At 38.1% G+C, this 57,671-nt stretch carries 46 protein-coding genes and 2 pseudogenes (2 of these 48 only partly in view); 19 read left to right on the top strand and 29 right to left on the bottom strand.

The genetic code is table 11. The features are described 5' to 3' along the window. On the top strand, positions 1 to 1,146 hold the 3' portion of the coding sequence (locus tag LEP1GSC190_RS17135; protein WP_002749727.1) for a glycosyltransferase family 4 protein. It extends 57 nt beyond the left edge of the window; 1,146 of the gene's 1,203 nt are visible here — the last part of the coding sequence; its start codon lies beyond the left edge, outside the window; it ends in the stop codon at positions 1,144 to 1,146. Positions 1,147 to 1,636: 490 nt separating this feature from the next. Here LEP1GSC190_RS17135 and LEP1GSC190_RS17130 read toward each other — a convergent pair whose 3' ends face one another. The 4 genes from LEP1GSC190_RS17130 to LEP1GSC190_RS17110 all read right to left on the bottom strand — a co-directional run bounded on the left by LEP1GSC190_RS17130 (position 1,637) and on the right by LEP1GSC190_RS17110 (position 4,895). Continuing rightward, entirely contained in the window at positions 1,637 to 1,831 is a 195-nt protein-coding gene (locus LEP1GSC190_RS17130) for a DUF1289 domain-containing protein (RefSeq protein WP_036036765.1), read from the bottom strand. A gap of 5 nt (positions 1,832 to 1,836) precedes the next feature. After that, positions 1,837 to 3,582, bottom strand: coding sequence for a cation:proton antiporter (locus tag LEP1GSC190_RS17125; protein WP_081606759.1), 1,746 nt, complete (start codon positions 3,580 to 3,582; stop codon positions 1,837 to 1,839). A gap of 273 nt (positions 3,583 to 3,855) precedes the next feature. Further along, a complete protein-coding gene (gene hpt, locus LEP1GSC190_RS17115; protein WP_002749707.1) occupies positions 3,856 to 4,389 on the bottom strand; it encodes a hypoxanthine phosphoribosyltransferase in 534 nt (177 codons plus the stop codon). Then, positions 4,386 to 4,895, bottom strand: a complete 510-nt coding sequence (locus LEP1GSC190_RS17110) for a SixA phosphatase family protein (RefSeq protein WP_002749713.1) — start codon at positions 4,893 to 4,895, stop codon at positions 4,386 to 4,388. Before LEP1GSC190_RS17110 ends, hpt begins: the two co-directional genes overlap by 4 nt. Positions 4,896 to 4,979: 84 nt before the next feature. Between LEP1GSC190_RS17110 and LEP1GSC190_RS17105 the strand changes: the two genes are divergently transcribed. Next, positions 4,980 to 5,654 (top strand): hypothetical protein, encoded by a 675-nt coding sequence (locus tag LEP1GSC190_RS17105; protein WP_036036768.1) that lies wholly within the window; start codon positions 4,980 to 4,982, stop codon positions 5,652 to 5,654. Positions 5,655 to 6,191: 537 nt separating this feature from the next. Here the strand turns inward: LEP1GSC190_RS17105 and LEP1GSC190_RS17100 are convergent. The 6 genes from LEP1GSC190_RS17100 to LEP1GSC190_RS17075 all read right to left on the bottom strand — a co-directional run bounded on the left by LEP1GSC190_RS17100 (position 6,192) and on the right by LEP1GSC190_RS17075 (position 12,875). Beyond that, entirely contained in the window at positions 6,192 to 6,773 is a 582-nt protein-coding gene (locus LEP1GSC190_RS17100) for a hypothetical protein (protein ID WP_002749698.1), read from the bottom strand. 22 nt (positions 6,774 to 6,795) lie between these two features. Next, positions 6,796 to 8,244: a M43 family metalopeptidase leptolysin gene (locus LEP1GSC190_RS17095; protein WP_002749680.1), complete on the bottom strand. Its 1,449-nt coding sequence runs from the start codon at positions 8,242 to 8,244 to the stop codon at positions 6,796 to 6,798. A 121-nt stretch (positions 8,245 to 8,365) separates the two neighbouring features. Beyond that, complete coding sequence (locus LEP1GSC190_RS17090) at positions 8,366 to 9,484, bottom strand: quinone-dependent dihydroorotate dehydrogenase (RefSeq protein ID WP_002749712.1); 1,119 nt, start codon at positions 9,482 to 9,484, stop codon at positions 8,366 to 8,368. Between the two features lie 26 nt (positions 9,485 to 9,510). Then, the gene (locus LEP1GSC190_RS17085; protein WP_002749696.1) at positions 9,511 to 10,593 is read right to left on the bottom strand and encodes an ABC transporter permease; all 1,083 of its coding nucleotides are present in this window, start codon (positions 10,591 to 10,593) and stop codon (positions 9,511 to 9,513) included. Further along, the gene (locus LEP1GSC190_RS17080) at positions 10,590 to 11,543 is read right to left on the bottom strand and encodes an ABC transporter ATP-binding protein (RefSeq protein WP_002749732.1); all 954 of its coding nucleotides are present in this window, start codon (positions 11,541 to 11,543) and stop codon (positions 10,590 to 10,592) included. Before LEP1GSC190_RS17080 ends, LEP1GSC190_RS17085 begins: the two co-directional genes overlap by 4 nt. Positions 11,544 to 11,984: 441 nt before the next feature. Further along, positions 11,985 to 12,875, bottom strand: a complete 891-nt coding sequence (locus tag LEP1GSC190_RS17075; protein WP_002749700.1) for a fructosamine kinase family protein — start codon at positions 12,873 to 12,875, stop codon at positions 11,985 to 11,987. 104 nt (positions 12,876 to 12,979) lie between these two features. On the opposite strand from LEP1GSC190_RS17075, the pseudogene LEP1GSC190_RS20500 reads away from it, so the two are divergent. From LEP1GSC190_RS20500 to mtnP, 4 genes and pseudogenes are all read left to right on the top strand, one after another. Continuing rightward, positions 12,980 to 13,751: pseudogene (locus tag LEP1GSC190_RS20500) on the top strand (glycoside hydrolase family 18 protein). A gap of 589 nt (positions 13,752 to 14,340) precedes the next feature. Then, complete coding sequence (locus LEP1GSC190_RS17070) at positions 14,341 to 15,189, top strand: bifunctional helix-turn-helix domain-containing protein/methylated-DNA--[protein]-cysteine S-methyltransferase (RefSeq protein ID WP_002749710.1); 849 nt, start codon at positions 14,341 to 14,343, stop codon at positions 15,187 to 15,189. Positions 15,190 to 15,807: 618 nt separating this feature from the next. After that, the gene (locus tag LEP1GSC190_RS17060) at positions 15,808 to 17,376 is read left to right on the top strand and encodes a methyl-accepting chemotaxis protein (RefSeq protein ID WP_117339430.1); all 1,569 of its coding nucleotides are present in this window, start codon (positions 15,808 to 15,810) and stop codon (positions 17,374 to 17,376) included. An 88-nt stretch (positions 17,377 to 17,464) separates the two neighbouring features. After that, positions 17,465 to 18,328, top strand: a complete 864-nt coding sequence (gene mtnP, locus LEP1GSC190_RS17055) for an S-methyl-5'-thioadenosine phosphorylase (protein ID WP_002749730.1) — start codon at positions 17,465 to 17,467, stop codon at positions 18,326 to 18,328. 9 nt (positions 18,329 to 18,337) lie between these two features. Here mtnP and LEP1GSC190_RS17050 read toward each other — a convergent pair whose 3' ends face one another. The 3 genes from LEP1GSC190_RS17050 to LEP1GSC190_RS17040 form a co-directional block, all read right to left on the bottom strand. Next, positions 18,338 to 19,150: an alpha/beta hydrolase gene (locus tag LEP1GSC190_RS17050; protein WP_036036495.1), complete on the bottom strand. Its 813-nt coding sequence runs from the start codon at positions 19,148 to 19,150 to the stop codon at positions 18,338 to 18,340. 17 nt (positions 19,151 to 19,167) lie between these two features. Then, the gene (locus tag LEP1GSC190_RS17045) at positions 19,168 to 20,496 is read right to left on the bottom strand and encodes an alkaline phosphatase D family protein (RefSeq protein WP_002749709.1); all 1,329 of its coding nucleotides are present in this window, start codon (positions 20,494 to 20,496) and stop codon (positions 19,168 to 19,170) included. Between the two features lie 100 nt (positions 20,497 to 20,596). After that, positions 20,597 to 22,006 carry a flavin-containing monooxygenase gene (locus tag LEP1GSC190_RS17040; protein WP_002749687.1) on the bottom strand — a complete coding sequence of 470 codons (1,410 nt, stop codon included), beginning with the start codon at positions 22,004 to 22,006 and terminating at the stop codon, positions 20,597 to 20,599. Between the two features lie 462 nt (positions 22,007 to 22,468). Between LEP1GSC190_RS17040 and LEP1GSC190_RS17035 the strand changes: the two genes are divergently transcribed. From LEP1GSC190_RS17035 to LEP1GSC190_RS17020, 4 genes are all read left to right on the top strand, one after another. Then, positions 22,469 to 23,929: an NAD-dependent succinate-semialdehyde dehydrogenase gene (locus LEP1GSC190_RS17035; RefSeq protein WP_036036499.1), complete on the top strand. Its 1,461-nt coding sequence runs from the start codon at positions 22,469 to 22,471 to the stop codon at positions 23,927 to 23,929. Positions 23,930 to 24,310: 381 nt separating this feature from the next. Continuing rightward, entirely contained in the window at positions 24,311 to 26,962 is a 2,652-nt protein-coding gene (locus LEP1GSC190_RS17030) for a methyl-accepting chemotaxis protein (protein ID WP_117344631.1), read from the top strand. Between the two features lie 176 nt (positions 26,963 to 27,138). Next, on the top strand, positions 27,139 to 28,140 hold the full coding sequence (gene ilvC / locus LEP1GSC190_RS17025) for a ketol-acid reductoisomerase (RefSeq protein ID WP_002748980.1): 1,002 nt from the start codon (positions 27,139 to 27,141) through the stop codon (positions 28,138 to 28,140). Positions 28,141 to 28,610: 470 nt separating this feature from the next. Then, entirely contained in the window at positions 28,611 to 30,233 is a 1,623-nt protein-coding gene (locus LEP1GSC190_RS17020; protein ID WP_002749006.1) for a caspase family protein, read from the top strand. Between the two features lie 228 nt (positions 30,234 to 30,461). On the opposite strand, the gene LEP1GSC190_RS17015 is transcribed toward LEP1GSC190_RS17020, so the two are convergent. Beyond that, positions 30,462 to 30,668 (bottom strand): hypothetical protein, encoded by a 207-nt coding sequence (locus LEP1GSC190_RS17015; protein ID WP_004282360.1) that lies wholly within the window; start codon positions 30,666 to 30,668, stop codon positions 30,462 to 30,464. Positions 30,669 to 30,844: 176 nt separating this feature from the next. Here LEP1GSC190_RS17015 and LEP1GSC190_RS17010 point away from each other — a divergent pair, with 176 nt between their 5' ends. Both LEP1GSC190_RS17010 and LEP1GSC190_RS17005 read left to right on the top strand, forming a co-directional pair. Continuing rightward, positions 30,845 to 31,081, top strand: coding sequence for a hypothetical protein (locus tag LEP1GSC190_RS17010; RefSeq protein ID WP_002620920.1), 237 nt, complete (start codon positions 30,845 to 30,847; stop codon positions 31,079 to 31,081). After that, positions 31,078 to 32,910, top strand: a complete 1,833-nt coding sequence (locus LEP1GSC190_RS17005) for a MutS family DNA mismatch repair protein (RefSeq protein ID WP_002749025.1) — start codon at positions 31,078 to 31,080, stop codon at positions 32,908 to 32,910. The genes LEP1GSC190_RS17010 and LEP1GSC190_RS17005 overlap by 4 nt, the downstream gene beginning before the upstream one ends. Before the next feature lie 358 nt (positions 32,911 to 33,268). Here LEP1GSC190_RS17005 and LEP1GSC190_RS17000 read toward each other — a convergent pair whose 3' ends face one another. The 7 genes from LEP1GSC190_RS17000 to LEP1GSC190_RS16970 form a co-directional block, all read right to left on the bottom strand. Next, positions 33,269 to 33,691 (bottom strand): LIC_13387 family protein, encoded by a 423-nt coding sequence (locus LEP1GSC190_RS17000; RefSeq protein WP_002749043.1) that lies wholly within the window; start codon positions 33,689 to 33,691, stop codon positions 33,269 to 33,271. 27 nt (positions 33,692 to 33,718) lie between these two features. Then, positions 33,719 to 35,770 carry an AsmA family protein gene (locus tag LEP1GSC190_RS16995; RefSeq protein WP_002749029.1) on the bottom strand — a complete coding sequence of 684 codons (2,052 nt, stop codon included), beginning with the start codon at positions 35,768 to 35,770 and terminating at the stop codon, positions 33,719 to 33,721. Continuing rightward, complete coding sequence (locus LEP1GSC190_RS16990; protein ID WP_002749036.1) at positions 35,767 to 36,729, bottom strand: ABC transporter ATP-binding protein; 963 nt, start codon at positions 36,727 to 36,729, stop codon at positions 35,767 to 35,769. The genes LEP1GSC190_RS16995 and LEP1GSC190_RS16990 overlap by 4 nt, the downstream gene beginning before the upstream one ends. Positions 36,730 to 36,746: 17 nt before the next feature. Further along, positions 36,747 to 37,736 carry an ABC transporter ATP-binding protein gene (locus LEP1GSC190_RS16985; protein ID WP_002749020.1) on the bottom strand — a complete coding sequence of 330 codons (990 nt, stop codon included), beginning with the start codon at positions 37,734 to 37,736 and terminating at the stop codon, positions 36,747 to 36,749. Then, entirely contained in the window at positions 37,733 to 38,776 is a 1,044-nt protein-coding gene (locus LEP1GSC190_RS16980) for an ABC transporter permease (RefSeq protein WP_002748993.1), read from the bottom strand. The genes LEP1GSC190_RS16985 and LEP1GSC190_RS16980 overlap by 4 nt, the downstream gene beginning before the upstream one ends. Continuing rightward, positions 38,773 to 39,783 carry an ABC transporter permease subunit gene (locus tag LEP1GSC190_RS16975; RefSeq protein WP_002749004.1) on the bottom strand — a complete coding sequence of 337 codons (1,011 nt, stop codon included), beginning with the start codon at positions 39,781 to 39,783 and terminating at the stop codon, positions 38,773 to 38,775. Before LEP1GSC190_RS16975 ends, LEP1GSC190_RS16980 begins: the two co-directional genes overlap by 4 nt. Before the next feature lie 110 nt (positions 39,784 to 39,893). Next, entirely contained in the window at positions 39,894 to 41,006 is a 1,113-nt protein-coding gene (locus LEP1GSC190_RS16970) for a carotenoid 1,2-hydratase (protein WP_002749031.1), read from the bottom strand. Here LEP1GSC190_RS16970 and LEP1GSC190_RS16965 point away from each other — a divergent pair. After that, a complete protein-coding gene (locus LEP1GSC190_RS16965) occupies positions 41,005 to 43,242 on the top strand; it encodes a hypothetical protein (RefSeq protein ID WP_002749003.1) in 2,238 nt (745 codons plus the stop codon). The two genes, LEP1GSC190_RS16970 and LEP1GSC190_RS16965, sit on opposite strands and share 2 nt — an antisense overlap. A 488-nt stretch (positions 43,243 to 43,730) precedes the next feature. Here LEP1GSC190_RS16965 and LEP1GSC190_RS19955 read toward each other — a convergent pair whose 3' ends face one another. Continuing rightward, complete coding sequence (locus LEP1GSC190_RS19955; protein ID WP_162882181.1) at positions 43,731 to 43,883, bottom strand: hypothetical protein; 153 nt, start codon at positions 43,881 to 43,883, stop codon at positions 43,731 to 43,733. A gap of 309 nt (positions 43,884 to 44,192) precedes the next feature. Between LEP1GSC190_RS19955 and LEP1GSC190_RS16960 the strand changes: the two genes are divergently transcribed. From LEP1GSC190_RS16960 to LEP1GSC190_RS16940, 5 genes are all read left to right on the top strand, one after another. Then, on the top strand, positions 44,193 to 45,503 hold the full coding sequence (locus tag LEP1GSC190_RS16960) for a 3-hydroxyacyl-CoA dehydrogenase family protein (RefSeq protein ID WP_002748999.1): 1,311 nt from the start codon (positions 44,193 to 44,195) through the stop codon (positions 45,501 to 45,503). 13 nt (positions 45,504 to 45,516) lie between these two features. Then, positions 45,517 to 46,782, top strand: coding sequence for an acetyl-CoA acetyltransferase (locus LEP1GSC190_RS16955; RefSeq protein ID WP_002748991.1), 1,266 nt, complete (start codon positions 45,517 to 45,519; stop codon positions 46,780 to 46,782). Between the two features lie 2 nt (positions 46,783 to 46,784). Beyond that, positions 46,785 to 47,222 (top strand): hypothetical protein, encoded by a 438-nt coding sequence (locus tag LEP1GSC190_RS16950; RefSeq protein WP_002748982.1) that lies wholly within the window; start codon positions 46,785 to 46,787, stop codon positions 47,220 to 47,222. A 604-nt stretch (positions 47,223 to 47,826) separates the two neighbouring features. Then, positions 47,827 to 48,708, top strand: a complete 882-nt coding sequence (locus LEP1GSC190_RS16945) for an LIC13305 family lipoprotein (protein WP_002749008.1) — start codon at positions 47,827 to 47,829, stop codon at positions 48,706 to 48,708. Between the two features lie 315 nt (positions 48,709 to 49,023). After that, entirely contained in the window at positions 49,024 to 49,887 is an 864-nt protein-coding gene (locus LEP1GSC190_RS16940) for an LIC13305 family lipoprotein (protein ID WP_002749051.1), read from the top strand. 283 nt (positions 49,888 to 50,170) lie between these two features. Here LEP1GSC190_RS16940 and LEP1GSC190_RS20495 read toward each other — a convergent pair. Next, a pseudogene (locus LEP1GSC190_RS20495) lies at positions 50,171 to 50,583 on the bottom strand (transposase family protein); the annotation flags it as partial. A gap of 297 nt (positions 50,584 to 50,880) precedes the next feature. On the opposite strand from LEP1GSC190_RS20495, the gene LEP1GSC190_RS16920 reads away from it, so the two are divergent. Continuing rightward, positions 50,881 to 51,549: a hypothetical protein gene (locus LEP1GSC190_RS16920; protein WP_002749040.1), complete on the top strand. Its 669-nt coding sequence runs from the start codon at positions 50,881 to 50,883 to the stop codon at positions 51,547 to 51,549. A gap of 188 nt (positions 51,550 to 51,737) precedes the next feature. On the opposite strand, the gene LEP1GSC190_RS16915 is transcribed toward LEP1GSC190_RS16920, so the two are convergent. The 6 genes in view from LEP1GSC190_RS16915 to LEP1GSC190_RS16890 are tightly spaced (at most 1 nt apart) and all read right to left on the bottom strand, a layout consistent with a single transcriptional unit that may run on beyond the window. Next, on the bottom strand, positions 51,738 to 52,160 hold the full coding sequence (locus tag LEP1GSC190_RS16915; protein ID WP_002748987.1) for an acyl-CoA thioesterase: 423 nt from the start codon (positions 52,158 to 52,160) through the stop codon (positions 51,738 to 51,740). A 1-nt stretch (position 52,161) separates the two neighbouring features. Continuing rightward, positions 52,162 to 53,187, bottom strand: coding sequence for a phenylalanine--tRNA ligase subunit alpha (gene pheS, locus LEP1GSC190_RS16910; RefSeq protein WP_002749028.1), 1,026 nt, complete (start codon positions 53,185 to 53,187; stop codon positions 52,162 to 52,164). After that, positions 53,184 to 54,581, bottom strand: coding sequence for a UDP-N-acetylmuramate--L-alanine ligase (locus LEP1GSC190_RS16905; RefSeq protein ID WP_002749030.1), 1,398 nt, complete (start codon positions 54,579 to 54,581; stop codon positions 53,184 to 53,186). Before LEP1GSC190_RS16905 ends, pheS begins: the two co-directional genes overlap by 4 nt. Beyond that, positions 54,578 to 55,195, bottom strand: a complete 618-nt coding sequence (locus tag LEP1GSC190_RS16900; protein ID WP_002748989.1) for a hypothetical protein — start codon at positions 55,193 to 55,195, stop codon at positions 54,578 to 54,580. Before LEP1GSC190_RS16900 ends, LEP1GSC190_RS16905 begins: the two co-directional genes overlap by 4 nt. Next, on the bottom strand, positions 55,192 to 56,292 hold the full coding sequence (locus LEP1GSC190_RS16895) for a hypothetical protein (protein WP_002749035.1): 1,101 nt from the start codon (positions 56,290 to 56,292) through the stop codon (positions 55,192 to 55,194). The genes LEP1GSC190_RS16900 and LEP1GSC190_RS16895 overlap by 4 nt, the downstream gene beginning before the upstream one ends. Then, positions 56,289 to 57,671 carry the 3' portion of a Gldg family protein gene (locus tag LEP1GSC190_RS16890; RefSeq protein ID WP_002748995.1) on the bottom strand. 627 nt of this gene lie beyond the right edge of the window, so 1,383 of the gene's 2,010 nt are visible here — the last part of the coding sequence; the start codon falls outside the window, past its right edge; its stop codon occupies positions 56,289 to 56,291. Before LEP1GSC190_RS16890 ends, LEP1GSC190_RS16895 begins: the two co-directional genes overlap by 4 nt.

The following is a 57,671-nucleotide window of genomic DNA, read 5'->3' as shown; positions in this document are numbered from 1 at the left end:
GCGCGTATGATTGCTCATTCAGGGATTGGGATGAGAATCCGTGGTCTTTTGAAGTATCTCGGTCCGATTGCGGTAAGAGAGAATCTTCGGATTTATCTTTTTGGAGATGTGACGACGATTTTGAACGAAGGAATTTTGTGTTATGAGTTTTCCAGTTTTGAGAAAAGCCGAAGTGAAACTGAAACTTCGAATCATTCTTCTAAAAAAGAAAAAGATTTTTCTTATCCTGTGATTCCCTACCACTCTCCGATCTATTCTCTTTCCGAGTTTTTAGGTCATCCTTTGATGGGAAGAATGGATCTTTTGGACATTCCCCATTTCAATGCACCTTTGCGCTATCTCAGAAAATCGATCGTGACAATCCACGATATCATTCCTTTTCGAATTCATTCGAGTTTTCTGAAACGAATTTATATGCAAGTTATATTTCGTTTGCTTCGACGATTTTCAAAAAAGATCGTATCCGTTTCCGAATATACGGCAAAGGATTTGGAATCCGTTTTCGGTTTTTCTAAAGAAGAAATGAAAGTGATCCACAACGGAATCGACTCATCCGTTTTTTATCCTGCGACGGCTACGGAGAAAAAAAAATTTCTGAAAAAATACGAACTCAAAGAAGGTTACTTATTGAGTGTAGGAATTGGAAAGGGCCATAAGAATTTAAATTTTGTTCTCGATGCTCTAAAACCTCTTTGGGATTCTAAGATTCTAAAAATAAAATGGATATTAGGTGGCGTTTCAGGAAAAATTCCCGACTATTTGCAAGCGGACATTATAGGTTATGAAGATCGAGTTCTTCCTATGGAAAGACTGTCCTTGAACGAACTTCGTTGCCTTTATTCTTGTGCAGGGCTTTTCGTCTTTCCTTCAAAGTATGAAGGTTTCGGATTTCCTCCTTTAGAAGCCCAAGCCTGTGGCCGTCCGGTGATATCTTCTAATACAACTGTCATGCCCGAAATTCTTCGAGACAGTGTGTACTATTTTTCTCCGAATAAACCGGAAGAATTGCAAAGTTTTTTGAGAGATTTTTCAAAAGATCGAAACACCGTAAAAAACTTGATCATAAAAGGTAAAAAAAACTCCGCCAGATTTTCTTGGGAAAAAGCGGCTTTAGAAATTTTAGAGGTTTATAAAAGTCTATCCTAAAAGTTTTTCGCAGGAGTTTTTACAAATTACATTTCTTTACGTTCTTTTTGCGGTTTTAAACGCTTTTCGTAACTGTGGGTTTCCACATTGACTGGCAATGTCGAGCTAATGAATGATTGCGGTTCTAATTTCGTGGGAATTTCGGCATTTGAGAGTTTGAGACAAATTCTGATTTTCTTACACCGAACTTACGTGACTTTAGAGTCTGTTCCAAAACCTCGGAATGTAAGAACTCCAACGAGAATTTAAAAATTATAAAATTTGTTCGGAAGCCCCATAAGCTATCATATTAAAGAGGCGTAATTTGTGAGAGTTTCCATGTTTTATTCTAAGATTTCAAGTTGATGGGCATCGTATGAATTGAATGCAATAACCGTAAGTATAGTTAAAGATTGTTTTTGCTATCTAGAAACCGTAATACTTTCGTAAAAAGAGTAAAAAATGAAGATCGAGAACACTTCATTCTGTTTTGAAACAAAGATTTAGAGTATTATAAATTACTTTTACGTGGTCCTTTAGAAAAGACCTCTTCTTTGCGGACTTTCAACTTCAAGAATAGATTCTCTCTTTCAAAATCGGAATAACGAGACCAGTTTCCAATTTCATCAATGGTTCTAAAGCATCCTTGACAATAACCGGACTCAAAGTCCATTACACAGATTTTATTGCATGGTGAACGAATCAATTTATTTACTTTATTCTAACTTTAGACTTGGAAACAACTTGTTTCTTCTTCGATTTAAGCCGAACGTTTGTAATACCGTTTTTAGAATGATCTACGATCGTCTTCATTTCTTTAAAAAGAGACATTCCACTAATTCTTCCCGGTACGATCACGTGAGCGGCACCACTTTCGATAAGAACTTCTGCTTCTTGTACATCGTCGGTAGTAAGAATGATAGAAGGTTGTGTGTGGTGACAAATTCCTTTGATTGATTCTAAAAGTCTACGATTAGTTGTCCCTTTGAGAATCATATCAGAGATTGTACAAATTACATATCTTGCATCTTCGATTCCAAGATGATGCAAAGTTTCTGGGTTTGCGAGATCGCCGTAAGCCCAACGAATCCCTTTCGCTTCCAGAAAACGACGAAAGACAGGATTAAAGTCCACGATCAAAATTCGATTGAGCCATTCCGGTTTTTCACGTTCTATTTCCTCTAAAAGACTTTGTGCAATTCTAAAATAACCAAGAATAACGATGTCTCTTTTCGGCCGACCGTCAGTATAGGATTCGGTTCTTTCTTCTTCTTTTAGACCGACCATTCCCAATAGCTTTAAAACAAATCTTGAAATTGGATCATTGAAAAAAATGATATAAGTAGAAACTACCGATGCAAGAATCATCGAAGTCAAAACCGTAGATTCCAATTCTTTACTGATATGGCCGTAACCCATTCCTAATGAAAGGATCACAAGAGAAAACTCACTGATTTGAGCCAAGTTTAAACCGGTCACAATTCCGGCTCTAAGTCCTCTGCCAGAAAAATAAACTGGAGTTGCAACGGTGAGGACTCTACTAAAAATTACGAACACTACCGCTATTAAAGAAACACTGATAATTTGAATCGAAGGAATTGGAATTTTCATTCCAAGTGCAACGAAAAAGAGAGTGATAAAAAAGTCTCTAATCCCCGAAAGTTTTGCGATAACGTCGGCTCCGTAAGGAAATGCCGCGATACTAATTCCCGCAATCAGGGCTCCCATCTCCTTGGATAGACCAGCCTTTTCTGCAAAACCGCAAAGCAAGAAACACCAAGCGATTGAAGTGATCAAGATAAGCTCTGGTTTGGAAGCCGCCGCTTGAAACAACCTGGATAAAAAGAATCTACTGATTAAAAATGAAACACAGACTAATATCGAACCGACTCCAAGCGAACTCACAATCTTTAAAATCTGAGGATCTTGAAGACTCGGCTGAATACCCATAAAGATGATCGCCCAAATATCCTGTAGAACCAATACTCCGATTGTAAGACGACCTGCAATCGTACTCACTTCGAATTTATCGTGCAGTAGTTTGACCACGATCATCGTGGAACTGATGGCCAGCGCGATAGAGAAATATAAAAGATCGAACTTACCGCTGAAGTTAGAAAGAATTTCCCTGAAAAATAAAAGCCCGAACAACACGCAAAACACAAACTGGACAACCCCAAGAATGAACATCGACTTTCCCATGCGCGCTAGTTCTTTTAAATCAATTTCAAGACCGATGATGAATAAGAGAAGAATCAATCCAATCTCGGAAATCAACTCAATGCTCTCTTCGTTAACCACAAGACTTAAACCAAGATTCGGCCCAAGCAAAAGTCCTCCTGCTACATAACCCAAAATCAAAGGTTGTTTCGTAATCCTGGCTATATGGGAGAAAAATGTAGCAAAGATGATACTCAAGGCTATATCATTTAAAAGGGAGAGTGATTGATGCTCCATTTATGGTTTGTCCTAAACTTTATTCCTTACCGCGTTTTAATTTTCACGACAAGTATTCGGTCTCCTTATAAATCGCTCTGCATGCTAAGGTGCGAAAGATTCTTAAAGTAAAAAACATTTTTTTTATCGATCTGACAAAAACCGGCGCATAAAAAGAAACAGGAGGGGTAATTCGAAATTTTAAAACGACATTGTTCATAAAAAAACAATTCTTGAAAAAATGAATTGTTTCTTTCAAATTCAAGGTATAGTAAAAAAGTCTTAAACGGAAAATTACCCAGTTTCCAAAACATGAATGTCTGGCAGGTTTCTGTATTTTCCGTCGAAATCCATACCATAACCCACAACGAACTCGTCCGAAATTCTCCAACCCACATACTTTACAGGGAATTCTAAAATACTCTTTCTTTCTTTTAAAAGAAGGGTTACGATTTCCAAACTTGCAGGATTACGGGTAAAGATATGTCGTATAAGATATTGAAGAGTGAAACCCGTATCTAAAATGTCTTCTACAAGAATCACATGACGATTGGAAAGGTCTGTGTCGATATCTTTTAACAAATCGATATTTCCGGTTGAAGAAGTTCCGGAATAAGACCTTGCTTGAATGAAATCGATTTCTACTGAAAAGGGAATCGCTTTTGTTAAATCCGTAAAAAAGTACACTCCACCTTTTAATACACAGATGAGAATCGGATTTAACTTTTTATAATCCTTTGTTATCTCGGAAGCTAGGAATTTTACTTTTTGAGAGATCTCCTCTCGACTAAAACAAGGATGTAAAATATCCGAATCCATCTCGTTCATTCGGGTATCCAGAATCGAATTATTTTTCCCGGAACTTTGCCTAATTCTTCCCAAGATTCGGTTTCAATTTGTATACTGAGAAAACCCGACGTAGGAAATTTAAAAAACATGGATTCAAAAAGTGATAGGTCCTCGTTGCCTCGAATGAGTCGATTTGCAATTTCTTCGATTCCAGGATTATGACCTAGTAAAGCCACATTCTTGAATCTTAAATTTAACTTTCTGATCATTGTTAGAATATCTTCGCTATCCGATTCATATAATTTTTCTGTGATTTTCGTTTCAGAGGACAGAACTCGATCTTTAGTTATAATCTTATAAGTATCCACAGTTCTTTTGGAATCTGAAACTAAAAAGAGATCAATTTTGAATCCTATCTTTTCTAAATATTTTCGAAGAGATCGAGCGTTTTTCTTCCCTTTTTCGGAGAGAGGTCTTCCGTGATCGGATTTGAATCCCGTTTCCCAATTCGACTTAGAGTGTCTGATTAAATGGATTTGCTTCAATGAACTTTGTCTCTCGTTTTAGCGCTCTACGGTCAACTTTAAATTCATTGACAAGATATAAAAGAAGAGGTTAATAATGAGACTATGAAAAGTGTCTTCGCGTTAGCAAGAATTGCTTTACTCATTTTAATACCGACATTGTTAGACGCACAGTTGGTAGGTCCCCCGGATGAGGAAAAAGCGAAAAAAGACGTTCAAACTCATTGGCTTAAAAGAAACACTAGCGATAAAATTCAATCCATCGAAAGTAACGGAGAACCCGTTCTCATTGAAAACTCTAAATCTAACGCAGATATTTTATACAAATTCCCGTTTTTAGTTACGGTAAAGCACAAAAATGGTAGCATAACGCGTACCGAAGTCGGAGCGAACTATATTTTTATTCGTACAAAAGGTTGGTTATTTTCAGAATTAGGTCTCGGCAAAAATATAGTTCTTTCCGATCCGGGTAGGGAATCCCCAGACAAAGAAACCGTTCTTAAATTGATCGAAGAAAGTTTACTCCAGGATCGATGGAAAGGAAAAACGATCGAAAATCTAAAAATTGGCGAACCGACAGCTGGAAGTGATTTGGAAACGCATTGGTATCGTTATTCGGGAGAATACGAGGTTTCAGACCTTAATGTTCGTTATATCTGTTCGAACTTGATTGTAAAACTATTCAAAGAGGATTCATCCACAACAGACTGGAAACTAGATTGGAAAGAAAAAGGAATCTGTAGACAAATTGCCGGAAACTTGAACGAAACTTCTCCTTGAAAATATGGCATTCTTAACTTTTATTCCATGACTAAAGTTTCTATTCGGATCTTGTTTGACTAGTTTAATTCCTGTGCTTTGGAAATTAAGAGTCTGTCCTAAAATCTTAAAAGAAACCAGTTACAATCATTCAGTAAGTTAGTAATAAAACGTTTTTACGCCCTATGAACTTTCGCACAGACTTTATTGTTGGAATTCTCGTGAGAATTCTTACATTTTAAGGTTTTGGGACAAACTCTAAATTCAGTTAGAACAATTTCAAAAACTTGTTATTTCATTTTTAGACTTAGGTTCTTGATGTCTAACGTGGGTCCAACTTAAGGAGATTAAAAAAAACTATTTCTTAAACTTACGAGTTTTCACGTTTCAAGGTGTTAGTGATTCTGATGATGACTGAGCATTGTTCAATAAAATATAAGTAATAACGCGAATTGGTTTCGATTCATTTGTAAATCGAATTTCTAGTTATCAGGAATTACCATTTCTTTAAATCAACAAAACCGACAGCCGGTTCTCAAAATAACGGACCAAATTACTTTACGGGTTCCTAATCGATGGATCCGACTTCCTCAAATTCCCATTTCTAATTCGATCCATGTTTTCTTTTTTCAATTTTTCTGAAAATCGAGTCGAGCTGATTTTTCCCATTCGTAATTCTTTCAAAGTGTTTTGTACGAAAGTTCCGATTCGATCGTGAGAAGAGAAACGCTTTAGAAAATTCTCCGTATGATTTCTATCCGAAAAATAGAACGTTTTTCCATAAGAGAAAACGGCGGAGTTTCGAATAGAAGGATGTGTACCCTCGTTGGAGATGGTGGATTCCAAATAATCTCTTGCGGAATTCCCTCCAAAGTCCGCAATCAATTCGTTAAGTTGGGAAATTGCATATACTCTCAAGTCTGAATCTTTTGCGATGGCGACCAGATATTCTTGAGGATTAGGATTGATCGCATAAATTTCTCGCATCAAAGTTTCTTTTTCAATGTGACCCGTTTGTGTAACTATGGATTTGATTTTTTGATATTGATTCTGATCTAAAACCTGAGCTTGAACTCCAAAAGAAATCCCGAATAAAAATGCAACGATTATACTGTAAAAACTTATTTTTATCTTCATCATAGATTCATTTAATTCCATTTTCTTAATATACAAGAGGATGCGAGCGAAGCACCCAGCCCTGTTCTCCCGTCAATTGAGTTTGATTTATCTTAGGGTTTCCGGCCCAAAACATCAGATTAAGTCCTCCGCTATCATAAAATCCTTCGCCCAGACATTCTCCTAAACCCACAATGTTATTTCCGTTTTGGTCTTTACATTCTGGAGTTTCGGGAAGTGGGTCAAAAGAATAACGCCCTTTGACGACGTCTTTCTCTACTAAATGATAAAGACCTAAATAATGACCGGCTTCATGAGCGATTGTCTTAGCAAGAAAAACCTGATCTGACTCGCAGATTAGATCCTGTCCTTGTACTCCACATCCAGAAGACGTTCTATGATTTTCGATAAATACGATCATACCCGATTTCGGAGTACCGGTAATTGGAATTCCGGGTATGCCAGATGAAATCCCTAAAATCCCAGCGGGCGCGTTGCTTGAGACCTGATAATCTCTTGTGATGTAAATGTTCAAAGAATTCGAATCTTGTACATTAGATGGGTTATTCCTATAAAGAGATCCTAAAGAACCTACCACATCTCCATAATCATCTGAAATATTTGCGACCGTTAAGTAAGGAGCTCCAGCGGCAGCGGGCACCAAGGAAGCTGTGACCGTTACGTCGATTTTAACCGTATCTTGCGCATAAATATCCTTTAAGGTCTGTATCATCGTCGCCATTCCGGCTGTTGTGGGAGTTGCTATAGCATTTTGAATGAAAATCAAGTTGATATTCAATTTTTTTCTGGATTGCCAGACCTTTTTCAAACCCGAAGAGGAACTTCCCAATAATCCGTTTTGTTCCGCACGAAATTTGTATTCTTCGCAAGTTTGAACCGTGTTATTCGTGATTTTTCGCGTAGTGATTAACGGCCCGGGCACGGTCGGCACGATAAAATTCGTTCCCAAGAGATTGTTGTTGAAATTATTATAATTTGAACTAGGTGCATAATATCCCGGAGTGGCGCCTATAGGAAAAGCTGTCGTAACGGATCTATAACCTATGGATTCGCTTTTTCCGCTATCTTGAATCAAATTTCCCGAAGCGTTTGTCCAAAATGGGTAAATAAAACGGTTCGAGTTGGAAGAAAACTGATGGTTCTGTTCGGCATAAACGATTCCCATTGGATTATTTTTTCCGATTCCGGAGAATTTCACTGTTCCGACAAGATAGGCCGTTCCGCCGTCTTGATACCCTTCACTTTCCGTTAAAAGAACCTGACTCAGATTGGAATTCGATACGCTGAAATTCGGTGCGCTTCCACTGGTTCGAACGTTTTCTTCTGGTTCACAATGATAATTCGCCTCGTTGAGCAAATACAATCCCAAAAGAAGTTCCAAATTTTTTGAGTTTTTATCCTTTCCCTGATTTATAGGACATCCCCATACAAAAAAACAAAGAATCAAAATCAGAATCAATGGCCTTTTCAACATAGTTGTCAATTCCTAGTTCATATTTTATGTTATCTTAATATTCTAAAATACACGATTTGTTAAACACTTTTTATTTTTAGCTTGTACAATCTGAATTTGCTTTTCTAAAAAAGATTGCAAACTATTTCGGATCGTATTGAATTTCCTTTTCCTTTCCTACCAAGTCCGCCACAGTTTTTAGATCTTGTTTTTTTAAGAACCGATCCAAAAACTCTAAAATCTTCAGAGGTAAAAAAGGTCCTTGATAGATATAACCGGTGTAAATTTGAATTAAATCAGCTCCTGCAAGAATTTTTTCTAAGGCTGCTTTTTCGGAATCAATTCCTCCGACTCCGATAATCGGAATTCTTCGTTTTAAAATTCGATAAGCGACTCGAACAAATTCGGTGGAACGATTTTTCAAAGGTGTTCCTGAAAGTCCTCCTTCCTTTTCCACGTTCGGATATGCTTTCAAGGAAGACTTGTCGATCGTAGTATTGGTTAAAACGACACCGTCGACTTTCAAACTCAAAGAGGACTCAAGTAAGGCCTCAAGATCTTTTGTCTCCATATCAGGAGCAAATTTTACGAATAATGGAATTATAAAATTCTTTCCAAGCCCGTTTTTAATTCCTTGAATCAGAGACACGAAATTCTCCTGTTTTTGAAAATCTCTCAACCCTGGAGTATTCGGAGAACTGATATTGATAACCGCATAATCCGCATAAGGTGAAAGTTTCTTGAGAGTATAAACGTAATCTTCGACTGCTTTTTCTTCGGAAATGATTTTCGTTTTACCTGCGTTGATCCCGCGGATTTTTCTCTTTTTTTGGGAAGCAATGATTTTCTCCGCCGAATCGGCGCCTGGATTATTAAAACCCATACGATTGATCAAAGCTTGATCTTCAGGGTAACGAAACACTCTGGGTTTGGGATTCCCCGGTTGCGATTGTCCTGTGATCGTTCCTACTTCAATATGGCTAAAACCCATTCGAGAAAGAAAGGGGTAAAGTTCTCCCGTTTTATCAAAGCCTGCGCCCATTCCCAAAGGATTCTCGAATTCGATTCCCGCAACTCTCGTTTTCAAACGATCACTTCGATAAGATGTCATCGATTCCACCAACGTTAAAATCCCAGGGAATTTTGCACTGATGTTAAGTAAGTTTTTTGCAAGTTCATGCGCTGTCTCTGGATCCAAAGAGAGAAAAAACGGTTTCAAAAAAGTTGAATATGTGGCTTGCTTCAAAGTCGAGGAAAACATCTCTAAAACTATTGAATCCATGTCGATCAAGACCAGCGAAAAATTTTATTTCCTATAAAAAGAAATACGATTCCGTATACAAATAACGTAATCACGGCGGGAATTATCGAAATGAAACCCGCTCCTTCGATAAAAACTGCCCTTAAAGAGTCCGCCATCAACGTCAAAGGAAGGTTTTTGATTATCGGAAGTACGATTTCGGGAAAATTTTGATAAGAGAAAAAGACTCCGGAAAGAGTCATCATAGGAAATGTAACCGCATTTATGAGCCCATTTCCGACTTGAGAATTCGCCGCCCTTGACCCGACAAATATTCCAATACAGGAAAATGCGAAATTTCCGGAAAGAAAAATCATAATTATGGCTTCAAAGGAACCTTCCAACGCGTTCTCGAACGTAAACAAAGTAAATCCGAGTAGAATTGCCGATTCGATTGTCGTTACGATCAATCTTGTAAAAAAGAAAGAAAGTAGAAAAGACAACTTACTCATCGGAGTTGCGGACATTCTCCGTAAAAGTTTTTTCATCCTCATTTCGATCAGATTCCAACCGACCCCCCAAAGACAGGAATTCATCACACCCATCGCAAGCATTCCGGGAACTAAATAGTCGATGTATCTGATCCCCTTCGAATCCAAACGATCCACTTGCAATTCAAAATCTGTATAACTCGAACGGATTTTTGCCAAGATCAAAAGATAATCTCTCTGACCATTTGGGTTATCTGTATCGAAGAAGAAACGAATCTTTCCACCTTGTGTCCTTTCGACGATTACGTTGAGTTTCCCTCTTTTAAGATCTCGAATCGCTTCATTCTTAGAAACAACCAAAAACTTCAAGGAAGGAAGTTTATCAGAATCAGAAGTGGGGATTTTTTCTTTCGATTTTTCTTTTTTATTATGGGTGGAATCTAAGACTTTTTTAAGTTCTTCAAGTTGATAAGAATTTTCTAATATTGCAATTTTGACTTCTTCTGATCCCCGATTTTTAAACGCAACTCCAAGGACTCCTGCCATCGCAATCGGAAATACGAAAGCCCAAAAAAGAATCGCAGGCTCCCTGTAAAATTCTTTAAGTTGTATATTTATCAGTTGGAATACTTGTTTCATTCTTCCAATCCTCTTCCAGTCATGTTAAGAAAAAGATCGTCTAAGGTTGTTTTATGGCATTCTAATGTATTTAGTTTTTTTCCGGAAACGGAAATCGTTCTTATCAGTTCCGGAAGATAATCCGTAATCGCGGATACGTGAATTCTCGCTTCAGACTTTGCAGGATCCCAAAAGAACTTATACATTCCCTCTGATGGAACTAAATTTTCGGGATTGGATCCATCCTCCATAGAAAATCGAATGATTTCGCCGCTATCGCTTCTTCCGAGAAGATCTGTCAGAGTTCCTTGATCTAAGATTTTTCCATGATCCATGATGATAATTTTTTCGCAGAGAATTTCCGCTTCTTCCATATAATGTGTGGTGAGGATCATTGTGGTTTTATCCTGCCTAAGACGGTTCAAAATTTTCCAAACGTCCCTTCTCGCTCCGGGATCTAATCCCGTTGTAGGTTCGTCCAAAAAAAGAATTTCAGGATAATTTAATATAGAAACTCCGAGAGCCAATCTCTGTCTTTGACCTCCGGAAAGGTTATTTACGTAAGTGTTTTGTTTCTCTTCCAGATTGATCAACTCAAGAATTTCGCTCAACCTCTGTTTTTTACTTTTATAAAAAGTCCCGAAAAGATTCAAAGTTTCTCGGACCGTGATCCGATCCATGAATCGAGTTTCTTGAAGAGCTAGGCCAACCTTAGATCTAAGAAAAGTTTCGCTTTCCTTCCAAGTAGTTCCAAGAATCGATATAGATCCCGCGTCGGGTTTTTGGATTCCCTCCAACATTTCAATCAAAGTGGTCTTACCGGCTCCGTTCGGTCCGAGCAAAGCGACAAATTCCCCTTTTTGAATTTGGAGGCTGAGGTTGTTCACGGCAATCGTATCCTTAAAACGTTTTACGACGTTTCGAACATCTATCAAACTATCTTCCAGAAATGATTTTGTATCCCCGTTCAATTAAGATCCTTTTTATATTTTAGTTTCAGTTTGCTGACATTGTATCATTTGGAATCGTTTTCTAAATCTCAACAATGACAAATGTCTTGAGTGTAAGGTATTTTCAAAAACACCTTGGTCGTTCTTTACAGCTCCAATTTCGGTAGAGTATTGATCTTTTTTCAAAACGACAATAAAGTCATAGATCAATATCGAGACCGTCAACTTATTCTTTTCCTTTCGTTTTAAGGGGTATCAACTCCTGAGCACTTTGATATTATTCTCTTCAAGCTGATAACAAAAAACTTCTGTGATAGAGGTAAACCCGCTTTTTGTTTTACAATGAAGTGGATTGGGTTTTTCCGAAACAAAATCAGATCGAAGGTTAGCGTTTACAACCACCAATTTTATTACGATTTTGAAATTGGTCGAAACGAATAAGTCGGACAATCCAAAACGGAATTAACTTTTACCGTAATAACGTAAGATCTGTCGAAGCGAAGATAAATAAGAAGATCCGAAGAGATTAATATGAACCAAAACTGGATACATCTGCCAAAATGGAATTCTATCTTTGAAATGCTCCGGATTTTCTATTCCGCAAAAAGCAAGAATCTGTTGCATCTCTTCTAAATTTAAAGAATTACCGAATAGATTCAACATAGAGAGATCTTGCTCGGGATGTGAAAATGAAATTGAAGGGTCGATCAAATAAGAATGTCCGTTCTTTCCAGTGAGAATGTTTCCAGACCAAAGATCTCCGTGTATCAATCTCGGACTACTTCGATTGAGAGACCATTCTTCTGTAAATTTTTGAAAAACATATTGTACATTTTCTACATCCTTGCTCGCAATCAGTTTACGTGAAAAAGCTAAATCCAATTGAGTTGATAAGCGACTTTCCCAGAAGAATTTCTCAAAGGTGGAATACCATCGATTCTTTTGGGAAAGAGTTCCGATAAAATTATTTCGTTTCCATCCCCAAGAATTCGAATCCTTACGATAAAGCAATTTTAGATTTCGAATTAAATCTTCTCGAATTCCCGAAACCGATCCGGATTCAATGTAGTCCATTACTAAGAGCCAGGAATTTTCGATTTGTACAACTCCATAACATTCGGGAACGCGGACCCCGATTCTAAATAGTTCTTCCAAAGATTCTTTTTCAGTTTCAGCCATTTCCTTATTTGCGATGACTTTTACTCCAAAGGAATGATGAGGAACGGTGGCGAGATAAATTTCGTTAAGACTGGAAGAATGAAAGGTCACTTTGGGTCTGTACCCAGGATTTAAAATCCCAAGTCTATGCAAACCATCGCAGATTGCCTCTTCTAAATCCGTTTTAATAACCAAAAATTCACTTCCTCCCCAATGATTCCGATTCTTTTCATGTAAGTAAAAAATCGGCCTGAAAGGCTCCCGGATTGATTGAAATTTATGAATTGATTCTATAATTCATAAGACGTGAACATCTTAAAATTTTTTATTTGTTCTATAGGGCCGTCATTTTATCAAATGGTAATTTTGAGCTTCACCGCTTCCAAAGAATTTCGTTGATCTGAGTAGAAATTCTAAAATCAGACTAATTCCGTTGATTAGTGCTATCTTTAAGAATCACTCGTTTTCTGAAATCAAACAACCGTCAAAATTGGAATTCAAAGCTTAATTCATTTTTTGAAACAAAATCCAGAAATTGCCGCTTTGCATTTGGACATAGAATCTCTCTCAAAATTTGAAATTCCGAACTATAAGAAATTCATACAAATATTGAAGCAAAGATTACTCAAAGTTCTTGCAATCGCAATTTCCCACAATTAGGATTTCCGAATTTAAATTTGGTCATCCATTTTGATTTGCTTCAAGAAAAATCCATCGATGAATTTGTTTTGATGAATTATGATTTTCATTTTCCCAAAACGAATTCAGGACCCGTCACTTCATTTCACTAGCAAGGGAGAATTTAGAATTCCTGCTAAAATAAATTCCAAGTTCTAAACTCTGACTTCTTCTATAGATGTTTTGGAATCAAAGTGGTAAAATGAAAATTTTTACGCAAAATGACTTTCGAAAGCTTAAGGAAAATTCTGGAATTATTCCAAATGAAGGCGGCTGGCTTTACCGTTCTTAAAAACGGAAATAAAATCGGCTCTATTTTTTATTTAAATACATTATAAAAAACTAACTCAATCTTATGGATTTAAAAAACGATTTTGGAGAATCGGTTTTTAACAAAGCTTAGAACGGATTTCTTATGATATATTTTTTTCGTTTCCGCATCTAATTAGTATCCTAAAATTTTTTGTGTATCAATATAAGCGCATTCAATATAAAGAATATATTTACGGTGAGAACTTTGTTCTTAATTCTTAGAATGTAGAAACTCTCACAAGAGTGTTCCGACAATAAAGTCTGCCCGAAAGTTCATAGGGACGTAATTTGTGGGGACTTCTATATTTTATTATGAACGTACTGAATAATTGTAACTGATTTCTTTTAAGGTTTTGGGACAAACTCAAAATCTTTTCGGATAGATAGTTTATCAGGACAAGTTAAAAAATTAGTTAAAGTCAAAGTAAGATTTGGGAGTAGATTCTTGAGGAAAATGAGCATTTAGAAAAGAATGACCTGGTTAGAAGTGTTGGGAAATGAATGCGATTTTAATTTGAGTGATGACCAAAATGAAAATTTGTAGAAACTCATACGAGGAAATTTAAGAACGACAAAGACAAAGTTAAAAAACAAATTGAGAAACTCCAAAATATCCCAAAAACAGCAAGGATCGGGTTTTAAAAATTTAACTTTCGGATAACATTTAAATATGGAACATTACAAAAAAATCGCAAAAGCAATACAGTTCATACAGAAACACGCTGTTTCTCAACCCGAATTAGATGAAATTGCAAAGTCTGTGAACTTGAGTCCGTTTCATTTTCAAAGGCTTTTTACCGAATGGGCCGGTGTCAGTCCGAAACAATTTCTGCAATACCTTACGTTGCAAAATGCAAAATCCATACTTTCCAAGCCTCAAGCGACTCTGTTCGATGCCGCATTTGAAATCGGTTTGTCCGGAACGAGTCGATTGCACGATCTATTCGTGAAAATCGAAGGAATGACTCCTGGAGAATTTAAAAACGGCGGAGAAAAACTCAAGATTCGATACAGCTTTCAGAAAAATGTTTTTGGTGATTATGTAGTCGCTTCCACAGAAAAAGGGATTTGTAATTTATATTTTTATGATGTTTCTAGAGAACAGGTGGTTTCCGAGCTGAAAGAGCAATGGAATAAAGCGAATCTAATTCAGCAAACGGACGAGAATCAAAATCGAGTCATTCGTTTTTTTGATAAAACATTCGACGAAAAGGAAAAAATCAAACTTCATCTTAAAGGAACCGATTTTCAAATCAAGGTTTGGGAAGCGCTTCTTAAAATTCCAGAAGGTCAATTGTCTTCTTACATGGATATTGCGAACTCCATTGGACAAGAAAACGCTTCGAGGGCTGTCGGAAGTGCGATCGGAAAAAATCCGATCGGATATCTGATTCCTTGTCACCGTGTGATCAAAAGTACAGGTGGCATCGGAGAATATCGTTGGGGTTCCGAGAGAAAAATGGCCATGATCGGTTGGGAAATAAGCAGAACGGACCGTTTAGTTTCGGGCATATCCTAAAATGATGCAAAATTTGATTATGATCTTTACGGGAGACTTTGAACGAATTATAAAATTTTTTTTATTAATAATTCTAAAAATCCAATTTTCAATTCATGCAAAGTAGGCGAGGTTGTAAAACTTTGATTTGTTCCTCGTTTTTATCTGTCGTTTTCTAAACGGATTTAAAAAGTACAGATCTTGGCGAATTTTTGTGGAAATGCTTCTTATTTTGAATTTATTGTGGGTTAATTGCTTCGATTTCCTTACTTTCTGAAAATTTTTTCTTTCAACCATTTTCTGGCTGAAATGGCCCAAAATTCTAAATAAATATTAAGAGCCTGTCTTAAGAACCTCAGAATTAGGAACCTCTACGAAAACTTAACGATTATAAAATTATGCTTGAAAGCTCGTAAACACCAAAGGGACGTAATTTGTGAGAACTTCCATATTTTATTACGAACTTACTGAATCATTGTAATTGATTTCTTGAAAAGTTTTGGGACAGACTCTAAGAATGAATGTAAAAATTTCATCGTTCTAAAGTCGTAATTTGTCCTTTTATAATATGGTCATTAGATTTCTAAAGAAGTTCCTACTTTTCATTTACTTAAATTAAATTTTGTAAAGGTTTGGTTTATGTCCAAACAATCTATAGAATCCATTCGCAAGAAAGGAGAAACACTCACCTATTACGCCAGGATGGGAATCATGATTATGATGTTGCTTTCCTTGGCGTCGAGTTTTAAAGCCCTTCAGACTCAGATCAAGGTGATTCATTCTTGCGGTGCGTTGATTATGTTTATTTACTCGATTTTAGGCTTTATCCTATATAAAAAGTATGAAATTAAAAATTGGGTTCATAATTTATTCGTAATATTGGATTCTCTTACGTTGAGTATAACGATTTTTTTAGATAGTATGGTTTCTGCGGAAATCATCGCACCCGTTCTCAAAAATGCGATTCTCTATTCTGTTTATTACTTTATTATTGCTTATTCCGGTTTGTTAGGAAGGCCCAAGTTTGTACTAATTACAGGTTTGATTTCTTCTATAGGTTATGCGATTGCGTTGACAAATGCTGCATTCCACGGTCTTCAATTTTCTGAAGACAACGTGATTAATATGAAGCCAGGTTATATTAAACTCAGCGCGGAAATCACGAAGGTTGTCTTTATGATGGGAGTGAGTTTTATTCTTTATCGTTTGATGAAACTGTTTGACGACTTATATCAGGAAGCAACTTCCTATTTTCAGGAAAATAAACAATTCCTAAATAAGTTGGAGGATAACAGAAAGGTAATTCATTCTTCGGCGGAGACATTAGAGATTTCGGTGACGGACTTTTCGGAATTTACAAGTTTGACCAGTGCAAAGATGGAATCACAAGCAGCTTCTTTGGAGGAAGTCAACGCTGTAATTGAGTCCTTATCAAAAGCTTCTGAAAAGAATGTCGACTCGATTCGAATTCAAAACGAGAATCTGATCGAACTCAATCAAAAGTCTCAGGTACTTTTGGATGTGATCGCGAAAATATCGGAACATTCCAAAGGTTTGGATACGAATGCGAAAGAAAGTAAATTGGAAATGGAAGTAGTCAAGAAGTCGGTTGAAAAGACCGGTGAATTCTTAAAGAGCATTTCGAATTCGTTTCAGCGCGTGGATGAGATCAATCGTATTCTTGGAGAAATTGCAGACAAAACCAATCTTCTTTCTCTGAACGCTTCGATTGAAGCTGCTCGTGCGGGTGCCGCGGGTCGTGGTTTTGCAGTAGTTGCTCAAGAAGTTAGTAAACTTGCTGAATTTACCGCCACGAATGCGAAGATGATTTCGAAAGTGGTTCAAGAGTCACTTGAGTTTATCGAAGAGGCGAATTCAGCTTCTCTTGATACTGGTCATTCGACTGAAAATCAGAGCGTTAAAATTAATCTTACCGTATCTAAAATAGAAGAGATGAATGGCTTGTATGAACGTGGAACGACGATAATAAACGATTTCGTAAGAAATCTTGAGAGAGCGAAGAAATTATCGGATGAATTGTTTTATTCTACGGAAGAACAGATGACAGGTCAGAAAGAGATGATGAAGGCGATGCTTGAACTTGAAAAGGAAGTAAACGAAATCACTCAGGAATCCGGAAAAATTCAAGATGGAGTTTTGAAAATTAAAACTCAATCAAGAGATTTGAAGGCTTTGAGTGTCGTTTAATCGATTTTGCGGAGTACTTCCGATTTACAATTTAGATCCTCTTTCTAAAACTGTCCTTGAAGAAATCGACAACTAGGGAACAGGATCAATGCCACGTAACGTAAAAGCGGCCATCATAGGTGGAACGGGACTCTATAGTTTGGATGGAATGGAATTAATAGAAGAAATTTGTCCCGATACTCCCTGGGGAAAACCTTCTGACAAAATCAAAATCGGGAAGTACAAAGAAAAACTGATCGCATTTTTACCGAGACACGGAATCGGGCATTTTCTTTCGCCACCCGAAGTCCCGAATCATGCAAATATCTGTGCGCTCAAACAACTTGGTGTGGAAGAGATTGTCGCGTTTAGTTCGGTTGGAAGTTTGAGAGAAGAAATCAAACCTCTTGATTTCGTTTTACCTTCTCAAATCATTGATCGTACCCGTTTAAGGGACTCCACTTATTTCGGAAACGGAGTGGTTGCACACGCTCCGTTTGCGGAGCCATTTTCTCAAAACCTGGGTAAAAGGATTGAACAAACCGCTAAAAAGATCGGCTTGAAAATTCATACGGGTAAAACATTGATTTGTATGGAAGGTCCTCTTTTTTCCACAAAGGCCGAATCTCATCTTTATCGTTCTTGGGGTGCGGATATCATCAATATGACCGTACTTCCGGAAGCGAAACTTGCTCGCGAAGCCGAGATTTCATATCAGATGATTTGTATGTCTACGGATTATGACTGTTGGAGAGAAGAGGAGGAATCCGTCACCGTTGAAATGGTGATCGCAAATCTTACGAAAAATGCGGAGACTGCTAAAAAGCTTCTTTCCGAATTGATTCATGTGATTGGAAACGGGGACGACTTAAGTTTAAAAAATAGTACTCGATATTCGATCATCACGGCGCCTGAAAAAAGAAATCCGGAAACCGTAAAGAAACTCAAAGTTCTTTTTCCGGAATATTTTTAAACCAATCTTTTATCGGATTTCATCTAGACTTTTTTTCAATGCTCGGCGATATTCGGGGTAAAGGGTGAGGTCGTTATGCGAGCCGTTTGGGATCGTAAAAAGGATCACATCTTGATTTCGTTCTTTCAATTTTTTGAATATGATCTCCGAATTTAAATATGGAATGATTTCATCTTCCGTTCCGTGGAAAATCCTGATTTTAGAATGTACGGTTTCTAACTTGCTCAGGTTCCGAAATTGAAAACGTAACATCCAAGTTTGTAGGAACGGATAATAATTTCGTGCCAGAGTTGGTAGATCCGTAAATGGGGTCTCTAAAAATAAATTAAGGTCCGGATTCTTAAAAACCAAGTCCACCGCAATTCCTGTGCCAATAGAACGACCGTAGATTACGATCTCGTTTCTAGGTATCTTAATTTCCTGAAGTATGTAGTTCAGCCACAACTCGGCATCTTCATTCATCGATTTTTCGGAAATACTTCCCGAATTCTTTCCATATCCTCGGTAGTCGGTGATTAGAATATTCCATCCCAAGGGAAGAAAGTCTTCGCAAATTCTTCCCCAAGTTCTCAAACTTCCTGCATTTCCGTGAAAGAATAAAATCGTTTTCTTAGAAACGTTACTTTTGGATGGAAAGTAAAGTCCGTAACTTGTTTCTCCATCGGGAGTATTGAGTTTGATCTCCTGAAACTCATTCGGAAAACGGAATACGAAATTTTCGGGAAGTTTTTCCGGAAAAAAAATCAACCTGTCTTGGTTCCACCAAACGAGAAATAAAAGCAGGAAAATAGTGGATAATAAGAGTATCAAAATGGGATTCATAGATCGTTTCATAAACACTAAGGGGTTGGAATGATTTCTTTTTTCCAAAGTTCCTTTCCATATACGTCAAAAATCTGTAGAACAAGTTTTCTTTGACCTCGTTTCCCGCTTACGGAAATCGTTCCAAAATTTCTTTTATCAACAAGGGTTCCTTCCACCCGTAAAGGATTTTTTTCGGAAGGGGAGTGGTATCTGGAAGTTAATGGTGAAACGGTAAAATCATAAATCGGTAAGCCGTCTTCCTGGAGAAAGTTCAACTCCGTATGATGACGATCACCCGTCAGAAAAATCAGATTTTTAATTTTTAAATCTCGAATCGCGGAAAGAATTTTATTTCTTTCTTGAGGATATGTTGCGTAGTTTTCAAAAATAGGATTCGGATTTAAAAATTGCCCGCCGATCGCGACGAACTTAAATGTGGCTTTTGAATATGCTAAGGAATTTACGAGCCACTGAAATTGTTTTTCTCCCAGAATTTGTCTCGGGCCGATTTCCTTGTTGTTATTTGCCGTTCTAAATGTTCGATTATCCAAAAGAAAAAATTGAACATCTCCCCAAATAAAAGAGCCGTAGATACCCTCTTTTGCATAATTCGGATTTCCCCAGTGGAGTTTGAACATTTCTTCCGAAGTTTCCCTCATCCAAAAGGAAGAATCCGCGTCGTTCGGCCCAAAATCATGATCGTCCCAAATCGCATAGTGATGGACAGATGCGAAAAGTGGAGCAAGTTCCGGAATTCCACGCTGATGTTTATAACGGTGTAAGAAACCGGTTCTTGAATCCCAATCCGGCTCTCTCAGATAGATGTTGTCTCCAAGCCAGAGCATAAAATTCGGTTTTTTGGAAAGAATGGAGTTAAAGATAGAGTATTCACCACCATAAGGTTTTCCAGGAAGGTCGAATTCGTTTTCATTGACATAAGCGCAACTTCCAAGCGCGAACGAAAATGAAGGAGGGTCTTGATGGGACGCATAGGCAAAAAATGATTGCGCTTGAAATATTTGCGGGTGTTCTCCTTTAATTCTTTTTCCGTCCACGAGTAGATTGTAATTATAGCTTTTGCCGGGTTCGACGCGGTTTGCGATCAATTTTGCGATAAAACCCGTTTTATAATCCGTCTGTATTGTTTCGGAAATGGACTTATTTCTAGGATTTCCAATTTCAGAATATTCTAATGCAACTTTGGATGCCTGATCAGTTTGAATCCAGACTAAAACTTCCTTTAATGTGGAATATCCCAGAATTGGCCCGGAGACAATTTTGGCGGTCTCTGCGTTTAGTTGAAGATTAAAAACCAATAGAAGATAATAAAGAGCCCTTTTGTTTTTTATAATTTTGAATTTCATAAATAATGTCCTTTTAAATGATTACATTGCGTCGAGTGTAAAAAAATCGGAGTCATTTTGAAAGTTCAAAGACTTTTTTGGGAATCTATTTGTGAGAAGTTTACTCAAACCTTTGAGAAGGATTGTGTTCGGAAGCTTTGTTTTTCGAAACTGATTTATTCTGAGCGATTGCAGTGACGGGAAGTTTATTTCCGTTTTTAGAGGCTTTTTTCTTTCCTTTTTTGAATTCCGATTTCATATCATACAAAAAACTCTCAAAATCCACTTTTATCGTATGTCTTTTTGATGTCGCATAACGTTTTCTCGTTTTCGATTCGTATTTTTCGATAGATTTACTCATTTCTTGCACGGAAGGCATCTCATAATTTCCGATCAAATATTCCGAGATCCATTTACCTTGAAATTCGACTAAAGGTGCAATTGGGCCAAGTGGCTGAAACAAACCCACGAAAAATAAATTCTTAAATTCTGGTTTGATCATTCGATAAAACAAAGGTAAATAATTGTCTTTTGCTGAAATGAAATTTTCGTCGAAAAACGGAAATTTTATGTCGTAGCCCGTGCAATAAACTACTGCATCTATTTCTTCTTCGCTACCGTCTATAAAACGCACCTTATTTCCGTTATAGGATTCTATATTCGGCTTTGGTGTAATATCCTCTCTCCTCAATCGAACCAGGATATCCTGAGAAATAATCGGATGCGCCGCACCGGGTTTATGATCCGATTTTAGGAGACCGAAGTCTTGGAAGTTTCCTAATTTTGATGAAATTCCTATAGTAAAATTTTTTAGCCAAAATGAAGTATGAACTGGAATTAGTTCAGCAGAATTATCAGAGGGTTTTTCCAATAGATAATTGGGAATGATGGATGTTTCTCTTTCAGGTGCTAAAAAAACTTTTGATGCTATGTCGGGACGACAAAGTTCAGCCGCTATGTCCATTGCAGTGTTTTCCATCCCAAGAATTATCACTCGTTTCCCGATAAGTTTGATCGGGTTTTCTGGATCTATATAGGAATGGGAATGAATGATCTTTCCAGTAAACTTACCTGGAAACGCCGGGTTCGGCCATCTTTGAGACCAGTGATGTCCGTTGGATACGGTGAGAACATCATAATACTTTCGCTTCCCATTTCCGGTTTTGACTAACCAAGTTCCATCTTCTTGATGTTCAACGTGAACGACGGGGGTTTTAAAATAAATATGTTTCCGAAGCCCGAAATGGTTCACGTAATTTATGAAATATTCTGAAATTTTTTGATGCCTAGGATAATCAGTATAAATTGGAGGCATGAGATAGTCATTGTATTCCATTTTATCTTTATGAGTGCTAGTGTGCAAACTATAGATGTTACTCATCTTATTGTCGTTGTTGAATCTCCAGTTGCCTCCGACCTCGCTCCCCGCTTCGTAGCAATCGAACGAAATTTCTTTATCTTTAAGAGCTTTACACACCGAGATTCCGCTCGGCCCCGCTCCTATCACACAAACACTCGGTAACGAAGACATATCCTTCCCCTCTTTTCATAAATGAAATTTTGGTGTTTATGATAAGACTTCTAAACTATAGCAGGTCAATGAAAAAAGTTTAGAATGGATCAGACATTCCGTTATTGTCGAATACCTGTTTGATAGGGAAAGCGATTCTAAATATAATTTGATTATATCTAGAGTAATGGATTTGAGTGGATATGTCTATGATTGCTTTCATAAGAAATCCGGAATCTATTCGATTCTAAAATTTCAAAATGAAAAAAAGTTCAGATACTCTGAAAAGTAATTTTTAACTGAAGATAAATATCTCGTGTCTCTTGGTATATTGCAGTCGATTCCAATTCGTAAAGGATAATCTTTTAGCTTAACTTCTTGAGGCAAATTATCTGCGTAAAAAATTCTTTCTGTTCGAAACCAGATTCTTCTTTCTTTTTCCAGTTTCGGAGAATATACAAAGAAGAAGAAGAGGTGGTTGCCTTGAGTTTGAAATTGCTTTCTAGAAAAGAATTATTTAGAGAAGAAGCTTTTTGGGGAGGATCCTGGAAGTCAGGATATCCTAATGAAAAGATTTCCGTAAACAATCCTGCAAGTCTTGAGGTTTTGGGTTCTGTTCCTTCTTTGAGTTCCAAAGAAACTTTGGAAGCGATTCAAACTTCTGTACAAGCATTTTTGGATTGGTCGAACAGACCCGCGAAAGAACGTTCAATTCTCATTCGAAACTGGGCTGAAAAGATGAAAAACAACCGAGAGGATCTTGCGATTCTTATGACCTTGGAACAAGGAAAACCTCTCGGTGAATCTAAAAGCGAGATTGATTATGCATTTTCCTTTTTAGAATGGTTCTCCGAAGAATCGAAACGCACTTACGGGGACGTCATTCCAAGTCATAGAGAAGATACGAAGATTGAAGTTTTAAAACAACCTGTCGGAGTATGCGGAATTTTAACTCCTTGGAATTTTCCTTCTTCAATGATTACTCGTAAGGCGGCTGCGGCTTTGGCCGCCGGTTGTACGGTGATTTGTAAACCTTCCGAGCTGACACCATTCTCTGCACTTGCGTTAGCCGCACTTGCGCAAGAGGCGGGAATTCCGGAAGGAGTCTTTCAAGTTCTGACCGGTTATCCGGAAAATATCGCTAATACTTTGATTGATCATACTGACGTAAAAAAGATTAGTTTCACCGGTTCCACTCGTGTAGGAAAACTTATCATGGAGAGGAGTTCTAAAACTTTAAAACGACTTTCTTTGGAATTGGGAGGAAATGCTCCTTTTTTGATTTTTGACGACGCAAACTTGGAATCCGCTGTCAAAGGAGCTATTCTTTCCAAGTTCAGGAATTCGGGACAAACCTGCGTGTGTGCGAATCGATTTTTGGTTCAAAAAGGAATTTATAGGAAGTTTATAGATTTATTTTCGGAAGCGGTCTTAAAATTAAAAGTGGGAAACGGATTTGAAAAAGATGTAAACATGGGTCCGTTGATCAATGAAGCGGCGGTTCGTAAGATGGAAATTCATGTTGAGAACGCAAAATCGACAGGAGCGAAACTCATTATCGGTGGAGACAGAATCGAACCTGATAAATTGTTTTTTAATCCGACTATTTTTTCCGAAGTAAAAGAAAATTCTCTTTCGATGAAGGAGGAAATTTTCGGACCGATCGCTCCTGTATATCGATTTGAGTCGGTTGAAGAGGCGATTCAAATCGCGAATTCTACGCCTTCCGGATTAGCGGCTTACGCTTATACAGAGGATTATCGAAAGATTAAACTTCTTTCGGAAAAAATCGAATCGGGAATATTGGGAATCAACGAAGGCATCATTTCCAGTGAACAGGTGCCGTTTGGAGGTGTAAAAGAATCTGGTTTCGGAAGAGAAGGATCTAAGTATGGGATTCATGAATATCTTAACATCAAGTATATTTGTACCGGTGGTTTTTAAGGGCAAATATCTAAATGTTATGGTTGATCTAAGCTCAAATTTCTTATCGTCCCGCTCTGGGAACATTAGTAGAATTTGAATTTATGTTCAAACTGTTTGAGTCATCTTAAAACCTGGAAAGAAATCAAGACAAGTCAGTAATAAGCTGTAATAGTTTCCATAAATTACGTCTCTTTGAGAATTTTATTGTGTGTATTGTCACTAAACTTTTGTATTCTAAGGTTTTTGAATCGAACTCTGAAACTTAGAATTACAACTCCTTGCAAATCGTTTTCTAACGCTGTCGTTTTTTAAATTTCTTTATATGAAACAATATTGAGTATGAGTTTCGAATTTCCTTGACGATAGGTAGTTTGCAAAAGTTTATAGAATACCTATATTATGGATCTGATCTATTTAAATTATTTCTCTTTGGCTTCGTTAATCGGGATTCTTTTTATCGGATTCACTACGTTCTTTTTTTTCTCCATTCAAGAAAAAGCGTCCGGCACGATTTATCTTAGTGTTGGTCTTTTGTTTCTTGGAATACTTCACGTCGGTTACATGGCAGGTTTTCCATTTTACGCATCGTGGTCCGTCTTTCATAGATGGATCGTAATTCCTTCTCCCTTTTTGGGAGTTTTGTTTCTCGTCATGTTCTTTTTTCAATATCCGCAACCGGTTTCCAAAAAGATCATGATCCCCGCGTTTTCAATCGCTCTATTGGGAGTGGTTTTTATCTGTGTTTGGTATTTTTACGAGTCTTTTTCTGCAAAAAGAGTCTTTTATTTTTCGGGCCATTATTGGGACTTTCAAGTTAATCTTTTCTATAAGGTCTATGCCGTAGCTATCATTTTTTATACCTTTCTTTTCGTTGCAATTGGTACCTGGAGGATGATAACACTCAAAGGTAAGGATAGAATTATTACCGGAATCGTTTTAATACCTATGGCCTCGATTATTCTGATTCCGGGAGTGTTCAATGCGATGAGCCGAGATGGGGCGGTTTCCAGAGAGTTATATCAAACGGTTTTGGACATTTCTCTCGTAACCGGTTTGTTTGTTATACTTGTGGGTTATATCAATTATACGAGTGAAAAAACTTCCATTCTTTCTAGAATCACTGGAATTACACTCGCTACGTTTTTTCTGATCTTACAGATCGTAAGTATATTTATTTTCAATCAATATGAAGAATCGTACGACTTAATTAAAAAAGCGGAGGTTAGACTTTCCGCAGCCGGTTTAGAAGTTTCCAAGGACTTGGAATACGTTTTCCAGTACGATCCCATGACAGACTCTGTAACGTCCCTCTTTCCGGGACATTCTCAGCAACCAGACGAATCCGCACTGAGGGAATTCCGTTTTTTCAAAATAGCCCACAATCTTTTCGAACTTCCTTCTCTTCCCAATGAGGAATTTAAACAAAGTGCAGAAGATATATTAAAAAATTCTCCATCTGGTTTTGATGCGTATAAAGCGGGAGTAAAAGAGTATCTTTCTTCCAAAAACGAAACTCAACTTTCAGGAAAGGACATAGAATCGTTTTTTGACACTTTACAAAATACATTAGTCGTGCTTAGGAACAAACATTTTCACTTACCTCCGAAGGAAAAAAATGATCCGATTTCTTTGGACAAATTGTTTCAATCGAAAGTTCCCGGAATCGACGGATATCTAAGGGAGTTGAAAAAAATTGCGTTAAATCTGGATTCTACCAAAAGAGATAAAATTTTTGATACGTTTCTTACACAGATAAGAAAGCCGGACGAAAGAACATACAAAGGGGAAAGAGTTTATGAATTAAACGGTCCGGTTCCCAAACATTACATTTCTTATTTTTATGTATCTGGAGGAAAAATTTATGAAGTAGGATTTCGATACGAATCTTTAAGAGAATATCTCCATCCTACTGGTAAAATCCTTTATATATCTGCGATTTGTATTTTGTTTCTTGTTTTATTTGGGTTTCGCTTTTTCTTTCAAGGAGCTTTACTCAATCCTCTGGAGGACGTAGTGGTCGGTTTAAGGGAAGCTAATTCCGGAAACTTAGAATACCGTCTTCAAGTTAAGGTAGAGGATGAAATCGGATTTATTGCTCGTTCGTTTAACAAAATGGCAAAGTCCATTCAAACCACAAGAAAACGTCTACATTCTTCGGCGGAGACATTGGATACTTCGGTGACGGACTTTTCGGAATTTACAAGTTTGACCAGTGCAAAGATGGAATCACAAGCAGCTTCTTTGGAGGAAGTCAACGCTGTGATTGAGTCCTTATCAAAAGCTTCTGAAAAGAATGTCGACTCGATTCGAATTCAAAACGAGAATCTGATCGAACTTAATCAAAAGTCTCAGGTACTTTTGGATGTGATCGCGAAAATATCGGAACATTCCAAAGGTTTGGATACGAATGCGAAAGAAAGTAAATTGGAAATGGAAGTAGTCAAGAAGTCGGTTGAAAAGACCGGTGAATTCTTAAAGAGCATTTCGAATTCGTTTCAGCGCGTGGATGAGATCAATCGTATTCTTGGAGAAATTGCGAACAAAACCAATCTTCTTTCTCTGAACGCTTCGATTGAAGCTGCTCGTGCGGGTGCCGCGGGTCGTGGTTTTGCAGTAGTTGCTCAAGAAGTTAGTAAACTTGCTGAATTTACCGCCACGAATGCGAAGATGATTTCGAAAGTGGTTCAAGAGTCACTTGAGTTTATCGAAGAGGCGAATTCAGCTTCTCTTGATGCTGGTCATTCGACTGAAAATCAGAGCGTTAAAATTAATCTTACCGTATCTAAAATAGAAGAGATGAATGGCTTGTATGAACGTGGAACGACGATAATAAACGATTTCGTAAGAAATCTTGAGAGAGCGAAGAAATTATCGGATGAATTGTTTTATTCTACGGAAGAACAGATGACAGGTCAGAAAGAGATGATGAAGGCGATGCTTGAACTTGAAAAGGAAGTAAACGAAATCACTCGGGAATCCGGAAAAATTCAAGATGGAATTTTAGAGATTAAAACTCAATCAAGTGATTTGAAGGCTTTGAGTGTCGTCTAATCGATTTTGTCGAAAAAATTTCAAATAAGATCAATTTAAAGAATTATCCTCTTCAAATTCTAATGTTTTCCTTTACATGTGTGGATTTGCTTCCCCACGTATGTGGGGTTTATTTCAGTTGTCATTCTATCCTTTTTTAAATGTTTTGTAAAAAGGAACATTCAAGGAAAAGAAAAATGGCAAATATCTATTACGACGCCGATTGTGATTTAAACTCACTTAAAGGGAAAATCATCGCAGTAATCGGTTACGGAAGCCAGGGACATGCTCAGGCTCAAAATATGAAAGATTCCGGGCTTAAAGTTATCATCGGTTTAAAAGAAGGATCAAAATCAATTCAAGACGCTAAGAATGCAGGCTTTGAAGTGTACAGTGTTGCCGAAGCTTCTCAAAAAGCGGATATCATACAAATTCTCGCTCCGGATACGATTCAAGCAGATCTTTATAAAAAAGATATTGAACCGAATCTGAAAAAAGGGAACGCACTCGTTTTTTCTCACGGATTCAACATTCACTACGATTTCATCAAACCTCCCGAAGAGGTGGATGTTTATATGGTTGCCCCTAAAGGTCCGGGCCATCTTGTTCGTAGAGTTTATACGGAAGGTGGGGGAGTTCCTTGTTTGATTGCGGTCCACCAGGATTCAACTGGCGAAGCTAAAAAAAGAGCGCTCGCTCATGCCGCCGGTGTCGGAGGCGGTCGTGCAGGAATTTTGGAAACATCTTTTCGTGAAGAAACCGAAACGGACTTATTCGGAGAACAGGTTGTTCTTTGTGGTGGTCTTTCCAATCTGATCATGGCTGGGTTTGAAACTTTAACCGAAGCGGGTTACGATCCTGAAATTGCGTACTTCGAATGTCTTCATGAAGTGAAACTTATCACCGATCTCATCTACGAAGGTGGATTGGCAAGAATGAGGTTTTCTATTTCCGATACCGCGGAATATGGCGATTACGTAAGTGGCCCGCGCGTAATTGATCCGGGTGTAAAACAAAGAATGAAAGAAGTTCTGAACGATATTCAGAAGGATAAGGGAGCAAAATTTGCCACCAACTGGATGGCTGAAACGAAAGCGGGTTATCCGAACTTTAAGAATATGAGGGATAAGAATGCGGCTCATCCGATCGAGTCGGTCGGTAAGAAATTAAGAAGTATGATGAAATGGTTATCTAAATAACAGATAATTTTCTTTTCAGAGCCTTTTTTGATAAAAAACCCGGCGAGAAAGTCTTCCGGGTTTTTTTATGCATTTAGCAAATGTTGTAAAACGGGTTTGCTAGCGACGTACAATGTCACAATTACTTTCTCAATTATTCTATCGATTCAAGTTAAGAACTATTTTGAAGGCGAATTTCAAGTCTCGATAAGACAAGAATTTTCTCGTACTCAAATCGCTCAAATTTAAAGCGGACATTTTAATCTTCGTATTTTTCTTGGCTCGAATTCCTAATAAAAAATTTGGATTGCGGTTTTAAATTGGGTACTGGTTCTGAAATCATGCTCCTTTTTTAGAAAGTCGGATATACAAACGATCGGAAAATTCTTTCCTAAATTTGGCGGCCTCGATTCTTTCCTTAAAAAGATAATGACAAAAGGGTTTCTTTTGCTACTCTGATTCCATTCTGAATCATCCCTAGGAGGTCAGGTTTGAAATCCAAGTTATCGGCATTTAGTATCTGTTTGATTTTGTTTCTAGCGACGGATGCATTTGCACAAAAGAGATACGGGCTTATTTTCGGTTCTAATTATACCGGCAATAAAGCCGGAATTCCGGAGCTTAATCTTTGCGAAGCGGACGCAAGTTATCTAAACGACGAAATTCGAAGAGTTGGAAACTTCGATGAAGTGAAGGTCGTTCTCGGAAAAGAAGTCACAAAAGATAGTATAGAAAAAGAAATTAAGGCCTTAGCAAAAAAAGCGGGTGATAACGATACTGTTCTGCTTTACTTCTCGGGACACGGTGCGTTTCAAAGGGACGCATCCGCAAAGAACGGCATGAGAAATCTGATCATTTGTTATGACAGACCTCATCTTCCGGACGACGAACTGAATAAGTATTTAGAGAAGATAAAATCACCCAAGACTGTGTTTATTTTCGATTGTTGTTTTTCTGGCGGAATCGCTAAAAAAGGAAAAGCAACTCGAGGATCTGCCGATGTTCCGATTCCGGAAGGAAGTAACGGAACCGTAAAACAAGATGCGGAAGATTTTTTCTTTCAAGATAAAACGATCATCTCTTCCGCGGATGACAACCAGACCGCTATAGAGGTTGGTGGAAGTATCAATCATGGAATTTTTACGTACAATTTCGGACGTGCGCTTTCTACCGCGGACTTAAATAAAGATAACGTTGTTACCGCATTGGAAGCTTTCTTCAAATCGAGAGAAGAAACCGTTCAAATGGCGAAAAAATTTCAACACGAACAGGTTCCTCAGATTTCCGGAAACGCTTCCGGTATTTTCCTTTCTGGTAAAAAAAGTCCCGAACCCCCAAAACCGATCGATCCTCCAAAGCCTCCTCCTCCGTCTGTAGAACCTGAGCCCGATCCCGTAAAACCAGATCCTTCTCAACCTGTAGTAACTCCGGAAGAACCTCCCGTAGTTCCGACGAATGAAAGAGGTGATTTGATATTAAAGACTACGATCATTCAAGATCGCGCTTATGGACTTTCGGATCTTCCTCCCGATATCTTAATCTTTGCTAAAAAGAAAAGAAAGGGGAATCGAAACGTTAAGGTCTATATCGATGATCAAGAATTTGCTTCAGCTGTAACTACGACCTCTTCCAATTTCTGGGGTGCAGTTAAAAGACAAGGACAGTTGATTCCAGGTAGTATCTACACGATTACCCTGAGTAGAGTTCCTGCGGGAGTTCATAAGATCACAATCAAGGCCGACGATTATCCCGAGATTCAAGAAACGTTTGCAGTTCTTCCGAACAAGAGAAATGAACTTCCTATTAATGTTTCTATGAGCGGTTTCGGGGCGATCCAAGGAAAAGTTTTCTACAAAACCTTGGATAATCCGGTGATCAATCAGCCGATTTTTATGCCTACCATTTCTAGCGTTACTGGAATTCAGAAATTGAATACCGATAGCGAAGGAAATTTCTGGTTCACGAATCTCAAACCGGGTGATTATGAAATCAAAGCTTCTTTTGCGGAAGATTTGAACCTCAACAATTCCATGATCAATGTAAGAGAAGGGGACGTGACGAAGGTGGACGTGATTCTAAATGTGAAGATGCCTTCTACCAAAACCAAGTACTGAATTTCGTATTGGAGTTTAACGGAAAAAAGCCTGCTAGAAACAGCAGGCTTTTTTATTTTCGGAATTTTCCTAAAAAAATGTGGAAGTGCCGTTCTCTTATAAATTGAATTTTCAACTGGAAACAATTTGATGTTTCGCTTCCTAAAATTTCATGTTTTAGAACGGGTTGTAAATCCGAAAAAATTCAATTCGATATGATAAGACTTTCTTTAGGATCAAAATACGGTTTTAATCTTTTAAAAAATTCTTCCATTCACTGGATCTGAATCTACGCTTACGGATTTCTTTTAATTTTTTCATTTGATTTGCGTTGAGAAGGTTCCCCGCTTTTAGGCCAGATTGCGGAAGAATTGTATTGTTTACGAGGTTAGCGACGGTTTCGTCAATTGAAAGAAAGGAACTTTTTAGGTTTGGATCCATTTCTGAGTAAAACATTTTTGCGCCTCCATGCGACTTTCTGGTTTGATTTGAGATCTTTTTATCGGAAATCTTGCCGGATTCTCTTCCTTGAGAAAGCAATTGACTCCCAGAACTATCTATCGAAGAAATTGGAAAATCCTTGAGTTTTTTTTCTTGTACGAAATTTCCTAAAACGATAAAATTGCAAAAAAATGCAGATCCGACTGATCAACAATACTGGCAAAAGAATGGGAAGATTCGTCGCGTACGAATACGGTACCGATCTATTTGGATACGTATATGTTGATAAGATTAAAGGTAAGGAGCGCGGTAAATTGGTTTCGCGCTGGGTAATGCCTGATCTTGGATCATTGGTTCGTTTGTTGGATTTTGAAATTTATAAGCGAGAAAACGAACACTACGAGAACATAAGTTCCTTAGTAGGATGAAGCCTTCTACTCTGATCGATCGGCTAGAACACAGAGCTGAAAAATTAAAAAGATTCTACGATCGAGTTTCCATTTTTCTTTTTAAACTTTCTCTGTTTCGCCTTATTTCTTTTTCTGCGTTCGTTCTTTGGATTTCCGTTTTCTATTATTTCCATTCTTCAGTTTTTTATTATCTCCCTTCTTTGGTCTTTCTTCTCATTTTTTTCTTTTTTATTGGAAAGTATAAAAAAACCCTTTCAACTCGAGAAAAAATTCGACTTTGGATTTTTGTTTTAGAAAGAGAATCTGCGAGGATTGGAATTAAAGGTTTCGGTAAAAAATTCGGAACTAAGATTACTTTGGAAAAAATTTCTCCTTTGGCAAGAGACTTGGATCTATTTCGGGAAACTGGTTTGTTTTCTTGGTTGGATACTACGTTTACTTCAAATGCGGAACGTCGGTTGATTTCCTTTTTGGATCCGGAGGATTCTTCGACCGATTTTAAAAGAGAAAATATTCTACTTCGCCAGTCAATTGTTCGATCAATTTCCGAAAAAGAATTAGCAATTCCTAAAATACTTAGACTTTCCTCTTATTTGAAGGGAAATCGAGATCTTTCTTTCAATCAAGAGAAAACGGAAATGAAATTGATTCATAACGATGGTGCCTCGGAACTTTGGAAACGATATCCGTGGCTGAAAAAAATTTACAGGCCAGTTGCAATTCTGGTTCTTGCGTTTATTCCTGCAAATGTGTTTCTGGGGGTTCCTTTTCCGGCTTCCGTTCTGTTCTTAAATTTGATTCTATTTGGATTGTATCGTTCCCATTCTTTGGAAATCTTTCGACAATATTATTCCCTTTCCGGAAGTATAGAAGGACTTCAGAAAATTCTAATATATCTAAAAGGTTTGAATGTTCGAGATAAAAACGGTAGATCTCTTTTACAGGATACTTCCAAGGAAGAGCTAAAATCTGCCTACGAGGATTTGGATCGTATATTGAAGCGTGTCGCTTTGACCGAAGCTCCTTTATTGCATTTAATTTTAAATAATCTCTTTCTTTACGATCTTTGGATTTTAGGGAAAATTTCCAAATGGAAGGAAAAACATTCCGTACTTTTGGAAAAGTCTATTGATGATTTAACCGTATTCGATTCTTTATTCCCTTTTGCGAATTTGAAGTGGATGTTTTCCGACTATTGTTTTCCTGAGATTCTTTCTGAAAATTCTAAGGAAGGAATTTCGGGAGAAGATCTTTTCCATCCCCTTCTTCCTTCGGAACTCAGAGTTTCCAATCCATTGGATCAGGTTTTGGAAGGAAATATTGTTCTCATCACAGGTTCGAATATGTCCGGTAAAACGACATATCTACGTACAATCGGTGTTTCTTCCATTCTCGCATTAGCGGGTGGGCCGGTGCCTGCGTCTCGGTTTTCTTTACCGGTTTTGAAAATTCATACGAGTATGAGAAACGAAGACAACTTAGAGGAAGGAATTTCTTTTTTTTATGCGGAGGTAAGAAGGCTTTCGGAGATCGTAAAAAAAATTCAAAATTCAGATTTGCCTCATCTTGTTTTGCTTGATGAAATTTTAAAGGGAACAAACACAAGAGAACGTTCTCTTGCTTGCAAAGGAATTTTAAAAGAACTCAAAAAGAATCGTGTAATAGGTTTGATCACGAGTCATGACTTGGAATTAGCTAAAGTCGAGGATGTTATCTTGAAACATTTCCAAGAAGAAATTTTAAACGGTTCCATGTATTTTGATTATAAAATTCGAGAAGGTTTGGTCCAAACAAGCAATGCGCTGCGGATTTTAGTTCAAGAAGGATTGAATTTGGATTTTACTTAGAACTTATATTAAAAATTTATTTTTGTTTGTTTAATCGGAAAAACTGTAGCGATTTCTCGGGTATCCTTCTATTTTAACTTTGACAAGATTTTGGGTATTCTATTAGAAGCATTAAAATTCGATTATATAGTCAATTTTTCTCATAAAGTGTATTTGAATGGATGTTGGTTCAAAAAATTATGGCTCTGAATCATTAGGGAATTTGCTTAAGTTTACTGGCGGATGTATTTTATTATCAGCTTGGTATTGCAAATTATTTTTAGGGCAAACTCTAATTAGAAATATGCGCTTCAATTCTTACCAGATTTTTTTGTTCTCATATTCGTTTTCTGTTCTTTTGAGATCCCAAAACGAGTGTTTAAGACTTTTTCAAAAGGATAATGCTTACCAGAAGAGAAAAGGTTCCTAATGAGGAGACCAAGGCAGGTGCGAGGAAAAAATAAACGAAACCCGTAATACTGAAACAAAAGATACAAAAGAAAATAGGGATCAAAAGTTTTAATGTCATTTGGGGGTTTGATTCGGTAAAATTCGATAGGAACCATAGAAGAATCGTCAACGAAATTAAGAAGATACTTAAGTTTAAACTCATTCCCGTATAAAATTGATCGTAAGACTTTGCAACACCTTCCATTGGAATTTTGGTTTTCTGCATTGCGGAAATTGTATTCAGAGCTTGAGAATCGGCCGTATTATATCTCGTAAAGTGTCCGATAGAATGTCCGACTGCGAAGATAAAAATCAAAATTGATGTGATACGAATAAATAATTTTGGTTTCATGAAAAGAATCTCCTTAAGATTTCTAGGTTATTTTTTTTTGTTTTTTTCCTTGGATGCAAACAGTCCTTTAAATCCTTCCCAAGCATCTCTTACATATTCCGATACGACTGACCCGGCAATTCCTCCTCCGTAAGGCCCGCCGACCAGAGTAAAGAATGGGGCGAAGATTGTGCTTCCCGCAAACACTGAGCCCAACCAAATCGGATCTATATAAGGAATTGATTGTTTAAATTTTCCCTTATAAATGATCGGAATTTTTAACGCTTTACCGACAATATTCCCGCCTAATCTTAAGTTGAGAATAAGGTCCACATCCTTTTCGAAACTGATGTTTCCTTTTCCGTCCGCTTCTAATCCGTTTCCTTGTAGTTTTAGATTCTGAAAGTAAAATCGATTATTTTCGATTTTAAAATCCGACTTTAGGGAGGAGAACTCGACCTTTCTTCCGTCAATTCCGTTGAATGAAACGATCTTTCCGAGGGTATTCAGAACAGGAATCATGAAGTTTGCGTAACCGAGTAATTCTCCGTTGAGAATTTGAAAGTTACCCGAACCTTCCATATTTCTGAAAAATTCTGTTAGAAAATCGGAGGATTGATTGTGAACTTCCGTAATAAAATTGAACTTACTAAACACATTTCCACTGATGATTTGGTCGTTTATGTAAGGCATGAGAATTCGATCAGATTGAATTCGATATACTTCCCCTTGGACTTCAAATTTGGATTTGAATGGATTTATTTTAGATTTTCCTAATATTTCTCCGTTATATATGTATGCGTGAAAACTTGAGATCTGAATCCAGGGATAAGTGTATTTTACTTCAGCTTTTAAAATTGGAAATCTGTGTTTGAGTGCGTATACGTTTTTTAAGTCTGCACTAAAGTGGAAAACCCCGTCGGGACGATTTGGATTATTAAATTCCTTAGTAAATTCGAAAAGTTTGCCCAATCGGAGTACGCTGTGGTAATCTAAATAGTTTGCGGTGACTTGAAAGAAAACGTTCGTTTTGTAATTCCATAAAATTGTTCCCTTGGCGTTTCCGTCCGCGATCCCAGGCCATAGGACGGAGATATATGGAAAATCCAATTTCTTATTCGGAATATCCAATTTCAGTTCCATATTTAATTTGATGTCGCCGAACGGGTTCCCGCCTTTATAAGCGAAGTTCTTACCTTGTGCAGCCACATTGAAGTTAATCGGTTCGTTGGGTGCTTTTTTGATTTTGATTGTGCCGTTTAGAATCGTTTTCGAAAAATCCGCTTTCGGAAAGATAACCAACAGATCCCTAAAGATAGAAAGAGAACACTTGTCTAAAATGATCGTAGACTGAAATTTTAAATTTTCAAGAGTTACCGGAAATTCATTCAAATCCGCGCTTCCGTAAATCTGAAAACTTTGGCCGTCTAATTTCCCCTGCAGAGTAAGATCAAGGGCGTTTCCGTAAAAAGAAATACTTAATGCCGAATTCCAAAGATAAATTCCGTATGTTCTGTTATGTATATCATCTTGATAGTGAACGTAAAAATTTTCGATTTGAACGTTTTTCAATCCGATTTTGAAAATCTCTTTCGGATTGAATGACATGTTTTCGGCCATAAACGACGGATCAAAAATTTTTATGGTCTGTGTTTGGTGAGTGTTTTCGAGTTTGTATTTTTCCTGTTGAAAAAATTCGATTAGATCAATGGAACCGTCTTTGTGTTTATGAAGATTGATTTTTCCGCCTGAGATATAAATGTCTCTGATTTCTACTTTCTGACCTAGTAAACCGAACCATGAAATATTGATCTTAATCCGATCGCTGATTCCCACGACCAGGTTTCCTTTCCGAACCTGAACTGTGCTCAGTTCTATTCCCGGAAATGGTAGTAAAACCAGATCGGAAGAGTCCACTTTAACGTCTAGGCCGGTTTTTTTTTCGATTTCGGTGAGTATAAAATCCTTATAAAAATCCTGGCGGACAAAGACAAAAAGTAACGTGAAAAGCGTAAATGCGAGAGTCAGAAACAGAAGAATCGTTATAGCTTTGATTCGATTTCTATATGATAACTCTTGAATGTATTTTAAGAATTTCATTTTCTTCGATCTAGTGGAAAGTGACAGAGCGCTTTTTGATCGGCCCCGATCTCTTTCCAAACGGGAGTTTGCGATTTACAAAAGTCCTGAACAATCGGGCATCGAGTATGAAAGTGACAACCGGTAGGCTTGTTTACGATGCTCGGAATTTCTCCTTTGAGGGGAAGTCGAATTTTTTTTCTATCATAAACGTCAAAGGTGGATTGAAAAAGAGCCTTTGTATAGGGATGTGCGGGAGATGAGATAATATCTTTTGTTTTACCGAGTTCGACGATTTTACCCAAATACATGACCGCAATCCTGTCCGAGATTGATTTTACCACGCCGAGGTCGTGAGAGATAAATAAATATGAAAGACCGAATTCGTTTTTTAATTCGACTAAAAGTTTTAAAACTTGAGTACCAGTGGAAACGTCAAGAGCGGAAACTGATTCGTCACATATGACAAACTTAGGTCTTAAAACCAGTACCCGCGCAATCGCGATCCTTTGCCTTTGTCCTCCGGAAAATTCGTGAGGGAATCTGGAAAGGATATCGGAAGATAGATTTACTCTTTCCAAAATTTCTCTGATCTTTAATTCCGATTCTTCTCGGGATGATTTTTCATGAATTTCCAAACCTTCCATTAGAATTTCCGAAATCGTCATTCTCGGGTTCAGGGAAGAATATGGATCTTGAAATATGATCTGTAGATTTTTTCTAAAAGGAAAAAATCTGGAAGAAGAAAGAGAGGTGATTTCCTGATTTTCAAAGTAAATCGATCCAGATTCGGGCTTTAATAGTTTTATGAGACCTTTTCCTAACGTGGATTTACCGCAGCCGGATTCCCCTACTAATCCTAGAATTTCATTATTTCCGATTTCAAGATTGATTCCGTCCACTGCGATGATTCGATTCTTTTTAAAACCGAATTCTGATTTCGTGTAATAACTGATGGTAAGATCTTGAATACGAATCATAGTTTATTCTGATTTTTTTATTCCCGATTTTTTTCCAAGAAGCAAGCTGAAAGATGCGGTTCTCCGTTAGAATGTATAGAAAACAATTTCGGTTTATTTTCTTTGCATAAACTCATTACTGCCTGGCAACGAGTAGAATAATGACATCCGATAGGATACTGGTCTGGAGAAGGAACAATTCCTTGAATAGGCTGTAGATCTTCGACGGACTTTGCAAGAGACGGAATCGATCGAAGTAGATCTTTCGTATAAGGATGTTTAGGCAAATCAATTACGGAGTCTGCGTCTCCGATTTCAGCGATTCTTCCCGCATACATGACTGCGATCCTATTTGCGATTGTTCCCACGAGTCCAAAATCGTGCGAAATGAATAAGATGGACATTTTGTTCTGTTTTTGGAGATCCAAAAGAAGTTCAACTAACTGCGCCTGAATAGTTACGTCGATTGCGCTCGTGGGTTCATCCGCGATGAGCAGGTTCGGGTTGCACATGAGGGCCATTGCGATGCTGATTCTTTGTAAGATTCCGCCGCTCATCTGATTCGGATAAGAATATAATCTTTGTTTAATATCAGTAATTCCCACTGAAAAAAGGAGAAATTCCGCTTTTTCTAAAGCTTCTTTCCGATTCGGAGAAATATGCATTAAATATGCTTCGATCATTTGATCTTGAATCTTTAATAAAGGATTCAGAGCGGCAAAGGGTTCTTGAAAGACATAGGAAATCTCCTTTCCGCGGATCTTTCTCATTTCCTCCGAAGAAAGTTTTAGAAGATCCTTTCCTTGATATAGAATTTCTCCGGATTTCACTTTTGAAATATTAGAGGGAATTAATCTTGTTAGTGCAAGAGAAGTGAGCGACTTACCACAGCCGGATTCTCCGACAAGAGATAAAATTTCCCCCTGTTTTACTTCGAAATTTAGATCCTGAAGAACGGGAAGCCATCGATTTTCAGAAAGAAGGTCGAGTGAAAAATTCTTAATTTGAAGTAAGGGAAGAATGGTCATTCGTATACCGCTTTTTCTCTAGAATCAAAAGAATCTCGTAAACCCTCTCCGACGAACGAGGTAAATAGGATCGTTAAAAAAAGTGCCGTAGAAGGGAATGTAATCAACCACCAAGCGCTAAGCCGTTCTCTTCCTTGTCCGATCATCTCTCCCCAGGAAGGGTTTGGTGCGGGAATTCCGTAACCAAGGAAGTCTAACGCGCTTAAGATGGAAATCGATGCGACCAATGTAAACGGTAAAAAAGTTATCAAAGGAGTAATTGCATTGGGGAGAATATGTCGAAGCATGATTCGAAACGAACTGACCCCTAAAGCTTTTGCGGAATCGACATAAGTCAATTGTTTGAGTTTATAGAATTCTCCACGCATGTAATACGAAATTCCGATCCAACTCAATGCGCCGTATGTAACCAGAAGAACCATAAACCCTCTGCCGAAAAATGCTCCGACAATCAGTATTAAATACAAAAAAGGAATCGCGGAAAAAATTTCTGTGATCCTCTGCATCAGGATATCCGTTTTTCCTCCAAAATAACCTTGTATTCCTCCGATTAAAGTTCCCATTGTTAATTCAAGAAAAACTAATATAAGACCGAAACTCAGAGCGTTTCTATAAGCGTAAAAAACTCTTGTGAAAACGTCTCTGCCTCTATCGTCCGTTCCGAGCCAGTGTTTTCGATTCGGCGAAGAAGGCGGAGTCTCTCCTTCTTCCAAACTTTCAAGGTTGTCTTCGTTGTATCCGTAAGGAATTGGAGCGAAAAGGATCCAATTGGAACCTGATACAAAATCTTCTCTTCGGGAAATTTTTTTGTAGTTCGGAGGAGTTAGATTTTCGCTTCCGAAGGTGGATTCCGGATAAAAAAAGAAAATAGGAAAATACCATTTGTCTTGGTAGCTTACGATTAAAGGTTGATTTGTGGCGATGAGCGGAGCAATCAGGGAAATTGCATAAGAAATTACTAATATGTTTAAGGCATACCACGCTCTTTTGTTTTCTTTGAATTTTTGGAATCTTTTTTTAAATATCGGACTTAAGATCATTCGAACTGAATCCTCGGATCGATCAATACATAACAGAAATCTGATAGAACGTTTCCGGTTAACGAAAGAAGACTTTGTACGAGTAGAAGCCCCATCATCAAGTCCGTATCTCTCTCCGTCACTGCTTGAAAACTCAAAAGTCCCATTCCGTCTATGTTGAATACGAGTTCGATCACCAAAGATCCCGCGAAGATAAGGCTGAGATTATTTCCGAATCCGGTTGCGATCGGAATCAAAGAATTTCGAAAGGCGTGTTTGAAAATCGCTTCTTTGAAACTAAAACCTTTGGAAAGTGCAGTGCGGACATATTCTTTTGAGACTTGGTCCAAAAGAGAATTCTTCATAAGTAACGTGAGAACAGCGAACGAACCGGAAACGTAACAGATTACCGGAAGGAACATGTGTTCGATTCGATCCACAATTTTCTCCCAAGGGGAAAAAGATTCGTAATCGTCTGAAACTTCGTGACCTAAAGGAAAGATCGATAACAATTCTCCTGAAGCGAAGGTATAAAGAAGTAAAACAGAAAATGCGAATATGGGAATGGAATATATGATCAAGATAATTCCGCTGGACGTGATATCGAAGCGTTCTCCGTTTCGAAGCGCTTTTGAAATTCCAAGTGGAATACATATGAGATAAGAAAGTAAAAACCCCGAGAGACCGAAGGTCAATGATACTGGGAGTTTTTCCAAGATCAGGTCCGATACTTGTCGTGTGTGGAGCCTGGATTCTCCCAAATTGAAGACGAGAATTTCTTTGAGCCAGTAAAGATACGCGATTCCTACGGGCTTGTCTAAGTGTAATCTTTTTTTGATGATATCAATTTCTTCTTCCGAAATCGTTTTCGCGTTTCCACCCTGAGAATTTGCATAACCTCGAATCTTTGCGATCTCAGTTTCAAGAGGACCACCCGGGGCAAAATGAGAAATTAAAAAAACGATAAATGTCATTCCTAATAATGTGGGAATGATCAAAAGAAGTCGTTTTAGGAAATATTTTTTCATTACGTTTCCGGTTCCGAAAAACAGTTTCGACGAATTAGATCTTATGACAAAGCCTTTTTCGAAAAAGTATTTCAATTGTTAAGAGAAATGAATCAATTTATTTTCGAATCTTAATCTCGGGTTCCTTTAAGTTCCAAATAGCCGGTTCCACGAACGAATTTTCCGGCTCGAGTTCCTTGAACTTTTACGGCACCTTCCCAATAACTTAATCCTGTGGTGATGCGAGAATCGAATTCTTGGTCTTCGAAAAAAGGTTCGATTCTAAGATCTAATTTTGATTCTCTTTGAGAAACATGAGTATAAAGATTCCATACTAGTGGATATTTCTGATTTGTTCTTGGACTTTTCCAGAAAGAAGAATCATGTATAAGTGTAATGTCTCCTTCTTGTTCGAAATATGTTTTTTTTCCGGATTTTAAACGAATGGTTCCGAAACTTTCGGAAGGAGAATGCGAAGTTTCTCTAAAATTAAAAGCCATAATACTACTTCCGTCTTCGAGTTGAATGCAAATCCAATCCCAAGAATTGGATTTGTCCGAGAGCTTGGTTTGTCGAGTGGAATCAAAAGGGCTGCTCCATTCATGATCCATCCAAGAATTTCCGCTTTCGATTTGGATTTTTTTTCCATCTAAAGTTAATTCTCCCTTGGTGGAAAGGCCGGGGATGCTGTAGTAATAAGAATAGAGATCTGGATTTTTCCTGCTTTTGATCGATTTGCCTTGATCTCCGTGTAAAAGAAGGTCTGAGTTTTTGCCGCTTAAAAATAGATCCAAAGAAAGTCCGGAAGAATGTTTCGGTTTTGCGATCAGATGAAATTTCGTTTTCCCTTCAATTTTGAGGATAAAATCTCCGCTAAAGATTTGTTTTGAATCGTATCCTGCCATTCCGCCTAACTTACGTTCTATGGTTTGTGCGATTTTGTGTTTTTTATTTTCCAAATCGGATATCGCAAAATGAACCGGAAATGCTTCCCTATTTTTTCCGAAAATTCCTTTAAAAAAGCTAAGTTCGTATCCGTATTTTTTTCCTTCCGAAGATTGGAGAATTCCGACAAAGTAACACCATTCCACTTTGTATTTTGGATGGAAAGAGTGATCTTTGGGAAAAAGGAAGGAACGATCGTCTGCTTGAAGAGTAAAAAAAATCGGAAATAAAAGGTAGATTCCGATTAGACGATTGACCTTGATTTGAAAAAAGTTGTAATGATTTTTCCTAGAGATCATGCAATTTCTTGATAACATCCGCTCTTCCAAGTTTTTAATTCTGGGACTTTTTTTACCGCAGTTCGTTATTTTAGGAATCTATTTCCATAAACTCTATTTGAAATTTATATCATTCTGCCCTAACCAGAATTTTTTAACTTGGGATCCCGATGCAAGACTGGTTACTTCGATTCGGTTTGCGGAAGCGTTTCGATCTTTTGATCTGGTCGCGGTCGTTCGATTGATCTTTGATTCTCCTACTTGGCCCGTGTTGAGAAATTTTCCGGAAGCTTTGATCCTACTTATATTCGGTCCGGGAGGAACTCCTGTTTCGCTTTTTACTTTTGGAGAATTGATTTTACTTTTTCTGATTGTTCCTTGGGTTTTATTTCGTTTTAGCAAACAGAAAAATCGAATCGTACTCACGTTTTTGTTTCCTATCGTTTGGGCTGGTTTATTACAGAATCCCGGATTTATGCATTATTCTTTTTCGGGAATGTTGGAAATTCAAGGGGGATTATTTTTTCTTCCTGCGGTTCTTGCTTTTTGGGAATTACAAAGGTATTGTTTGGATGAAGTAGAAATTTTACACCCCTCGCGAAGTCCTAATTCTCTTTTACAAGAAGATTCTAAACAAATCAATTCAGAATTCATATCTACGAAATCCATCCCGACGGATTCGTATTCTCCTTGGTTTTTATGTGTCAGCGTTAACCTTTTATTTCATACAAAATATCCATACGGTTATATTTTTATTTTCTTCGGCTGTTTGTTCTTGGTTACGTTTCGTTTTGATGAAACGAAACAATTCATATTCAAAATTTTGAATTTTTACGGATTATTTCTGAACGAAAATTCCCTTCTTCAAAACAGGTTGGAACGTAACGATTCAGCTTTTTCTATAAAGTCGGAAAAAGAAAATTCAGATTTTTCTCTGAAAAATGTTTCAGAAAAAAAGAATTTCGATTCTTTAGAGAAAAATAGTTCCGAAAAAACAAAGTCTGTTTTTTTAAAGGAAAACTTTTTTAAAAGGATCAAATGGGACGCTTTGATCCCGATCGGATTTGCGATTTTGTTGATTCTAGTCTCGATGATTTTTTCCAAGGAAACTTTACCCGGAAAAACTAAAGCGTATCTGCGTTACGCGGGAGTTTTGATTTTTTGGATCAGTATCAATTTCGCTGTTTGGAAAGTTTTTTATGGATTACGAAAAACGGATGAAGATATTCCTACTTTGCAGTTTACGGATCATCTAAAGAGTTCGGTTTCGTACCCTGAAGTACAATCCGTAAAGATCGATTTGACGATTCCCGGTCGTTCGGTTAGTCGAAACTCCGACGTTGAAAAAAATTTTTCCACTTGGAAGTATTTCTGGACTTACGTGATTTTTCCAATCGGATCTTGGATTTTGATCCATCCTGATCGATTTTTAAGTTCCAGCAGTACAATCCAACATATACAGGGCGTGGGTTTAATGCCAGGCCAAAGTGAAGATTCGATTTTCAGTTTTACATACTTCCACGAGATTTTGGATAATTCTTTTTATGCGCCTTACGGTGGGTGGGTTTTGTTTGTTGGTTTGATTTTGGGGATTATTTTCGGAGTTTTTCATTGTTGGAAAAATCATGAAGTTAGCGCTTCTTTCTTTCTCTTTTTGTCTGTGTTTGTTTCAATTTTTGGGCTGACTTTGATGACGCCGAATCACCAAGCTCGGCATATCTATCATCTTTATCCCGCCTTATTAATCGCGATCTGCATTTTTTGTTACGAAAAATTCTCCGATGGGCGGACAAGAATTTTATCTTATTTTGTATATTCTATATTTATGATATTTACATTGGGATATTGGAGTTGGAAGTGTTCTGACATTTGGGAGAGAACTAATCTTTGTTTTTCAGGAACTGATCGTAGTTTATTTTTTACTGCGGAAGATGCGGAGTCTGTTTTTTTGAAAACGGTAAATCGTTCTTCCGTCTTGTGGAATTTGCTTCCATTGGAGCATCACAATCGTCCAGATATCATGCTTTCCTTTTATCGAGCGGGTTTTTATAACCGTCAAGAAGTGAGAGAAAAAAATAAAAAAGAGGAATTCGATCTTCAAAAGATTCGAATCTCGGGAAGTAACTGGTTTATAGTGACAGATAGATGTGATGAGAATCGTATCGGAATTTCTTTTGAGGAAATCAGAAAATCCGTTTTGGAAGCCGATTGGAATTTGGTTAGAGGGGCTTGTATTTTAAAATTGGGCGGTAAATGATACTTTTTAAAAGTCCTGCATCAATTTTAAAACTTCATTTTTATATTATATACTAATTTCTTAAAATTAAAATCTTGGGAAAGCTTTCTCGATAACATTTTGAACAATATTCAATTTAAAAAGCACTTAGATTTGTCTTGGAAAAATTAGGAGGCTCTTTGGAAAAGAATATTTTGAAATTGATAACTGTTTGTATGATTATCATCGCATTCAATGCCTACAAAGTAAACGACTAAGAAGGAGATGATATAACTACATTTTCGGGCAGAAGCGATCTCTCACCTCTCTTCGACTACACCTATATCCATCGCAGCGCGTTAAGCAAAGACTGAAGAACCTTTCCCCATATAAGAAGGAGATGGCTTGAAGAGCTTAAAAGAGTTTGTTCACGTATTTTCCAGAATGCCCCTACAATCCAATGAATTTTTCGGAATACTCGGCATGCTGTGCGTATTCCGGAGTACAGACCAAAAAACCTCGTAATATTTTTACGAATTTTGAAAAATTCTCCATTCCGGCTCGGGACTAAAACGGGTAAAATCGCCTAACTCCAAAAAGGCGACGATCTTTATTTCGGACGAAATCGGTCGGATTCGATTCGAATACTTTCCGATATGGACAAAATTCTCATACGCGATCATTAGAATGGAATCCGTAAAAATCAGTTTGAAAAAGTAAGATTTTAAACGAGAATAATCCGAAAAGTAGTTTCGAAATTCAATTGACTTTTCACCCCGATTTCAACACCCATCATTTCCGCCTGATTTTTTGTGACGAACAAAAACTTGTCACAAATATTGTTTTTAGTCTTTCATAATCCTCTAAGCAGAACATTCGTTCTGTTTTAGAGGATTTCCATACTTAAGCGGCGTGAAAAAAACTTTCCTCCCCGCCCGGTTGTTTTAAACAGGTCCTATTCCATTGGGAAATCCAAGAATTGGTATAGTTTCATGAGAGAAATAAAAACAGTAACAGTATTGGGCGCGAACGGTACCATGGGCGCCGGATCAGCGGCAATTGTTGCCTCATTCGGAAAGGCAAAAGTTCACATGCTCGCAAGGGATACAAACAAAGCGAAAGAGGGAATTGAAAAAGCGATCGGCTCTGTTAAAACCGATACAATCCGACCAAGACTCATCCCAGGCTCGTATGATGCGGATTTGGAAAAGGCAGTCTCGGAATCCGATTGGGTTTTTGAACTTGTTGCGGAAAGTTATGAAGTAAAAGAACCGATCAACAAAAGAATTGCAAACGCGAGAAAACCGGGAACCATTGTTTCCACTGTTTCCTCCGGTCTTTCGATAGAAAGACTTTCCAAAGCGTTCGACGAAGACGGACAAAGGCATTATTTCGGAACTCATTTCTTTAATCCTCCTTACAAAATGATTCTTTGTGAATTGGTTTCTCACAAAGGATCAGATAAGAAAGTTCTCAAACAACTCGGAGAGTATCTGGAAAAGGTTTTAGGCCGTGCGGTTGTTTATACAAACGATACTCCTGCATTTGCCGGAAATAGAATTGGGTTTCAGCTTATCAACGAAGTCGCTCAAATCGCTGAAAAGTATTCCGATAAAGGCGGAATTGCTTTGATGGATACGATTATGAGCGGCTACACGGGAAGAGCGATGGCTCCTCTGGATACGGCGGACTTCGTAGGTTTGGATGTTCACAAAGCGATCGTGGATAATCTCTATGAAATGACAAAGGATGCTGCTCATTCTACTTTTAAAATGCCTGGTTACTTCCAAAAGCTCATTGATAAAGGCGATCTAGGAAGAAAAGCGGGCGGTGGACTTTACAAGATGTCCAAAACTCCGGACGGTAAGAAGGAAAAATTAGTCTATAATATAGGCGCTGATCTGTACGAGCCGGTTCCTAGGTTCGAGATTGATTTTATTCGTCAGGCGAACAAAAAAATTTCCGAAGCGGATTACACAGGCGCAATGAACATCGTAAAAGAAGCGAAAGGTTTTGAAGCGGACCTCGCGAGATATTTTATCGCAAGATACGTTAGTTACTCTCTATCAATCGTAGGCGAAGTCGTAGATACGAAAGAAATGGCGGACCTCGCGATGGGAACGGGATTCAACTGGGCTCCCGCTTCCGCATTTGTGGATTTTTTAGGTGGGCCTAAGGATACGATTCAATTGATCGAAAAAGCAAAACTTCCGGTTCCTGAAGTATTAGCAAAAGCGAAACCAGGAAAGCCATTTTACGAGTTGAAGGAAAAGCTGGATGCTCGTTCACTTTTCAAAGGATAATTAGGGGGTCAACATGAGCGATAAAATTTACGTCCTCGGCGGGGAACAAACTGATTTTCAAAGAAACTGGACCAAAGAAGGAAAGACCTTCATGTCCTTAATGCGCGAAGCCGTTCAAGACGGACTCGTGGCCGTCGGAATTACTCCCGATGAAATTAAAAAACTGAATAAACAAAATCGAATCGGAATTTTCGTAGGAAACTTCGACGCGGAACAATACGCAACTCAAGGTCACTTGGGTGCGTTCTTAACCGAAGTCGATCCTGCTTTCTACGGAATTCCGGGCGGACGTTTTGAAGCGGCTTGCGCTTCCGGATCCATCGCACTTGATGCGGCTGCGACAAAAATCCGTGCAAAGGACTATGACGTTGCAATCGTTCTCGGAATCGAGATTATGAAAACCGTAAGTTCTTCCGTAGGTGGAGACTTTTTAGGAACCGCGGCATACTACGAAAAAGAAGCGAAAGGAGTTCAATTTCCTTTCCCGAAACTTTTCGGAAAACTTGCGGATGTAATTCTCGAAAGATACAAACTTCCGGAACAAAGATTTATGGGAGCGCTTGCTGAAATTTCAAGAATCAACTACGACAACGCAAAGAAAAATCCGAAAGCACAGACTCGTTCTTGGTTCATGAACAAGGAACACGCAAACGCAAGAGGCGGAGAATACAATATGGCCGTGGGTGGAAGACTTTGCATCACCGATTGTTCTCAAGTTACCGACGGTGCGGCGATGGTTGTTCTTGCGAATAAATCCTATACCGAAGAATACGCTAAAAAGAGAGGAAAGAAAGTTTCTTCCATTCCAAGACTGAAAGGTTGGGGACATAGAGTGGCTCCGATCACTTTTGAAGCGAAGGTCGCCGAGTCGAAAGGAGATAAATACATTCTCCCTTGGACCAGACAAACCGTAAAAGACGCTTACGAAAGAGCGGAACTCGGAGTAAAAGACATCGACGTTTTTGAAACTCACGATTGTTTTACTTCTTCCGAATACGCAGCGATTTCTGCATTTGGAATCGCTCAACCAGGAAAAGAACACGAAGCAATCGAAGACGGCGTCATCGACATTAAAGGTAAAAAACCGATTAATCCGTCCGGTGGACTTATAGGAGTTGGACATCCCGTGGGTGCTTCCGGGGTTCGAATGATGCTCGACTTGTACAAACAAGTAACCGGAACCGCTGGAAATTACCAAGTGGAAGGCGTTAAGAACGGACTAATGTTGAATATCGGCGGGTCCGCAACGACTAATGTAGTGTTCATCGTAGGAAAATAAAAATGAGTTTAAAGACTGCGAAAGATTGGAATCAGTTTCTTCTAAGGTTATTTATCGCTTTCGGTTTTTGGGAAGTGATCTCCGTACCGCTTCGCAGTCTTTTGTTTTCTCGTTTTTACTATGATTCTACCTATAAAAACTTTTTCCAATCTGTTGGAATGATCTTATGGGTAGGACCGATCCTTGCTGATCTCGTTCAGGTTTTCTTTTTGGGAGTTTTAGTCCGGCTTGCAAAGGATTCGCTTCCAGTGGGAATTGTGGGCGGATTGTTAGTTGCGATCTGTTTTTCTCTCGCGGCTTATGTCGGACCTGCGATTTCTATATTAAATTTTGTGAATGTTTTGCCTAGTTTAATCGTTTGGCTCTGGGTTTTTTCTCAGTTTTTGCTGACGTTATTAGCTTCTCTGATTTTGACTTATTCTTCCGACGAAGAACTTTAAATTGGAGAATTTCTCTTCTTCGGTTTAAAATGAAGGCTCAGGAGTCGAGCTTTCAAATAATTCATAATAAAATGTGAACACATAGAATTAAACTTGGGCGGCCCCGCCAATCGACTTACAAACGTAAGTTTGAATGGAATCAGGCGGGACCGGGCTCTCAGCTTTGGTCAAGTTATTGAAAACTCGAATCAAAATTAGATAACATTTTTCTAAAACCCTATACTTGATCTGCCGAATGACCGTAGGGAATAAGGCGGCCAAAAGCCGCAGAGCGAAAGCGTTGGTTCACGACCTAGTCGTGAATCCGTCGGTCCCTGCCGCGACGACCCTTACATTGAGTTTTCTCCGAGTGAACCATAGATATCTAAGGCTATCAATTTCTTCTCCATCCAATTAGCTGAGACCGAAGAATGTAGGAACCTTCCACAGATTACATGGAGGGTTCTCGATCGTTCAAATAGTATGCTTTGTTTTTAAGACTTATGGAGTTCTCATTATAATCTGAACTCTTTTGCCCGAGTTTTTTCAGGATTCTTGGCACACAATAGAACGATCATTTCGTTATCCTATTGAGATGTTTTGAAAAACATCCGGGGTAAAATCCATGAGAATGAACGTAAAATTAGTTTTAAATCTTTTGTTTGTCTTTATCTTCCTTTCCTCTTGTTCCACTAAAAAAGAGGATAAAAATACTTCTGGTCTTCTTTTATCTTTATTATTTCAAGATCGGGTTGAAAACTACGATCGTGACGTTCAAATCATAACGCACACGATCGTATCATCTCCCTTTGTTTCCTACGATACCAACTATTCCGACGAAGATTTAAACTATTATAAAGATCTCGTAACAGCTGAAATTGCAAGGTATCCAAGAGGATATTTTATCAAAGCTCGAGCGGAAAAAATAATATTCACTCGAAATCTCACTATAAATTCGCTTGGTGCTGCAGGAGGTCTATCAAGACCGAGTGAAAATATTATATTTTTAGACGTTCAGGACGGGATAAAATCCAGATCAGAACTAACTCCTCTAAATTTTAACTATAATTTTGACTATTATAGTGCAGCCAGATTATCAAAGGTAATACACCATGAACTTACGCATAGTATGGATGATACAATGGGATACTGGTGGGGTCCAAAATGGGAATCGTTAAATCCGCCTTCCTTTCAATATGGAAGCTACCAATATGGTTCCAGTCCTCGTGCTTTGGGTCCGATCCCCCCTAGATTAACACCATTTTGGAATCCCATAGACGGTTTTGTGAGCGAATATGCCACAACTAATTTTGCCGAAGATAGAGCGGATATCGGCGGTGCAATTCAAGGGCGTCAATTTTCGTATTTAAACCAAATTTGTGCAGTCGATCCGATCGTTGCCGCCAAAGTGCGTCTGACGATCGATGAAATGAACCGTTTTTGGCCCTATCCTGGAGCGGAGAACACAGCCTGGAAACGTAGATTCACTGAGATTCAATGTAATTGATCGAATTCGTTAATGAAAACGAAACGACATTATACGTCATCGACCGACTTCCTTCCGCGACGACCCGTAGGGGACTCAAAGGATTCACTTCTTTTGTTTCGATTTAAGCCAAGATCAAAAAATGCGGGAACTATCACAGATTCCATTGAATAGAAACGATCACTCGGAAAAGTTTTCTTTTTTTGAAGACTCGTCGGAGTTCTCATTATAATCTGAACTCTTTTGCCCGAGTTTTCTCAGGATTCTTGGCACACAATAGAACGATCATTTCGTTATCCTATTGAGATGTTTTGAAAAACATCCGGAGCAAAATCCATGAGAATGAACGTAAAATTAGTTTTAAGTCTTTTGTTTGTCTTTAACTTCTTATCCTCTTGTTCCACTAAAAAAGAGGATAAAAATACTTCTGGTCTTCTTTTATCTTTATTATTTCAAGATCGGGTTGAAAACTACAATCGTGACGTTCAAATTATAACACACACGATGGTACCATCGGCCGGGGTTTCTTACGATACTAACTATCCCGATGAAGATTTAAGCTTTATAAAAGATCTTATTGAAACTGAAATCGCAAGGTATCCAAAAGGATATTTTATCAAAGCCCGCGCAGAAAAAATAGTATTCACCCGAAATCTCACTATAAATTCGCTTGGTGCTGCAGGAGGCCTATCAAGACCAGAAGATAATATTATATTTATAAACATTTCCGACGGGATAAAATCCCGCTCAATGACAAATCCTAACTTTTATAGTGCAAGTAGGTTATCAAAGACAATACACCATGAACTTACTCACAGTATGGATGATGTTATGGAATACTGGTGGGATCCAAAATGGGAATCGTTAAATCCGCCTTCCTTTCAATATGGAAGCTACGATTATTCTTCCTTCAATCCTCGTGCTTGGGGTGCGATCCCCCCTATGTTAACTCCATTTTGGAATCCGATAGACGGTTTTGTGAGCGAATATGCCACATCCAATTTTGCCGAAGATAGAGCGGATATCGGCGGTGCAATTCAAGGGCGTCAATTTTCGTATTTAAATGAAATTTGCACAGTCGATCCGATCGTTGCCGCCAAAGTGCGTCTGACGATCGATGAAATGAATCGTTTTTGGCCCTATCCTGGAGCGGAGAACACAGCCTGGAAGCGCAGATTCACTGAGATTCAATGTAATTGATCGAATTCGTTAATGAAAACGAAACTACGTTAGACACTATCAAGCGGCTACCTTTTGCATCGGACTTCTATTTCCGAACCGGGTGACCTTTTTAAATTTTTCTTCGAAAACCGTTCCGTCAGAATGGATTAGTTTTCCTGGCCCATTGCCAGATCGTTTAGAGATATTTTTCTTCAGGTTTTGAAACGCTCTAAGTTTGTAATAGAGGGTGGAAATTTCCCGCAGATTGGTGATTTATGGATTTTCTAACGGATTTTATCGTTGGAACATTCTCGTAGGAGTTCCTACATCTGAGGTTTTGGTACAAGTTCTTATGAGAATGGATTCTTCTGTTGTCGCATACTTTGAGAACCTAGAATCAATGAAAAATATTCCGGAACACTTTCCCATACAAGTATTGGATAGAAAGAAGGGTATGACAGATAACGCGCTAGGCATCAGTTTAATAAAACGATTGTAACTTACTACTTTTGGAAATTCGGACTTCAGATTCTTTTTTATTTCTATCAAATAATAATTTTTTAAATTCTCTATAATGAGAAGGATGAGAATCAACCACGATTGTTGCTACCTCATTCAGACTTAGCTGAAATTTACGGTTTGTTTTTCGCACTACGGGACTCAATGTTTTCACGTTCCAGTTCATTTTTCGTTGTGTATATTATCTATTGCACAAAATATTGATGTCAGATTCATATTTAACCCCCTTTTGCTAAAAGATCGGTTCAATATATGATCTGGCGTTTTTAAGTACAAGATCTTTCTCTTTTTTACACCTTACGCCGAACTCACTTTAAATAAAAAAATAAAAAGACTTTCTATGAATTTATTGTTTGGCTTTCCTATTTTATGCGGTTTACGCATTTTCGGAACTACATTTATAGCGAGTTTTTTGATTTATGCAGTTCACTGCATATATAACGCCGGGATAGCCACCGCTCTAATAGATCCACAACCGATTATCAGGCATGAGGTGGCGTTAGACCTGCACCTTTGGGACCACGATACAATCAAAAGATATCAGTTATAAACTCAAAAATACCGTTAGCATATTCGGATCTATTTGATGTAATTGGAGAGCCTATATGTGCTGCTCAAACGGGGTATGATTACGGCGTCTCTTCCATGTCGATTACCGAAATTTGTTTTTTGAGACTCTCCGCCAAAGATGCAAACTGGATTCGCGAAAAATTCAGGAATTTGCCGCCTGGGAGAATTGCTCGATCCGAACGATCGTGGTGTCGAGCTTGGAAACAAATGATAGAGCCCAACGGTTTGAAGCTACATGATAATCCTTTGAAGCAAATAGATTCAGATGAACCAACTACTACTGAAGGCACTGTCTTTTTAAAGTGGTTAACCCTCCGACTGCTGATCAAACAGGTGAATCCAAATAATCTGATTCGTTATATGAAAGAAGGATCTTATTTTGCGGGAGAAGAACAAAGCAGAGTACTTCTTTTCATTCCTTACAACTTAGAAACCAAATATAGTAGAGGAGGAGGGTGTAGCACTAGCATGGGTCTCGGCGGTAGAACTGATTATTATATTCCGTCACAAGGTAACTTTCTATTTTTCATTAGAAGTTATTTTGCGCACTATATGCGATTTCGATTTCCGGTTGTAAATACTCTTATTACTGATCTCTATAAAATTGAGTAACGTTAATTTTATAGCAAAACACTGATCCCATGCAAAATATTAGGTATGTTATTACATAGTTATGAGTAATCCATCACCAAACAACAGTTTTACGACAAAGATACGGATCAGAGAAAGAAATTCTTTGTTTTACAAAAGAACAACGTAATAGTTCCTACAAACTCGCCGAGAATGCTGTACGCGGGGTTTCAACCTTCTTTACATTGTCTCTGAAATTCCTTCAGATCTTCCTCCAAAACTACTCGAACATTATGCGGAATTGGAATACTAGACTTGGTTGTGTGATCGAACGCAACTTGGACCGTTTTTGCAATTGCAAAAATGTATCCGGTGTTTGTTTCAACGATCTTAGATTGAAAATCCCAGGAACTGTTTCCGATCCGGGTCACACAAGTCTGGACTTCGACGGTGTGATGGATCTCGATGGATTTTTTAAGATCAATTTCGATTCTCGCAAGAATAAACGGAACATCAAATACATCTTTCACGTTAAAGCGACGTTTACAATAGTCCACTCTTCCGATCTCAAGATAAGAAACAAAAACAGAATTACTAACATGAGCAAATGGATCCATGTCCATCCATCGAGTCTGAATCGGAGTAAAAATCATCTTAGAATTGTTTTAAAAATCTAAGGTTACCCGATTGGAAGTAACGGATATCGTGGATTCCGTATCGCATCATTACAAGTCGATCGAGCCCGAGTCCGAACGCAAAACCGGTCCATTCTTTCGGATCGAGTCCCGCATGGGAAAGAACATTTGGATGAATCAAACCGCAGGGTAAAAGTTCCAACCAGCCCGATTGTTTACAAACCGGACAACCTTTCCCTTCACACACAAGACAATTGATATCCAATTCGAAACCGGGTTCCACAAACGGAAAATACCCCGGTCTCAATCTGGTTTTGATTTCCTTTTCGAAAATTCTGGAAAGAAGGACCTGCATCGTATCAATCAAATTCGCCGCGGAAATATCCTTTCCGACGACCATTCCTTCGATCTGGTAAAACGTATGTTCGTGAGACGCGTCCACTTCTTCGTAACGGAACACTCTTCCGGGCGCGATGATCCGAAAGGGAGGTTTCAATTTTCTTAATGTTCTTACCTGAATTGCGGAAGTGTGAGTTCTGAGAAGATTTCCGTTTTCCAGATAAAACGTATCCTGCATCTCCCTTGCGGGATGGTCTTCGGTAAAATTGAGGGCACCGAAGTTGTTAGTATCCGTTTCGATTTCGGGGCCATCCATGATGCTGAAACCCATCGATGCAAAGATGTCTTCGATCTCGTATTGAATCTGAGTGATCGGGTGAAGACTTCCATTAGAAGGGCTAGTGAGGGGGCGAAGGGCGTCGAAAAATTCGAATGCTGCCTGATTTTCAAAAAATTTTTTCTTTAGGGAAATCTTTGTTTCGGAAACGAAATTCTCAAGCTTTTTTGAAAGTTCGTTTGCTTTTTGGCCTATGGTTTTTTTTTCTTCGATGGAAAGTGAAGCCACATTTTTGAGAACAGTAGTTAGCTTTCCTTTTTTACCGATAAAATCGTTTTTATTTCTATCTAAATCTTCTTCGGATATGGAAGAGCCGATTTTTTGAATGGCTTCTTGATAAATGGAATCCAGTTCTTGAGATAAGTTCATAGATGTTTTCGAGCCAACTCAACGAGTCCAGGATATATACCGCCAAAAGAACCATTGGACATGGCTAGGATCAGAATTTTCTGTCCCGTAAATTGAGGAATCATTTTCTCAAGTTTTACAAGCAACTCCTGGGGATCCTTCGCATAAACTGGGATTGTTTTGGAGTTCTTCAAAAGTTTCTGAACAAGCTTTTTCACGTCCAAACGAGTGTCTTTTGAAACCTTCTTTATATTATGAATCTCGGTCAGAATGGTTAGATCGGAACCTATAAAAGAATATGAATATTCCTTCTGAAAAACGTTTCGGTGGGAAGTTGCGCTTCTTGGTTCAAATAAGGAAATAATTTTATGGCCTTGAAATCTTTTTTTGACTGCATGAATTGTTTCGTGCACTGCAACCGGGTGATGCGCAAAATCTTCCATCACGACTGCGGTCGAAGATTGGAAAAGAATGTCCTGTCTTCTTTTAACTCCCGGAAAGGAATCAATTGCTTTTGCGATTCCCTGTTTATAACCGGAAGGGTTTTGCGTTTTGAGAATTTCGGAACAAACACGAATTGCAACCTCTATATTTCTGTAATTATGATCTCCGAAAAGAACCGGATTTAGTTTTTGATCTCCCCAGAAAAGTTCTTGTTTTTTCCAAGTAAGAAAAGAATCTTTTCGATTCCACTCGAAGCCTTCCACTTTTGTAAACTTGACGTTTTGAATCATTTTTTTAAGAGAACCCGAACCATTCCAATAGAAAACTTTACCGTTTCCGGGAACCAAATTGATCAAACGTTTGAACATGGTTTCGATTGCGGAAATGTCGGGAAAAATATCCGCGTGATCAAAATCCAATGCGTTTAACACCGCATAAGTTGGTCTATAGTGTAAAAATTTCGAAGACTTATCGAAAAACGCGGTATCATATTCGTCCCCTTCGATGACAAAATAAGATCCGTTTCCAAGCTCGAACCCTGGAAAGCCGTCTTTACGAATTCCTCCGACAAACAAACCGGGCTCGATTCCATTCTCTTTGAGTATATGATGAATTAAGAATGTAGTGGTGGTCTTTCCGTGCGTTCCGGCGACAACGATCACTTTTTTTCCTTTGAGAAAAAATTCGCTGATAGCCGCAGGCATAGAAAGATAGTTTAGTCCTAAATTGAGCATCTCTTCGACTTCGGGATTTCCTCTGGAAATTGCGTTTCCCACGATGATCAAATCTTGGCCTTGGATCTTCTCGGCTTTAAATCCTTCGAAATAAGGAATATTCCATTCTTTTAATTTATCGGACATAGGCGGATAAATGCCCGTGTCTGAGCCGGAAATTTCATGTCCACTTTTCTGAAGCATATAAGCAAGATTGCCCATAGCGATCCCGCCGATTCCGATTAGAAAAATCTTCAATTGAGGATGGTCCTAACAAAATTGTAAACAACTGTTAAAAATAAAGTTCCCGTTAAAAAATACGCAGAACCGGATAAAAAGAATATTAGAATATCCTTATCATTCCAGTTTAGGACTTTTTTCAAACTTCGAATGGAAAGGGTGCAGGAGAAAATAAAAGAAATCGAGATAAAAACTGCCTGCAATGGGGAAGGCAAAATCCAAAATATAGAAGATGCGCTGAACGGAATAAACGAAACCAAAAGAATATTTGCGGGAGGAAGCATTTCTCCCTTGCTTCGATCGGTTTTTTTCATAAAGATCCGAAATATGTCTAACTGAGCGACCAAAAATAAAATCGTAGGATACATTATAAAGGAAAACACGACTCCGGAAAATAGATTCCATTCTCCCTCGTCATATCGAACAAAAGAAAGAATCGAAAAAACAAGGTTGGAAATAATTTTTGTCGTAGGTGCAAGAATCCAAAGAAGAAAATGGGTTCTTAAGATTTCGAAGTAACCGAAACCTCCCGCTTTTTGATAAAGATTAAAAGCATTTTCAGGAGATTGAAAAACTTCTTGAAGAAGCAGTGTTCTAACTTCGGAAAAATCTTGTTCTTTATTTATGATCATTTTTGAGGAGAAGGGATATTTGGGTTTTTAGGAAGTGAGTTTTGATTTACAGGTTCTTCTTTTTTTTGCTCAGCTTTTTCCAAATTCCCTACAACTTCTTTTAATCGCAAGAAACTATCTTCACGGATATAAAAAGGAGGTTCGGAAAATTTTCCGTTTATGATCCGAATTGTAGGTCTGTAGTCGGTGGAGTTGATATTCGTCTTCGGATAATAACGCAAAGTAATCCAATCATCGTTCGAAATTCGAATTTTAAGGGAAGCATCCGCAGGAACTTTAGTCAAATTATTGGCTACGGCATAACCTGCTCCGTTGAGATCATCCGGATATAACTCTACAAGTTGACTGATAACTTGATTGTTCCAAGAATTTCCTAGAGATTGTTCTAAAGAAATTGGTTTTCCGGAAAGTCTTCTCCAAAAATTTTTCTTAGTCATTTGGTCCTTGTAGGGATGGTTGTCGAGATGAAGGGTTTTTCCTTCTTCTTCCCAGATTGTTTCGGCTATGGATTCATCTCTTAGATTCACGAGTTGTTTTTGTCTAAATTCCGCGATTCCTCTCGTAAAACGATCCGAAGTGTTTCCTTGAACAATAAGAACCTCATTTCCTTCTCGGACGATTCTCGTGGAGTCGAAGGATTTCTTTTTGCCGATCCAAATTTTCTTCAGCAGTTTTCCGGAAGACTTCAAAAAAATCTGTGGAGAATTTTCATTTAACTGCAATGAGGCAGTAAACTCCCCATCCACGATTGGTTCGACACCTTTCGCTTTCAGAACGGAAAATTCTCGAAAAATATTTTCCGAGTTATAACCACCTTCAAATACTAAGTTTTCTCCAGTTTCAGCATCCTTAGAGTGAACCGTGAAAAAATAGGCGTTTTTTCTGATTCCTTTTTGTTTTTTAAAAACGATAGGCATCCGATAAAAAGCGGAGACATCTTCCCCTTCCCAAGAATCCTTAGGGGGTTGATATTCGATTTCGTCTATATCAATCTCCCAAACGGAAATTTCCGACTGATCTTCTTTTTTTTCCTCCAAAAAGAAAAAACTAAGAGCAAGAGCAACTAACGTAAAAAGAAGAAGGAATATCCGTTTCAAGATTCTTCACCTTCTCGTTTACGTTTTTGAATCAGAACAACAGAGGAAACGAACGCGATCAAACCCGGAAAAATAAACATTCCCAAAATCCAAACGACTCTCTTCTGAACCTCGGTTAGAGAAGCCGTATTGATTTCTTCTTTCTTCGGCTGAATAGAAGACAAAGAAAGATCCTGATACATCCAGGTAATCGAAGAAGTAGCGAGTTCGTAGTTCGTTCCGTAGGAAATAAACTGATCGGTGATCCAAGATGTTCCCGAAAAGATCACAATTCTACCTTCTTCTTTCGAATCGGTATCTTTACTTTTAGGAAGGTTTTCGCTTTCACCCTTTGGACTTGGAGTTAAGGGAGAATTCAGATTGTTCTGCGGATCCTGTTTGGAATTGTCCAAACCGGTTGAAGGGTTTTTCTGAGCGTTGGACGACTCGTTTTGGATCTTTGGAATTGTCTTCAAAATCATCCCGAGGATTACGTTCCTTTTTTCTTCTCCGTTATCCTGCTTTCCATTATTATTTTTATCTAATATAGATTCTCCACCGGATTCCATTAAAGGAAATGCTTCTAAATTTTTACCGCCGGGGTCGAGAGTCGTCTGTGGAACAAAGTAACCGGCAAATGGAAACACGGCCCCCATGTCCTTTCTACTTAAGGCTTCTTCGATCGGGTGCTTTCTAAAAGACTTTGCGAGAATCATTCCAGCTTGTCCCTGAACCTGGGAAAGAGGCCCTTTTTCAAATTCATAACCAGATTTTTCCAAAAGCCATTTAAAATTTTCCGTTCCTTTTGGATCGATCGTAATAAAAATTTTCCCTTTTTTCTTTTCGATAAAATCTAAAATGGCGGTTTGCGCTTCTTTCGAAAAAGCGACGGTCGGTCCCGCAATCATTAGAACGTCGGTATTTTCCGGAATCCGAGACGGCCAACCTTCCGCGATTCCGAGCCCTTTCACTTTAAAGTTTAGGAAACTTAAAGAGTTGGATAAAATTCCGATTTTTTCGTTCGGAAGATTCTGAAAAATCGAAGAGAACCTTTCTCCGTTGGATTGGGTAAAATAAATATTCTTTTCTTCGGTTGTAATGTTTACGATCGCTTGTACAATCTTACGTTCCAAATCTTCCAGATCACTTTTTTCTCGGATTGAAAGTCTTTGTTCAGCATATTGTTTTCCGCTTTCCGCCAAAGATTTTTTGGTTCTGAGGAGTATGATTCCATTCGACACCTGGCCAAATTCGGCAAGATCGTCCAGCTCTACGTCTGCATTGATAAAACGAATCTTAAACTGTGGACTTAAGGATTTCAATTGGTCCAAATAAATTTCCAGGTCTGGACGAATTCTTCTTAAAGAAAAGGAATTGGCCTTATCGCTTGCAGGGGAATT

The sequence above is a fragment of the Leptospira mayottensis 200901116 genome (assembly GCF_000306675.2).
GTDB lineage: Bacteria > Spirochaetota > Leptospiria > Leptospirales > Leptospiraceae > Leptospira > Leptospira mayottensis.
This window is presented reverse-complemented; position numbering and strand designations above follow the sequence as displayed.

Coding starts and splice junctions, on each gene's coding strand:
- LEP1GSC190_RS17125 (WP_081606759.1), bottom strand. CDS start 3,582: ATGGAGCATCAATCACTCTCCCTTTTAAATGATATAGCCTTGAGTATC.
- hpt (WP_002749707.1), bottom strand. CDS start 4,389: ATGAACGAGATGGATTCGGATATTTTACATCCTTGTTTTAGTCGAGAG.
- LEP1GSC190_RS17105 (WP_036036768.1), top strand. CDS start 4,980: ATGAAAAGTGTCTTCGCGTTAGCAAGAATTGCTTTACTCATTTTAATA.
- LEP1GSC190_RS17100 (WP_002749698.1), bottom strand. CDS start 6,773: ATGATGAAGATAAAAATAAGTTTTTACAGTATAATCGTTGCATTTTTA.
- LEP1GSC190_RS17095 (WP_002749680.1), bottom strand. CDS start 8,244: ATGTTGAAAAGGCCATTGATTCTGATTTTGATTCTTTGTTTTTTTGTA.
- LEP1GSC190_RS17090 (WP_002749712.1), bottom strand. CDS start 9,484: ATGTTTTCCTCGACTTTGAAGCAAGCCACATATTCAACTTTTTTGAAA.
- LEP1GSC190_RS17085 (WP_002749696.1), bottom strand. CDS start 10,593: ATGAAACAAGTATTCCAACTGATAAATATACAACTTAAAGAATTTTAC.
- LEP1GSC190_RS17070 (WP_002749710.1), top strand. CDS start 14,341: ATGGAACATTACAAAAAAATCGCAAAAGCAATACAGTTCATACAGAAA.
- LEP1GSC190_RS17060 (WP_117339430.1), top strand. CDS start 15,808: ATGTCCAAACAATCTATAGAATCCATTCGCAAGAAAGGAGAAACACTC.
- mtnP (WP_002749730.1), top strand. CDS start 17,465: ATGCCACGTAACGTAAAAGCGGCCATCATAGGTGGAACGGGACTCTAT.
- LEP1GSC190_RS17050 (WP_036036495.1), bottom strand. CDS start 19,150: ATGAATCCCATTTTGATACTCTTATTATCCACTATTTTCCTGCTTTTA.
- LEP1GSC190_RS17045 (WP_002749709.1), bottom strand. CDS start 20,496: ATGAAATTCAAAATTATAAAAAACAAAAGGGCTCTTTATTATCTTCTA.
- LEP1GSC190_RS17040 (WP_002749687.1), bottom strand. CDS start 22,006: ATGTCTTCGTTACCGAGTGTTTGTGTGATAGGAGCGGGGCCGAGCGGA.
- LEP1GSC190_RS17030 (WP_117344631.1), top strand. CDS start 24,311: ATGGATCTGATCTATTTAAATTATTTCTCTTTGGCTTCGTTAATCGGG.
- ilvC (WP_002748980.1), top strand. CDS start 27,139: ATGGCAAATATCTATTACGACGCCGATTGTGATTTAAACTCACTTAAA.
- LEP1GSC190_RS17015 (WP_004282360.1), bottom strand. CDS start 30,668: ATGTTTTACTCAGAAATGGATCCAAACCTAAAAAGTTCCTTTCTTTCA.
- LEP1GSC190_RS17010 (WP_002620920.1), top strand. CDS start 30,845: ATGCAGATCCGACTGATCAACAATACTGGCAAAAGAATGGGAAGATTC.
- LEP1GSC190_RS17005 (WP_002749025.1), top strand. CDS start 31,078: ATGAAGCCTTCTACTCTGATCGATCGGCTAGAACACAGAGCTGAAAAA.
- LEP1GSC190_RS17000 (WP_002749043.1), bottom strand. CDS start 33,691: ATGAAACCAAAATTATTTATTCGTATCACATCAATTTTGATTTTTATC.
- LEP1GSC190_RS16995 (WP_002749029.1), bottom strand. CDS start 35,770: ATGAAATTCTTAAAATACATTCAAGAGTTATCATATAGAAATCGAATC.
- LEP1GSC190_RS16990 (WP_002749036.1), bottom strand. CDS start 36,729: ATGATTCGTATTCAAGATCTTACCATCAGTTATTACACGAAATCAGAA.
- LEP1GSC190_RS16985 (WP_002749020.1), bottom strand. CDS start 37,736: ATGACCATTCTTCCCTTACTTCAAATTAAGAATTTTTCACTCGACCTT.
- LEP1GSC190_RS16980 (WP_002748993.1), bottom strand. CDS start 38,776: ATGATCTTAAGTCCGATATTTAAAAAAAGATTCCAAAAATTCAAAGAA.
- LEP1GSC190_RS16975 (WP_002749004.1), bottom strand. CDS start 39,783: ATGAAAAAATATTTCCTAAAACGACTTCTTTTGATCATTCCCACATTA.
- LEP1GSC190_RS16965 (WP_002749003.1), top strand. CDS start 41,005: ATGCAATTTCTTGATAACATCCGCTCTTCCAAGTTTTTAATTCTGGGA.
- LEP1GSC190_RS16970 (WP_002749031.1), bottom strand. CDS start 41,006: ATGATCTCTAGGAAAAATCATTACAACTTTTTTCAAATCAAGGTCAAT.
- LEP1GSC190_RS19955 (WP_162882181.1), bottom strand. CDS start 43,883: ATGATCGCGTATGAGAATTTTGTCCATATCGGAAAGTATTCGAATCGA.
- LEP1GSC190_RS16960 (WP_002748999.1), top strand. CDS start 44,193: ATGAGAGAAATAAAAACAGTAACAGTATTGGGCGCGAACGGTACCATG.
- LEP1GSC190_RS16955 (WP_002748991.1), top strand. CDS start 45,517: ATGAGCGATAAAATTTACGTCCTCGGCGGGGAACAAACTGATTTTCAA.
- LEP1GSC190_RS16950 (WP_002748982.1), top strand. CDS start 46,785: ATGAGTTTAAAGACTGCGAAAGATTGGAATCAGTTTCTTCTAAGGTTA.
- LEP1GSC190_RS16945 (WP_002749008.1), top strand. CDS start 47,827: ATGAGAATGAACGTAAAATTAGTTTTAAATCTTTTGTTTGTCTTTATC.
- LEP1GSC190_RS16940 (WP_002749051.1), top strand. CDS start 49,024: ATGAGAATGAACGTAAAATTAGTTTTAAGTCTTTTGTTTGTCTTTAAC.
- LEP1GSC190_RS16915 (WP_002748987.1), bottom strand. CDS start 52,160: ATGATTTTTACTCCGATTCAGACTCGATGGATGGACATGGATCCATTT.
- pheS (WP_002749028.1), bottom strand. CDS start 53,187: ATGAACTTATCTCAAGAACTGGATTCCATTTATCAAGAAGCCATTCAA.
- LEP1GSC190_RS16900 (WP_002748989.1), bottom strand. CDS start 55,195: ATGATCATAAATAAAGAACAAGATTTTTCCGAAGTTAGAACACTGCTT.